The sequence below is a fragment of the Microbacterium sp. bgisy189 genome, from assembly GCF_057707225.1.
The window spans coordinates 1-55,568 of record NZ_JBYIPT010000012.1 but is presented as its reverse complement, the minus strand read 5'-3'; the positions used below and the strand labels follow the sequence as shown (position 1 = coordinate 55,568).

At 67.5% G+C, this 55,568-nt stretch carries 62 protein-coding genes (1 of these 62 running past the window's edge); 47 read left to right on the top strand and 15 right to left on the bottom strand.

What is annotated here, in order from left to right; translation table 11 throughout:
* Positions 1-1,473: the 3' portion of a SulP family inorganic anion transporter gene (locus AC3ENX_RS13315; protein ID WP_061682431.1), read on the top strand. 51 nt of this gene lie to the left of the window's left edge; only the last 1,473 of its 1,524 coding nucleotides appear in the window; the start codon falls outside the window, past its left edge; it ends in the stop codon at positions 1,471-1,473.
* Here AC3ENX_RS13315 and AC3ENX_RS13310 read toward each other — a convergent pair.
* On the bottom strand, positions 1,470-1,937 hold the full coding sequence (locus AC3ENX_RS13310) for a hypothetical protein (protein WP_061682440.1): 468 nt from the start codon (positions 1,935-1,937) through the stop codon (positions 1,470-1,472). The two genes, AC3ENX_RS13315 and AC3ENX_RS13310, sit on opposite strands and share 4 nt — an antisense overlap.
* A gap of 99 nt (positions 1,938-2,036) precedes the next feature.
* Here AC3ENX_RS13310 and AC3ENX_RS13305 point away from each other — a divergent pair, with 99 nt between their 5' ends.
* From AC3ENX_RS13305 to AC3ENX_RS13270, 8 genes are all read left to right on the top strand, one after another.
* Positions 2,037-2,282, top strand: coding sequence for a hypothetical protein (locus AC3ENX_RS13305; protein ID WP_217585032.1), 246 nt, complete (start codon positions 2,037-2,039; stop codon positions 2,280-2,282).
* Between the two features lie 455 nt (positions 2,283-2,737).
* Entirely contained in the window at positions 2,738-3,613 is an 876-nt protein-coding gene (locus AC3ENX_RS13300; protein WP_193599309.1) for an ArdC-like ssDNA-binding domain-containing protein, read from the top strand.
* A 105-nt stretch (positions 3,614-3,718) separates the two neighbouring features.
* A complete protein-coding gene (locus tag AC3ENX_RS13295) occupies positions 3,719-3,922 on the top strand; it encodes a hypothetical protein (RefSeq protein WP_193599308.1) in 204 nt (67 codons plus the stop codon).
* A gap of 10 nt (positions 3,923-3,932) precedes the next feature.
* Complete coding sequence (locus AC3ENX_RS13290; protein ID WP_193599307.1) at positions 3,933-4,673, top strand: HNH endonuclease family protein; 741 nt, start codon at positions 3,933-3,935, stop codon at positions 4,671-4,673.
* A gap of 27 nt (positions 4,674-4,700) precedes the next feature.
* Positions 4,701-5,111, top strand: coding sequence for a hypothetical protein (locus AC3ENX_RS13285; RefSeq protein WP_251448554.1), 411 nt, complete (start codon positions 4,701-4,703; stop codon positions 5,109-5,111).
* Between the two features lie 10 nt (positions 5,112-5,121).
* Complete coding sequence (locus AC3ENX_RS13280) at positions 5,122-5,364, top strand: hypothetical protein (RefSeq protein WP_370428834.1); 243 nt, start codon at positions 5,122-5,124, stop codon at positions 5,362-5,364.
* Positions 5,361-5,645, top strand: a complete 285-nt coding sequence (locus AC3ENX_RS13275; protein ID WP_251448551.1) for a hypothetical protein — start codon at positions 5,361-5,363, stop codon at positions 5,643-5,645. Before AC3ENX_RS13280 ends, AC3ENX_RS13275 begins: the two co-directional genes overlap by 4 nt.
* Positions 5,642-5,917: a hypothetical protein gene (locus tag AC3ENX_RS13270; RefSeq protein ID WP_251448548.1), complete on the top strand. Its 276-nt coding sequence runs from the start codon at positions 5,642-5,644 to the stop codon at positions 5,915-5,917. Before AC3ENX_RS13275 ends, AC3ENX_RS13270 begins: the two co-directional genes overlap by 4 nt.
* 479 nt (positions 5,918-6,396) lie before the next feature.
* Here AC3ENX_RS13270 and AC3ENX_RS13265 read toward each other — a convergent pair whose 3' ends face one another.
* Positions 6,397-6,732: a hypothetical protein gene (locus tag AC3ENX_RS13265; RefSeq protein WP_251448546.1), complete on the bottom strand. Its 336-nt coding sequence runs from the start codon at positions 6,730-6,732 to the stop codon at positions 6,397-6,399.
* A complete protein-coding gene (locus tag AC3ENX_RS13260) occupies positions 6,729-9,878 on the bottom strand; it encodes a DNA methyltransferase (RefSeq protein WP_434812301.1) in 3,150 nt (1,049 codons plus the stop codon). The genes AC3ENX_RS13265 and AC3ENX_RS13260 overlap by 4 nt, the downstream gene beginning before the upstream one ends.
* On the opposite strand from AC3ENX_RS13260, the gene AC3ENX_RS13255 reads away from it, so the two are divergent.
* From AC3ENX_RS13255 to AC3ENX_RS13240, 4 genes are read left to right on the top strand one after another with little or no spacing between them, the layout of a single operon-like run.
* Complete coding sequence (locus AC3ENX_RS13255; protein ID WP_434812300.1) at positions 9,819-10,217, top strand: hypothetical protein; 399 nt, start codon at positions 9,819-9,821, stop codon at positions 10,215-10,217. The two genes, AC3ENX_RS13260 and AC3ENX_RS13255, sit on opposite strands and share 60 nt — an antisense overlap.
* Positions 10,214-11,167, top strand: coding sequence for a DUF3560 domain-containing protein (locus AC3ENX_RS13250; RefSeq protein ID WP_251448541.1), 954 nt, complete (start codon positions 10,214-10,216; stop codon positions 11,165-11,167). Before AC3ENX_RS13255 ends, AC3ENX_RS13250 begins: the two co-directional genes overlap by 4 nt.
* Complete coding sequence (locus AC3ENX_RS13245; protein ID WP_251448539.1) at positions 11,164-11,385, top strand: hypothetical protein; 222 nt, start codon at positions 11,164-11,166, stop codon at positions 11,383-11,385. Before AC3ENX_RS13250 ends, AC3ENX_RS13245 begins: the two co-directional genes overlap by 4 nt.
* 7 nt (positions 11,386-11,392) lie before the next feature.
* Positions 11,393-11,626 carry a hypothetical protein gene (locus tag AC3ENX_RS13240; RefSeq protein ID WP_251448537.1) on the top strand — a complete coding sequence of 78 codons (234 nt, stop codon included), beginning with the start codon at positions 11,393-11,395 and terminating at the stop codon, positions 11,624-11,626.
* A 69-nt stretch (positions 11,627-11,695) separates the two neighbouring features.
* Here AC3ENX_RS13240 and nrdH read toward each other — a convergent pair whose 3' ends face one another.
* From nrdH to AC3ENX_RS13185, 11 genes are all read right to left on the bottom strand, one after another.
* On the bottom strand, positions 11,696-11,956 hold the full coding sequence (nrdH, locus tag AC3ENX_RS13235; RefSeq protein ID WP_193599295.1) for a glutaredoxin-like protein NrdH: 261 nt from the start codon (positions 11,954-11,956) through the stop codon (positions 11,696-11,698).
* A gap of 51 nt (positions 11,957-12,007) precedes the next feature.
* Positions 12,008-12,286: a hypothetical protein gene (locus AC3ENX_RS13230; RefSeq protein WP_193599294.1), complete on the bottom strand. Its 279-nt coding sequence runs from the start codon at positions 12,284-12,286 to the stop codon at positions 12,008-12,010.
* A gap of 55 nt (positions 12,287-12,341) precedes the next feature.
* Positions 12,342-14,435 carry an FtsK/SpoIIIE domain-containing protein gene (locus tag AC3ENX_RS13225; protein ID WP_434812299.1) on the bottom strand — a complete coding sequence of 698 codons (2,094 nt, stop codon included), beginning with the start codon at positions 14,433-14,435 and terminating at the stop codon, positions 12,342-12,344.
* Positions 14,436-14,863: 428 nt separating this feature from the next.
* Positions 14,864-15,457, bottom strand: coding sequence for a hypothetical protein (locus AC3ENX_RS13220; RefSeq protein WP_193599394.1), 594 nt, complete (start codon positions 15,455-15,457; stop codon positions 14,864-14,866).
* Positions 15,458-15,582: 125 nt separating this feature from the next.
* Positions 15,583-16,830: a M23 family metallopeptidase gene (locus AC3ENX_RS13215; protein WP_251448531.1), complete on the bottom strand. Its 1,248-nt coding sequence runs from the start codon at positions 16,828-16,830 to the stop codon at positions 15,583-15,585.
* A 5-nt stretch (positions 16,831-16,835) separates the two neighbouring features.
* Positions 16,836-18,872 carry a hypothetical protein gene (locus tag AC3ENX_RS13210; RefSeq protein ID WP_251448528.1) on the bottom strand — a complete coding sequence of 679 codons (2,037 nt, stop codon included), beginning with the start codon at positions 18,870-18,872 and terminating at the stop codon, positions 16,836-16,838.
* On the bottom strand, positions 18,869-21,397 hold the full coding sequence (locus AC3ENX_RS13205; protein ID WP_251448523.1) for an ATP-binding protein: 2,529 nt from the start codon (positions 21,395-21,397) through the stop codon (positions 18,869-18,871). The genes AC3ENX_RS13210 and AC3ENX_RS13205 overlap by 4 nt, the downstream gene beginning before the upstream one ends.
* Positions 21,398-21,512: 115 nt before the next feature.
* Positions 21,513-22,088, bottom strand: a complete 576-nt coding sequence (locus tag AC3ENX_RS13200; RefSeq protein ID WP_062635269.1) for a hypothetical protein — start codon at positions 22,086-22,088, stop codon at positions 21,513-21,515.
* A gap of 9 nt (positions 22,089-22,097) precedes the next feature.
* Positions 22,098-22,421 carry a hypothetical protein gene (locus tag AC3ENX_RS13195; RefSeq protein ID WP_062635271.1) on the bottom strand — a complete coding sequence of 108 codons (324 nt, stop codon included), beginning with the start codon at positions 22,419-22,421 and terminating at the stop codon, positions 22,098-22,100.
* A 16-nt stretch (positions 22,422-22,437) separates the two neighbouring features.
* The gene (locus AC3ENX_RS13190; protein WP_062635273.1) at positions 22,438-23,427 is read right to left on the bottom strand and encodes a conjugal transfer protein; all 990 of its coding nucleotides are present in this window, start codon (positions 23,425-23,427) and stop codon (positions 22,438-22,440) included.
* Positions 23,427-23,663, bottom strand: coding sequence for a hypothetical protein (locus AC3ENX_RS13185; protein ID WP_005052720.1), 237 nt, complete (start codon positions 23,661-23,663; stop codon positions 23,427-23,429). The genes AC3ENX_RS13190 and AC3ENX_RS13185 overlap by 1 nt, the downstream gene beginning before the upstream one ends.
* A 312-nt stretch (positions 23,664-23,975) precedes the next feature.
* Between AC3ENX_RS13185 and AC3ENX_RS13180 the strand changes: the two genes are divergently transcribed.
* The 19 genes from AC3ENX_RS13180 to AC3ENX_RS13090 all read left to right on the top strand — a co-directional run bounded on the left by AC3ENX_RS13180 (position 23,976) and on the right by AC3ENX_RS13090 (position 41,292).
* Complete coding sequence (locus AC3ENX_RS13180; protein ID WP_251448520.1) at positions 23,976-24,740, top strand: hypothetical protein; 765 nt, start codon at positions 23,976-23,978, stop codon at positions 24,738-24,740.
* A gap of 856 nt (positions 24,741-25,596) precedes the next feature.
* A complete protein-coding gene (locus tag AC3ENX_RS13175; protein ID WP_062635277.1) occupies positions 25,597-26,271 on the top strand; it encodes a ParA family protein in 675 nt (224 codons plus the stop codon).
* A gap of 1 nt (position 26,272) precedes the next feature.
* Positions 26,273-26,872 carry a hypothetical protein gene (locus AC3ENX_RS13170; protein ID WP_062635279.1) on the top strand — a complete coding sequence of 200 codons (600 nt, stop codon included), beginning with the start codon at positions 26,273-26,275 and terminating at the stop codon, positions 26,870-26,872.
* A 119-nt stretch (positions 26,873-26,991) separates the two neighbouring features.
* On the top strand, positions 26,992-27,684 hold the full coding sequence (locus AC3ENX_RS13165; protein ID WP_062635282.1) for an SAF domain-containing protein: 693 nt from the start codon (positions 26,992-26,994) through the stop codon (positions 27,682-27,684).
* 6 nt (positions 27,685-27,690) lie between these two features.
* Positions 27,691-28,518, top strand: a complete 828-nt coding sequence (locus AC3ENX_RS13160; RefSeq protein WP_062635289.1) for a CpaE/TadZ family protein — start codon at positions 27,691-27,693, stop codon at positions 28,516-28,518.
* Positions 28,515-30,122 carry a TadA family conjugal transfer-associated ATPase gene (locus AC3ENX_RS13155; protein WP_062635291.1) on the top strand — a complete coding sequence of 536 codons (1,608 nt, stop codon included), beginning with the start codon at positions 28,515-28,517 and terminating at the stop codon, positions 30,120-30,122. Before AC3ENX_RS13160 ends, AC3ENX_RS13155 begins: the two co-directional genes overlap by 4 nt.
* Before the next feature lies 1 nt (position 30,123).
* Positions 30,124-30,990 carry a type II secretion system F family protein gene (locus AC3ENX_RS13150; protein WP_062635294.1) on the top strand — a complete coding sequence of 289 codons (867 nt, stop codon included), beginning with the start codon at positions 30,124-30,126 and terminating at the stop codon, positions 30,988-30,990.
* Entirely contained in the window at positions 30,987-31,868 is an 882-nt protein-coding gene (locus AC3ENX_RS13145; protein WP_062635296.1) for a type II secretion system F family protein, read from the top strand. The genes AC3ENX_RS13150 and AC3ENX_RS13145 overlap by 4 nt, the downstream gene beginning before the upstream one ends.
* Positions 31,869-31,966: 98 nt before the next feature.
* Positions 31,967-32,161, top strand: a complete 195-nt coding sequence (locus tag AC3ENX_RS13140) for a hypothetical protein (protein ID WP_005052697.1) — start codon at positions 31,967-31,969, stop codon at positions 32,159-32,161.
* 15 nt (positions 32,162-32,176) lie between these two features.
* On the top strand, positions 32,177-32,590 hold the full coding sequence (locus AC3ENX_RS13135; RefSeq protein WP_062635298.1) for a TadE/TadG family type IV pilus assembly protein: 414 nt from the start codon (positions 32,177-32,179) through the stop codon (positions 32,588-32,590).
* A 2-nt stretch (positions 32,591-32,592) separates the two neighbouring features.
* Positions 32,593-33,042, top strand: coding sequence for a hypothetical protein (locus tag AC3ENX_RS13130; protein WP_062635300.1), 450 nt, complete (start codon positions 32,593-32,595; stop codon positions 33,040-33,042).
* Positions 33,039-33,449, top strand: a complete 411-nt coding sequence (locus AC3ENX_RS13125; protein ID WP_062635302.1) for a pilus assembly protein TadG-related protein — start codon at positions 33,039-33,041, stop codon at positions 33,447-33,449. Before AC3ENX_RS13130 ends, AC3ENX_RS13125 begins: the two co-directional genes overlap by 4 nt.
* An 11-nt stretch (positions 33,450-33,460) precedes the next feature.
* Positions 33,461-34,075 carry a hypothetical protein gene (locus AC3ENX_RS13120; RefSeq protein ID WP_062635304.1) on the top strand — a complete coding sequence of 205 codons (615 nt, stop codon included), beginning with the start codon at positions 33,461-33,463 and terminating at the stop codon, positions 34,073-34,075.
* On the top strand, positions 34,069-35,082 hold the full coding sequence (locus AC3ENX_RS13115; RefSeq protein WP_062635306.1) for a hypothetical protein: 1,014 nt from the start codon (positions 34,069-34,071) through the stop codon (positions 35,080-35,082). Before AC3ENX_RS13120 ends, AC3ENX_RS13115 begins: the two co-directional genes overlap by 7 nt.
* 16 nt (positions 35,083-35,098) lie before the next feature.
* Entirely contained in the window at positions 35,099-38,422 is a 3,324-nt protein-coding gene (locus tag AC3ENX_RS13110; RefSeq protein WP_251448570.1) for a LysM peptidoglycan-binding domain-containing protein, read from the top strand.
* A 2-nt stretch (positions 38,423-38,424) separates the two neighbouring features.
* Positions 38,425-39,027, top strand: a complete 603-nt coding sequence (locus AC3ENX_RS13105; protein WP_062635310.1) for a prepilin peptidase — start codon at positions 38,425-38,427, stop codon at positions 39,025-39,027.
* Positions 39,028-39,142: 115 nt separating this feature from the next.
* A complete protein-coding gene (locus AC3ENX_RS13100; RefSeq protein ID WP_251448573.1) occupies positions 39,143-39,898 on the top strand; it encodes a hypothetical protein in 756 nt (251 codons plus the stop codon).
* A complete protein-coding gene (locus tag AC3ENX_RS13095; protein ID WP_062635313.1) occupies positions 39,892-40,392 on the top strand; it encodes a hypothetical protein in 501 nt (166 codons plus the stop codon). The genes AC3ENX_RS13100 and AC3ENX_RS13095 overlap by 7 nt, the downstream gene beginning before the upstream one ends.
* Before the next feature lie 18 nt (positions 40,393-40,410).
* Positions 40,411-41,292: a hypothetical protein gene (locus AC3ENX_RS13090; protein WP_062635315.1), complete on the top strand. Its 882-nt coding sequence runs from the start codon at positions 40,411-40,413 to the stop codon at positions 41,290-41,292.
* Between the two features lie 3 nt (positions 41,293-41,295).
* Here AC3ENX_RS13090 and AC3ENX_RS13085 read toward each other — a convergent pair whose 3' ends face one another.
* Entirely contained in the window at positions 41,296-41,460 is a 165-nt protein-coding gene (locus AC3ENX_RS13085; RefSeq protein ID WP_157523972.1) for a hypothetical protein, read from the bottom strand.
* A gap of 90 nt (positions 41,461-41,550) precedes the next feature.
* Here AC3ENX_RS13085 and AC3ENX_RS13080 point away from each other — a divergent pair, with 90 nt between their 5' ends.
* The 15 genes from AC3ENX_RS13080 (at position 41,551) to AC3ENX_RS13010 (ending at position 55,451) form a co-directional block, all read left to right on the top strand.
* Positions 41,551-41,829, top strand: coding sequence for a hypothetical protein (locus AC3ENX_RS13080; protein WP_062635317.1), 279 nt, complete (start codon positions 41,551-41,553; stop codon positions 41,827-41,829).
* A complete protein-coding gene (locus tag AC3ENX_RS13075) occupies positions 41,826-42,191 on the top strand; it encodes a hypothetical protein (RefSeq protein WP_062635320.1) in 366 nt (121 codons plus the stop codon). Before AC3ENX_RS13080 ends, AC3ENX_RS13075 begins: the two co-directional genes overlap by 4 nt.
* Complete coding sequence (locus AC3ENX_RS13070) at positions 42,188-42,346, top strand: hypothetical protein (RefSeq protein ID WP_157523974.1); 159 nt, start codon at positions 42,188-42,190, stop codon at positions 42,344-42,346. The genes AC3ENX_RS13075 and AC3ENX_RS13070 overlap by 4 nt, the downstream gene beginning before the upstream one ends.
* A gap of 10 nt (positions 42,347-42,356) precedes the next feature.
* Complete coding sequence (locus AC3ENX_RS13065; RefSeq protein WP_197462131.1) at positions 42,357-42,509, top strand: hypothetical protein; 153 nt, start codon at positions 42,357-42,359, stop codon at positions 42,507-42,509.
* A 2-nt stretch (positions 42,510-42,511) separates the two neighbouring features.
* Complete coding sequence (locus AC3ENX_RS13060) at positions 42,512-43,558, top strand: hypothetical protein (RefSeq protein ID WP_062635321.1); 1,047 nt, start codon at positions 42,512-42,514, stop codon at positions 43,556-43,558.
* Between the two features lie 479 nt (positions 43,559-44,037).
* Positions 44,038-44,304: a hypothetical protein gene (locus tag AC3ENX_RS13055; protein WP_157523976.1), complete on the top strand. Its 267-nt coding sequence runs from the start codon at positions 44,038-44,040 to the stop codon at positions 44,302-44,304.
* A 265-nt stretch (positions 44,305-44,569) separates the two neighbouring features.
* Positions 44,570-49,555, top strand: a complete 4,986-nt coding sequence (locus tag AC3ENX_RS13050; protein ID WP_488184915.1) for a CHC2 zinc finger domain-containing protein — start codon at positions 44,570-44,572, stop codon at positions 49,553-49,555.
* Positions 49,555-50,130, top strand: a complete 576-nt coding sequence (locus AC3ENX_RS13045; protein ID WP_251448581.1) for a DUF1804 family protein — start codon at positions 49,555-49,557, stop codon at positions 50,128-50,130. Before AC3ENX_RS13050 ends, AC3ENX_RS13045 begins: the two co-directional genes overlap by 1 nt.
* Before the next feature lie 157 nt (positions 50,131-50,287).
* Positions 50,288-50,716, top strand: a complete 429-nt coding sequence (locus AC3ENX_RS13040; RefSeq protein ID WP_062635328.1) for a hypothetical protein — start codon at positions 50,288-50,290, stop codon at positions 50,714-50,716.
* A 96-nt stretch (positions 50,717-50,812) separates the two neighbouring features.
* Positions 50,813-51,535, top strand: a complete 723-nt coding sequence (locus AC3ENX_RS13035) for a hypothetical protein (protein WP_062635330.1) — start codon at positions 50,813-50,815, stop codon at positions 51,533-51,535.
* A gap of 7 nt (positions 51,536-51,542) precedes the next feature.
* On the top strand, positions 51,543-51,755 hold the full coding sequence (locus AC3ENX_RS13030; RefSeq protein ID WP_062635331.1) for a hypothetical protein: 213 nt from the start codon (positions 51,543-51,545) through the stop codon (positions 51,753-51,755).
* Entirely contained in the window at positions 51,752-52,423 is a 672-nt protein-coding gene (locus AC3ENX_RS13025; RefSeq protein WP_062635333.1) for a hypothetical protein, read from the top strand. Before AC3ENX_RS13030 ends, AC3ENX_RS13025 begins: the two co-directional genes overlap by 4 nt.
* A complete protein-coding gene (locus tag AC3ENX_RS13020) occupies positions 52,420-54,120 on the top strand; it encodes an ATP-binding protein (protein ID WP_251448585.1) in 1,701 nt (566 codons plus the stop codon). Before AC3ENX_RS13025 ends, AC3ENX_RS13020 begins: the two co-directional genes overlap by 4 nt.
* Positions 54,121-54,141: 21 nt before the next feature.
* On the top strand, positions 54,142-54,858 hold the full coding sequence (locus AC3ENX_RS13015; protein ID WP_285814521.1) for an SOS response-associated peptidase: 717 nt from the start codon (positions 54,142-54,144) through the stop codon (positions 54,856-54,858).
* Between the two features lie 5 nt (positions 54,859-54,863).
* The gene (locus AC3ENX_RS13010; RefSeq protein WP_251448588.1) at positions 54,864-55,451 is read left to right on the top strand and encodes a hypothetical protein; all 588 of its coding nucleotides are present in this window, start codon (positions 54,864-54,866) and stop codon (positions 55,449-55,451) included.
* The last annotated feature ends 117 nt before the right edge of the window (positions 55,452-55,568 follow it).

Here is a 55,568-nt window from a genome sequence, read left to right as displayed (position 1 = left end):
CCGACCGTTCTGCAAGCGCTGCGCAGCCCCCGCATTCTCACCCGCGAAGTCCTCGCCGGACTGGTCGTCGCGATCGCGCTGATCCCCGAAGCGATCGCGTTCTCGATCATCGCCGGGGTCGACCCCCGGGTGGGGCTGTTCTCGTCGTTCGTGATGGCGGTCGCCATCGCATTCCTCGGCGGCCGGCCCGCGATGATCACCGCCGCAACCGGCGCCATCGCGCTGGTCATCGCCCCTGTTGCCCGCGAGTACGGGATGGACTACTTCATCGCCACCGTGATCCTCGGTGGGCTCATCCAGATCGTGCTGGCACTTCTCGGGGTGGCGAAGCTAATGCGGTTCATACCCCGCAGCGTCATGGTCGGGTTCGTCAACGCCCTCGCCATCCTCATCTTCATCTCGCAGATCCCGCAGCTGCTCGGGGTGCCCTGGATGGTCTACCCGCTCGTGGTCGCGGGCCTGCTCATCATGTATCTGATGCCGCTGCTGACCCGTGTCGTCCCGGCACCGCTGGTCGCGATCGTTCTGCTCACTGCCGCCGCTGTCGTGTTCGGTATCAGCGTCCCCACCGTCGGCGATCAGGGCCAACTCCCGCAGAGCCTGCCCGAACTGTTCATCCCGAACGTTCCGCTCACCCTGGACACCCTCGGCATCATCTTCCCGTTCGCCGCCGCGATGGCCATCGTCGGGCTCCTCGAATCCCTCATGACCGCGAAACTGGTCGATGACATCACCGACACCCACTCCCGAAAGACCCGCGAAGCGTGGGCTCAGGGGGCGGCGAACATCCTCTCCGGCGCGTTCGGTGGCATGGGCGGCTGCGCGATGATCGGGCAGACGATGATCAACGTGAAGGCATCCGGAGCCCGCACCCGCATCTCCACCTTCCTCGCCGGCGTGTTCCTCCTCGTCTTGGTGCTTGTGCTCGGCGACATCGTCGCCGTCATCCCCATGGCCGCCCTCGTCGCCGTGATGATCGTCGTCTCCGTCGCCACGTTCGACTGGCACAGCATCCGCCCCACCACCCTCAAGCGCATGCCGCTCAGCGAAACCCTCGTCATGGTCGTCACCGTCGGCATCACCGTGTGGACCCACAACCTCGCCATCGGCGTCGGCGTCGGCGTCATCGCCGCGATGATCCTCTTCGCCCGCCGCGTCGCGCACTTCACCACCGTCACCCGCGAGATCACCGACCAAGACGGCCAGCCCACCGCCCGTTACACCGTCGACGGAGAACTGTTCTTCGCCTCCAGCAACGACCTCACCACGCAGTTCGAATACACCCACGACCCCGACCGCGTTGTCGTCGACCTGACCCGCTCCCACGTCTGGGACGCATCCACCGTCGCCGCGCTCGACGCCATCCACACCAAATACGAACACCTCGGCAAGACCGTCACCTTCACCGGCATGAACGACGCCACCGCCCGATTCCACGGCCGCCTCACTGGCGGACTCGGCAACGCGCACTAACTGGACTCCAGCGACCCCGGCACTAAATCAACACGCCCTAGGGAGTTCACGGCGGATTGAGGATCGTGTGCGTCGGTAACGGCTGGATGCCCGCTGAACCGCCAGCTTCCGGCATCCTTCATTGAGTGCCTGTCGAACCGGCCGTACACCAGCACGTTCCGGACCGCCTCGCTCAACTGCTCCTTCTCGAGGGCTTCGTGCTCGCCATCTATGTATGCGATCGAGTCCGCATCGTGTCGTGAAGGCTCGCGCTCGTCGGGGAGCCAAGTGTCGGTGATCGCAAACGCAATCCCAGGACCAACAGCCAGCTGAATCGAGATCTCATCCCGATCATCGCGGTAGCCCGAGACTGGCCAGACTGCAGAGCGCCCCGCGGCCATGAAGTCGTGCGCTGCTGTCTGAAAGGTCGAGGCCAACTGATCAGAGATGGCTATAACGATCGAGCCGTAGTGCAGGTGCTTCATGTGTGCACCATATCGGCGCACGGCGACCCGCTTGGCTCGTGGGTCGGCTCGGTAGCCTGGCTCAACAAGCAAGTGCAACCAGAATCGAGCTTCATCTTGATGAGCGACGAACTCATTCGAATCGCGCTGACCTGGCCAGTGAGCACAATCGACGGAGAGCCTTCACTGACAAGCGGCATGCTCGTCGTGCTCCGAGAACCCGGAGGCGACTTCCTCCTGAGCGTCAGTGCTGGGGATGAGAACTTTCCAGACTGCGATGAGATCCAGTTCCCGTTGTCCGCAGAACATGCGCGGCTCGTCCAACGAGCTCTCGCCGGGGAACAACTAGGCGACATCGAGGACTGACTCTGTCAGTCGTAGCTCTTGTTGCTACAGCGAGTGCCGTCGGCGTTGAAATTCTCTCTCGCAGCGGTGATGACGCGGAACCCTGGACACGTCTCGAGTTAACGGCCAGCCCTGACGCGGCATCGGTCTACCCGTCGTACCGTTCCTGCACGGTTCTCACGATTGCGCGTCGAAGCCTTGCTGAATCCGGCTACACCGCAAGTGAGAACTGATGAATAGTGCTCCCTGCAAGAAGGTACTTGCACCAGACGCCTTCCCGCTCGGCAGCAGCACCCAGCGCCGGCGCATACCGATCACGCTGCCTCGCACCGCGTACCCCAAGTCGGCCACCGACATTCTGCAGGGCTGACCGCCTCCCGCTGGCCCGCTCAGAACCGGTGTTGACGCATTGTCCGCCCACCCCTTAGAGTAGTGAATGTCACATTCACTACTTGTCCACTTTGAGGGAGGACTCCATGCCCACCAAGACCCGCCGTTCCAGCACCACCCGGCGCACCCCGGAAGAGCGCCGCGCGCAAGCCGAAGCGCTACACGCCCAGCTCACCGCCCAGGTCACCACACTCGCCGAGAGCGAGAACTGGAAGGCCTGGCTGCGGTTCGCCCGCATTGTCCGGCGCCGCTCATTCTCCAACCAGATGCTCATCCTCGCGCAGGGCGGCACCTACTGCCTCGGCTACCGCCAGTGGGAGAGCCTCGGCCGACACGTCGTCAAGGGCGCGAAGTCGATCAAGATCTTCGGCTACTCCACCAAGCGCATCGTCGAGGTCGACGAGACCACCGGCGAGGAGTCCACCAGCAGCCGGGTGATCTACCCCGTACTCTCCGTCTTCGACGTCACCGACACCGAGGGAGAGCCGCTTCCCGAGCAGCCCGCCGTCTACCTCGAGGGAGACGACGTCGCCGGGCTGTTCGACCAGCTCGCCGTCTACATCACCGGCCAGGGGTGGAACGTCGCGCTCGAGGACATCGAGCAGGACGGACTCAACGGGTACACCGATGGCCTCACCCGACAGATCCGCGTCGACGCGAAGATGGCGCCGGCCATGCGAGTCAAGACCCTCCTGCACGAGATCGGCCACGCACTCCTGCACTTCGACGAGGGCAGCACGCGCGAGCACCGCGGCGTGATCGAGACCGAGGCCGAGTCGGTCGCCTACTGCGCCGGTGGACTCCTCGGACTCGACACCAGCGCGTGGTCGATCGGTTACGTCGCGGGATGGGCCGGCGGCGACGTCGACCTCATCCGCAGCGTCGCCGGCAACGTCCTCCGCGCCGTCAACGCGATCGCCGACGCCATGCTCGGCGAGGAGAGCCAGGAAACGGCCGCGTAGCCGGATCCGGGGACGGGCCCGCCCATGCCCGTCCCCGGATCACCCCTGTCCGCGAACACCCCCAACCGCGGCCTATACCCCTAGACGCACTCACCCGGAGGAACCATGGATCTCGCCCTCAGCACCGCGCGCGACTTCGCTCCCCTGCTGCTGGGCAGTGGTGGTCTCGTCGGCATCCTCGTCACCCTCGACACCATCCGGCGCGCCGAGCGCACCGTGCGGCGCACCCTCAAACTCCTCGCCAGCCTCGCCATCAGTGCAGCCGCGCTCGTCGCGGCCGTCGTCCTCGGCGCCATCCTCTTCCTCTGAACGGACCACCATGACCCGCCGCACCACCCGCACCGCATCCGCCGCCGGCGCCCTGGTCGTCGCACTGCTCGCCGGCGCGATCGCCCTCACCACGCAGGCCGCCAGCAGCAGTCCCGCTGCGACGATCGAGACCCCACCCCCCGCATCCGCCGCACCGCCGGCAACGCCATCGGCTGACCTCACGGCAGAAGCCACCGCGAGCCTCGAGCAGCTCGAGCAGCTGGACATCGCCGAGGCTGACAATCAGGACACCTATCAGCGCGACGCCTTCGGGCAACGCTGGGCCGACATCGACCGCAACGGCTGCGACCAGCGCAACGATGCGCTCGCGGCCGCGCTCGAGGACATCACCACCAAGCCCGGCACCCACGACTGCGTCGTCCTCACCGGAACGCTGCACGACCCGTACACCGGGCTCACGATCACCTTCCAGCGCGGACAGGGCACCAGCGAGCTCGTGCAGATCGACCACATCGTGCCCCTCGCCTGGGTATGGCGCCAGGGCGCCGACGAATGGGACGAGACGCAGCGCGAACACTTCGCCAACGACCCGCTCAACCTGCAGGCCACGGACGGCAGCGCCAATCAGTCCAAGAGCGACCGCGGGCCCGCCGAGTGGATGCCCCCGGCCGCGGACTACGGATGCGTCTACGCATCCCGCTTCGTCGACGTCCTCGCCGCGTACCAGCTGACGGTCAATCCGGCCGACTACACCGCCCTCCGCGCGCAGCTCACCAGCTGCGCCGCTTGACCCACACACCGAGAGGACCAGACACCGATGAGCACGCTCAACAACATCGTCATCACCGACGACACCGGCACCCGATACAACGACCTCTTCACCGACATCCCGCTCGACAGCTACGAGATCACCCGCTCCTCAGTCGGATTCCATTCCGTCGACGCGATCGTGCCGGCAGACCCCTACTCGCCCCGCGCCTCCGAAGAGGGCCCGCTCGGCGCGCTGCTCCTTCGCTGGGCGCAGGCGCACGTCGCCGGCCGCAACTACATCATCAGCTGGCAATACATCGACGCGCACGACGTCCATACCGTCGCTGTCGCCGACACCGCCACCCGCGAGCTGCACTTCGTCAATCTGTTCGGCCACGTCATCGCCGGCCGACGTAGCTATCGTCTCCGCGAGCTCGCCGACGCGCTCGACCTCCTGATCGACGCCACCTTCGACTGAGGAGCCGGCGATGCTATCCGACGAGGTCGCCAAGAGGATCGTCCACGGCAGCCCCGAGGGCTACGACCTCGGATGCCAGACCCGCGCCGGATGCGCCAACCACCACCACCCCACACTCATGACGTGCTTCGCCGCCGCCATAGCCGTCCGGGACGACTGGCTCCTCGCCAAGCTGCCCCGCAACGAACCCATCCCCAAGTCCGCTCGACGACTGCGTCGCCCATCCCCCGCCGCACGGAAGGAAGTCCCATGACCGACCCCGAGCTCGCCCCGTGGCCCGCGCTGCACATCGGAGACCGCACCCTCATCAGGGAACGCGGCACTGCACGAGAGCTCACGGTCGACGTCGTCACCCTCCTCGAACCGATCGAGGGTGAGGGAGCAGGTTTCGTCGACGACCGCGGCCGCGTCATCCGTCACCACTTCTACGACGCCCGCCCCATCGCTCCTGACGCCGACCTTGCCGACCCGCGCGACGTCGACGCGCGCTTTGCCCAACTGACCGCCGAGCTCCTGAACATGAGGACACGATGACCACGCCGTTGACCACCGCCGAGATCCGCCTGCTGCACCAGGCGCTCGAGCTTGCCGCCGGCTACGCGAACAACGAGCGAGACGAAGCCGCGATCCTCGAGCTCAGCGCCCGCATCCGCCGGGCACAGAAGACCATCCCGGCCGCACCGGACGCGCACACCACGATCCTCGCGACGATCGACGCCATCAAGCGCGCCGGCCGGCACGAACAGCTCACCCCGCAGCTGCTCGACAGAGTCGCGGACGAGCTCCTGCAATCCCCCCCGCTCTGACCGCCCCGCGCGGTACACTAAGGCGCGGCACCCGGCTGTTGAGCAGGTTCCCTCCCGCCCCTCGGGGCGATGGCTCCTCCTCAGTTGGATCGTTGGTGAATGTGACAATTTCCACGCTCCGGCCGGGTGCCGTTTCTCTTGCCCCGGCGGCACGCGATCATCGACGATTACTAACCGGAGGGCCGGTCGCCCTCACATACTCAGACCAGGTGCACTCAACCGCGAGACGCATCGCATCGTCCGGGAAGTAGCCGATCAACACTCGCCGATCGGGATCTCGATCAAACGTCACCGACCGCAACAGCCTGCGGCCGCGGATCTCGACATGGCGGATAATCGCGATCCGCTTACTGTGATCGAACACGTACCAGATCCCCGGCTCCGGTGACGCCTGCAGCTGAGACATCGGAGACCAGTGCTGCACCACAACAGCGAACCTTATGCTGACGCACTGACAACCGCGCGCTGAGCCGCTGCCGTCAGCTCGTCAACGGCGCGCCGGATCCGTAGGCATCGTGGTCATACCGTTGTAGCGCAGCAACGACCTTGGCGCTCGTGATCTCATAGCGGGCGACAGCCGCCGCGGCACCCCGGAACAGCGCAGCGTTGGGATACACGCGGCCGCACACCGGGCACACCGCGAACTCGTTCGGATCGGACGAACCCGCCGCATCGAAGGTAAGGCACCCGTGACGATCGGCACTTCGCCAATCCTGGGTAGCCGAATCATTGCCGCAAGCGCAGACCTGATTTTCGCCGTCCTCATCAACCGTCGCGATCCCGTCGACGGGGACGGTCGGGTACGGCCAGTTCACGACGCCGCGCTCACGGCTCTCGCCTTACGGGGACGCTTCTTCGGCATCGCGAGCTCATTCGCTGTAGTGAGCTTCGCGAAGCTGGCGAACAGCGCTCGCAACCGGTCAGCTTCCGTTGCTGCTCCACGCAGCCCCAGAGTCTTGTCGACAGCAGCGTCGAGTTCGCGGTGGGCACGGAGCAGCTCGGGCGACATCGCCAGGGGGTTGTAGTGGTCTGCGAGCGAGCGTTCTGGGCGTAGCGCTCTCGCATCCAGAACGGCTCGGCCGCCGGCGATGATCGCGGCACGCTGTGAATCGGTGATGGCAGGCAGCGGGAAGGTGTTCCACGTCAGGGTGCTCGAGAAGCGCAGACGAGACTCGAGGCGGCCTCCGATGGTGCGCTGCCAGGTGATGAATGCCGAAGACGAGATCACTGCGAACGCGAGGCCGTCCGGGTCATCTGCTTTGAAGTTGGCGTCACCGCAGATCACATCCGGGGTGAACAGGGCTGTCGGGAAGAACTTGCGGGTCTCGCTCGCATGCCGCGGCACGCAGACATAGGGCGTGTCGGGCTGCGACCTTTGACCGAATAGGTGCGGCGTTTCCGCCATCTGCCGAGTGGACTCGGCCCTCGATGCTGCGCGGAACTGGCGCACGGCATCCAGCCGCCGGCGGAGTATCGGTGAGCGGGCAATGTCGCTGGGGTCCAGATCGACGAGCCACAGACACCACCGGGGCTCGTTGTGGATGAGCTGCCGGGCGCCGACGAACGGTCGGACGTACTTCGCGGCGATCGGATCCGCCATGACCTCCGCGTAGTCGCCTGGCTCGATCAGGAGGTTGCCGTCGTCACGAGCCATGTTCCCGAACACCATTGGAGGAAGCGCCGAGGCCAGTGGGCTTCGGCGCTGATCGACCAGGACAATCGGGCCGTCCACCAGGTAGCCGTTGAGCTGATCCACCACGGGGATCTCGACGGGCTCGCCTTTGAGGTTTCCGGAGTAGTCAAACAGCCGCGCCCTCTTCCTCGACGGCCGGTCGAATCCGATCACCGAACAATGCACTGCCGCGGCACCGGGCGCCTCACTGGACCAGGCGAATGTCCGATGTGCGAACTTGACTCGCCACCCTGCGGCGAACACAGGGCCGAAGAGCGCCGGCACAGGCTCCCCCTGCGCGATCGAGTTCGTCGAGACGAAGGCGAACTCGCCCCGGTAGCCGGGACGGCCGAGCAACTCGAGCGCCTTCGCATACCAGCCGGTGACGTAGTCCAGCCGCCCAATGTCGTCCCGCCGCCACACGTCGCGCAGTTCCTGCGCTTGCTCTGACGAGCGGGTGGCGTGGCCGAGGAAGGGTGGGTTTCCCATGATGTACAGGTGCTCGGTCGGTCCTAGGACGGTTGCCCAATCGACGCGCAGCGCGTTGCCGACGACGATGCTCTTGATCTTGTCCAGTGGCAGCGGATCGGGCGCAGATCCTAGCGCCAGCTCCATCGCCTGGTTCGCCTGGTGCTCCACCAGGTGCAGTGCCGTCGCTGCGATCTGGGCAGGCCATTCCTCGAGCTCAATCCCGTGGAAGCTCGATAGCCGCACGGCCAGGTGCTCCTCGGTGAAGAACATCGTGCGGGCCGTCTCGCCGGACAACTCCTGGATCCGCAGCAGAACCTCAAGATCGAGTGCTCGCATCTGCCGGTAACCGACCACCAGAAAGTTGCCGCAGCCGCACGCTGGATCCAGGAACCGCATCAGCCCCATGTCGGCACGCAACTTCTTGAGCTTGGCGGTGTCGTGATATCCGTCCGTGAACCGCTGCCGCAGTTCATCGAGGAACATCGGGCCGATGACCTTCATGATGTTGGTCTCGGTTGTGTAGTGTTCACCGAGCTCACGCCGAGCTGCCTTGTCTTTGACAGCCTGGAAGAGGCTGCCGAAGATGGCCGGCGAGATCGCAGACCAGTTGAACATCGCCGCCGAGATCAGCCGGTCACGCATGCCGGCATCGAACGACGGGATCGACACCGATTCCTCAAAGACCCCGCCGTTGACGTAGGGGAACCGCGAGATTAGCTCGTCGAGGTTCGACTGCCGACGAGACGGCTCGCGCCCCATGACCTGGTACAACAACGACAGCTGAGGCCCGAGGTCGGAACCATCCGTCGCGGTGCGGGTCTCGAGGAACTCGAGGAACAGATCGCGATCCCACACTCCGGCGTCATCAGCGTAGAGGGCGAACAAGGTGCGCACCAGGAACACCGACGCCTCGTGATCGTCGTACCCAGACCCCTCGAGAGCCTCGTAGAGGGACGCCATCAGCTTCGCCGCTTTGATTGACGCCGACTCCTGCGCCTTCGATCCGAAGGTGCGCTCACCGTACCCGGCGAGGAACGCCAGCGCGTCGGCACGATCCCGCATCTGGGTCAGGGTGAACTCCTGCACGCCCTCGCTCTCAGCGTGAAGGTCGAGCAGGCGGAACCGGCGGAAGTCGCTCGTGATGACCCACCGAGGAACCTCCGGGTCGGGAAGGTCGTCGATGTAGTCGAGCGCCTGCTGCTCGGCCGCAACGAGATCTTTGCCGGCCGACTTCATCTCGATAAGTGCGAGACCAGGGATCAGCGCGTCGATGTATCCGCGCGAGCCGGTCGATGAGCGCTTGACGCGCTTCTCGTAGAACGCCGCGCGGGTCTGGGTGATCCCGTACACGCCGAGCAGATCCCGAACGAAAGATTGCGCTTGCTGTCGCTCGTCGCCGGGCTCATCCTGCCAATCGCGGGTGAATTGCGCAGCGCGGGCTCGGATCTCATTCATCGACAGTGACTTCGGCACGATCCCAACGGTATCCGCCCAGGCCCCTCTCGCCTCATACCACCCACCCTGCCCACGGCGTGGCTGGGGATGCTGCGGCGGCATCATCATCATCATGCATTGACATGGGTGACTACCGGCCCTAGGGTAGTGAATGTCACATTCACCACCTACCGAGGGGGTCTCATCATGCGCGCGTTTCCCGTGAACCGCGACACCATCGACCTGCTGGTCACCGCCGCCTACATTTCCACGCCCGCCTACCGCAGCAACACTCCGCGCGAGCTCGCGGAGAACGCCGACCGGATGGGTCAGAGCCTCTGGGACGAGAACTACGCGAGCGTCAGCTACGCGATCAAGCAGCACATCGCCGCACCGCGCTACGAATGGCAGCCGGTCGCCGAGATCGTCCCCATGGCCGATGACGAGCAGGCGTTGCAGATCGAGCGCAGCCGTCTCTTACTCGCCGAAGTCTCCTGCCACCACCCCGGATGGGATCAGTCCCCTGCGCGTGACCTCGTCGAACGCCTCGGCGACGCGATCGCACGTCGGTTCGCCCACCGGACGCTCGTCGACTCCCCCGACCACCTGGGCGTGAAGGAGTACGAGGGCCTGCACCGCGCCGCGGAGGTCTGGGAACGGGAGATCGGGTTCCGTCACCCGCTCGCCCACGACGCGGCCGCGCGGGAAGGGAGCCGGCCATGACGCTCACGATCATCCACGCTGCCGCGGAAGGCACCCTCATCGAAGGGACCAGCCGGGGCGACGGCACGGCCGATGCTCTCAAGGCCAACGGCTGGCGGTGGAGCCGGGCGCTCGGATCCTGGTACATCCCCCACTCCCGCGACCGCGAACCGAAGACCGCGATCATCAACCGCACCGCCGAGCAGCTCACCTCTGCCGGGTTCGTTGTCGAGATTTCGATCGACTATGAACGCCGGGCTGCGGCCGTCGTCGAGGCTGACCTGGTCGACCGCAGGGACGACCGCGCTGCCGCACTGTCGGAGCGCGCCGCTCGGCGCCAACAGGACGCCACAGAGGAGGCGGAGCGCGCAGCACGCGCGCTGCGACGTCTCCCTGAAGGTGGCGAGCCCATCAAGGTCGGACACCACTCGGAGGCCGGCCACCGCCGAGCGATCGCGAAGGCGGACGCGGCGATCCGCCGCTCGATCGACGCCGACGCGGAGGCACGGCGCGCCCAGGTGCGTGCCGACATCGCGGCCGCGTCGAACGATGCGCGGTACGCGCCGATCACTGTGGCGAACCGGATCGAGAAGCTCCGTGCAGACCTTGCCGGGATCCGTCGACGTCTCGACGGTTCCCGACGCACCCTCCCCGGCGGGTATGTCGAGGTCACGGTCGCAGCGACCGGCGCCTACGCCGAGCGGCTCGAGCGGGAGCTGGCCGCGACCGATGATCAGCTCATCTACTGGCAGGAGGTCCGGGCCGAGCAGATCGCGACCGGTGTCGCCACCGACCACAGCAGGGACACCATCGACGTCGGGGACCAGATCAAGTACTTCGGTAGCTGGTGCACCGTCACGCGCACAAACCCGAAGAGCGTCACGATCGTCGACGCCTACGGCCACCGTGGCACCGTCCCGTACACGCATATCCGCGAGCACCGTGCCGGCCAGAGCGGGGCGAGCTCATGACCATCGCCGCCCGTCCCCGCACGATCCCGGAGCCCACGACTCGTTGGCTCCGCCGGCTCGCGATCGCGCTGCTGTACATCGCGGCCGCGGTCCTCGCTGGGTGGCTCGGGATCCTCGCCGCGCCGATCCTTGATCGCATCATCATCACCGCTGTAGCGGTGATCCTCGTCCCCCTCACCATCGCGCTCGTGATCGACTTCTTCCGCAATCCTGATTGAGCGTCCGATGCCCGCCTACAAGGTTCAGTGGCAGCAGCGCGTTGACGTCACCGCCACCGTCACTGTGGAGCTCGACGAGCTCGCAGCATGGGCCTGCGAGCATCTCGGGCTGCGCACGCTCGACGTCGGCACGCCGACGGATGCAGCGCCGGTCGGGGTTCGGCGGATGCTCGAGCTGAACAGGCCTCTCCGGGAGGAGCTGCTGCAGCGGTGGGCAGCGGCGCACATGCCGCACAGATGATGTCCCACTCGGACGAGCAGAGCAGAGGCCCCGCCGGCGAAGAGCTGCCGGCGGGGCCTCTGCTGTCAGTCACGCGAGCCGCTGCGCGAGCTCGTCGATCTTGTCGGGACGGAAGCCCGACCAGTGATCCTCATCCGTGATGACGACCGGCGCCTGCAGATAGCCGAGCGACTTGACCTGCTCGAGCGCCGCGGCGTCCTCGCTGAGGTCGACGACGTCGTAGTCGATGCCCTTCGCATCCAGTGCGCGATACGTCGCGGTGCACTGCACGCACGATGGCTTCGTGAACAGCGTGATCGACTTGTCGCCGTTCGTCAGTGTGGTTGTCATGGGTGATCTCTCCTCCTTTCTGGGTCTCGTTTGCTGAGCATGGCGGACAGCTCAGACACGGGCAGCCGCGCGGCGCTTGAGCCACACGATGAGCGCGATCGCACCGATCAGGATCGCGAGAATGACGAGGATCTGCCCCCAGCCGAGCCCAACGCCGTCGACGACAGCGATCGCCACGGCATCGCCCTGCTCGAGCAAGTGGTACTGCAGCATCCACGCGCGCAGCGGATCGAGGAACATCCCCAGCGACACGGCGCCGCTAGCCAGGACGAGCACGGCGATCAGCAGCAGCGAGATCCAGTCGTCTTCCGACACGCTCTGGTTCGACATCCGGCTCATCCCTTCTCTCGGGGCCAGGTGGCCCGCAGCGTCATGGCGGCCACGATCACGCAGCCTCGGGTCGGCGGTAGCTGACCACCGAGTTGTCGAAGACCGTCAGCAACCCGTCCTCGCCGTTGTCGAGGTCGCGGTACTCGATCGCGAGGTACTCGTCGTCGACGACATCGGGCTCCACACCCTCGATCACGGCCCACAGGCCCAAGGCCGAGTCGACGAGCAGGAGATCTCCGACCTCGAGCTCCACCGCGGGCCCCTCGAGCGATTCGCCGTACCCGTCGCCGTCCGCGGCCGCGTCGACGTCAGGTGTCTCGTCGTCGACATCGGGGACGAACCTGACTCGCTCGCGCGGGTCCAGCGGAGTGACGTTCGCGGGGCGGAGGGGTTCGTGCTTGCTCGTCGACGAGGCCGCGGGATCCCACGGGACGATCTCGGCCGAAGCCCACTGGAAGTAGTCGGGCTCGATCTCCTCGCCCTCGCCATCGTCGGTGAGCTCCGCTTCCGGGTCGCGCACCATCATCCGCTCGTAGTCCGCGACCTCGGGGCGCAGCGCCGCCAGGTGATCCCAGTCGCCCTTGTCGGTGGAGTCGAGCTTCGCTGGATCCGGCGTGTAGAACGCCTGGATCTCAACGGGGAGGGACTCGGCGTTCAGGGTGACGCCACGGCCGCGCTTGTTGCGCGGGATCGCGACACCGACCGCGAAGCTGTCCCACATCATGTTGGCGCCCTGCGGAGAGAGACGGCCGAAGCTGACGCGGGCGCCGAAGTTGTCTCGCATCTCACCGCCGAGGAACTCGACGTCGGGACGCTGCAGGCCCAGCAGGATGTGGATCTTCGCGGATCGCGCCAGGCGGGCGAGGTCGGAGAGCAGATCGAGGACGGGAGCCTGCGCTGGCGCCCCCTTGGGCTTGACCGTCTTGTACCACCGCTGCACGCGCGCCTTGAACGTCGCGTACTCGTCGATGATCAGGGCGAGCGGGTCGAAGTCCTCGAGACGGGCCGTGCCGTTCTCGAGCTGCGAGTACCGCTCCTCCATGAGCTCGTGCGCGGCATGCAGCATCCGCACCTGGTGCTCCACGCGCGCGCCGACGAGCTCGACGTTGGGCCAGTCCCGGAACCCGGCGAACTCGATCCTCTTCCCATCGAGTACCCACACCCGCCAGTGCGCGTGCGCCAGGTGGGTGAGCACCGTGTGCTGAAAGCTGGTCTTGCCCGATCCGGTGCCACCGATGACGAGGCAGTGCGGAGAGACCGCCGGATGCCACGACTGGATCTGGCCGTCCTCGTCGGGGCCGATCGGGATCCTGAACGCCTTGTAGGCGGCATGGGTGAGCGCGGCTGCGGGCTCCACTTCGTGCAGGACCATGTCTGGCATCGTCGGCCGGACCTCGAACGTGATCTTGTCGCCTTCGAGATCCCAGTGCGCCCGCCACCGGCCGGGAAGCATCGAAGAGACCACCTTCTCGACCTGAGAGCGTCGGGCGGCGATGGCCATCTTCGGCCCCACGTTGTGCTTGACCTCGATCTTCGAGACCGATCCGTCCTCGGCGCTCTTCACAGAGACGTTCGCGCTCGGGTCGATGACCAGCTTGACGACCTCGATCGCGCGCTGCTGCTCGCGGGAGATCGGATCGCTGGCTGGGGCGAGCTCGACGACGAGCACGCAGCGCCTCGAGTTGTGCTTGCGCACCCGGTACTCCGCTCCGAGCCGGCGGGCCAGGCCGGCGAGGATCTGATCGACGAAGCGAGGATCGGTGTCGTCGACGTGTGAGGCGTATCGGATCTTGATGCGCTCCGGGAGTCCCACCCATCCGCGGGTCCACTTCACCGGCTCGACGAGCGCGCGCGTCGGCTGCGCCGCGCCGAGCAGTGGAAGCACCGCCTCGATCGCCGGGTCCATCCGACCCTCACGCTGGAAGGTGCGCACACCGGACACGACGGCGGCGGCGGCGAGCAGCACCGCGACGACCCACAGCAGCGGAACCAGATCGGTGAACGGCCGCACCGCGTTCAGCCCCGTCACTGCCGTCGCCAGAGCGATGCACAGCAGCGCCGGGATGATCCCGGTCAGCTGACGTCGGGGAAGAACACCCAACGCCACCGCTGCCGGTGCGGGCGGTCGTGCCGGCGGACGTGATGCCACACGAGTTGCCATTCGAGCCTCCTGAGCGGGCCGAGTACTTCACGACCCTCTTGCGAGGTATAGGCCGGCGATCGGCTCCTTCGCGGACATCGCGGATTCTCCGCGTGCCCTGACGCACTCGTGATGTCCCCTACGCCAGAGTGAGCCCGAGGAGATCGAGACGGTGGACTGGAAACGGGTATTGCGCCACATCGCGGCGCGCATGAGCGCAATACCTCCGCTACACCCGCGCTTGACACGGGTGATAGGATCAAGCCCGATTGGCGTTCTGCCGCAGGCACGGTTGTCGAATCGAGCTTGACCCCCTCCCCCTGGGAAATATTTCCAGCAGCAACCCTCGCGCAGGTATGGCGCAATATCGCGGCGCATATCGGCGGCATACTGCGGCGCATACTCCCTGCAACACCCCGGAGCTCGCCGGGGTGAGGTCAGTCGTCGGTGGCGTCGGGCGGGGTCTGCGCCTGCCGCCGGCGCTCCCATTCGCCGCGGAGCCACTCGCCTTGACGTTGCGCTGCGGCACGACTGATGCCCCGTGCCTTGGCCGGCGCCGGCGGGAACGGGACGCCTTCGTTGTAGAGCTGCTCGAGATGGCTCGCTTCGCGCTCGAAGGCGACCTCGACGAGACCGGCCAACGCTGGGGCGCCCTCCGGCTTATCCTTCGTCGCCCACCACGCAGCCTTGAGCCGCGCATGCAGGGCAACCGGCAGGTAGTAGGTCTGGTGGCGGTACCCGGAAGCCCCCTTGGGGTTGACCCCCTGGGCGCGGGTGGGCGCGGCTTGGAACGGGACGCCCTCGTTGTAGAGCTGCTCGAGACGGTCGGCCTCGTGGCCGATCGCGACCTCGACGAGACCGGCCAACGCCGGCGCGCCCTCCGGTTCGTCTCTCGTCGCCCACCACGCAGCCTTGAGCCGCGAGTGCAGGGCAACCGGGAGGAAGTACGCGATTGAGCGGTAGCCGGTGGCCGAGACTGACCCTGCGGGTCGGTCGGCGTCGCCAGTGGCGCTGACATCTGTTGAGGGCACGAGTCACCGTCTGAATGGGGGAGGCTTCGGCCCCGTTTCGGGCCGGGGCTGATCCCCACACTACAGGCCGGTTTCCAGGTCGTCAGTAGGGCGCAAACCGTGATATCGCGCGGGTTTCCAGGGGGCTAGAGGCGCCGGCAGGTGCCGTCTGTGGGGCAGATCTCGATGCCGTAGAGGCGGAGGAACTCTTCGGGGTCCACGAAGCCGGCGTACTGGGCGGGAGCACCCAGAGCAGGTGCTTCCCGCAGCGCGGCGACGGCCGCGTTGGTCGTCCCGTTCTTGTTGATGCGCAAGTCCAGGTGGCATCCTCCGCTGGGCGGCACGTTCCCGACCGCACCGATCTGCTGGCCGGCAGTGACGGTGTCCCCGACGTCGACGAGGCGCTCGCTCTTGTACATGTGCAGGTAGGAGACCACGAACCCATCGGGGTGTTTGATTGACAGCCACAGCGAGCTGCTGAGGGTCACCGTGCCAGGCAGGATCGCGTAGACGGGGTCGCCGCACGGGTTCGGCCAGTGCTGCAGGTCGATCGCAACATGCCACGAGGAGGCGCCAGGGACCGAGATGTCGCGGGGACCGTAGCCGGACGTCATCTGGTAGCCCGGAGAGAGCGGGAATGCGGCCTGCCCGACGACGGTGCTGCTGTCGCAGCTGACCGACCCGCCGACCGCGGTGATGATCTGCTGAGCGGCGGGCTCCCACTTGTCGTAGGCGGTCGGGTACGCGGAGACCTGCACGGTCTGCGCAGCCTCTCCCAGCCCCATCTCCTCCCAGCCGGGGATGTCGAGCAGTCCTCGAGGAGATCCGCCGTTGGGGCCCTCCTCGCCGCCGAAGAACGCCTTGGCGGCGTAGACGGGGTCCATGAGATCCTCGACGGTGCCCCAGCCCGACACGCGCTGCTGGAAGTAGTTGACCGAGTCGTGGTCGCTGCCAACCGCGTCGTGGGGGTAGTCGAGAGATTCGGGCACCGAGGAGTTGGCATACATTTTCAGGCCGGACTCCTGCAGCGCGGTCATGATCGCGATCTGCTGTCCTCGCGCGGACACACCCAGGGATCGAGCGACCGCGAGGATGGTGGCCGCGTGGCTGAGCTCGGTCGCACCGAGGGTGCGGGTCGATCCTCCGGTGGTCTGGACCTCGAGCTTGTCGGTTGTCAGCGAACCCGCTGTGCACTGCGACGACCCGCCGCCGGAGGCGCCGGCGATCGCCATCATCAGGAACATCGTGTAGCCGGCGAAGATCACCACCGGCACCAGCACGAGCGCGATCACCCAGAGGATGACCTTGCGCGAGCCGCCTCCGTCCCCGTCGTCTCCACCGCTGGCGGCGCCTGCGACGTCAGCGGTGCGCTCGAGCACTCCCGATGCGGACATGCGGACTACTTCTGCGCGATCGCGAGCCGGGCACGCATCTCACCGCTGCGCGGGGATCGAGGGGCGCGCGGTGGCAGCGACGTGATGTCGACGACCCCGGAGGAGGAGGGGCGCCGTTCGATGTGCCCCATGCCCGAAGAGTCCACGACGATGCGGCGCGGGCCGTCCGGGGTGCGCGTCGACGTCGGCGCCGGGTCGACGACCATCGGAACCACCTTCGGGTCACCGGCAGCTCGTGGCGTGCTGCTACCGGCGGACGCGGCCGCGGAGACCGCCTTGGATGCCCCCTTGGTCGCCACCCGGCCACCGACCTCGAGCGCCGCGGCGCCGGCGGCGCCGGCAAGACCGCCAGCTGCGGCGCCCTTACCGATTCGCGCGGCCGTGAACACCAGATCCGCCGTCTTCGATGCCTTGGCGGCGGCACCCGCCGCTGATCCGCCCCCAGGGCCCTTCTGCGGCGACGGGAGCGCCGGACGGCCCGACGAGCCGCCGGATGGCGAAGAGGGCGGCATAGGCGTCGCGGGCGGGCGTGTGGCGGTCATTGTGCCGATGTCCTGCGCGGCCGCAGCGCCGAAGTTGATGGAGCGCGCGTCGACCGTGTTGTCAGGGCGGCGCAGAGCCGCGGCCGCGATCGTCGACACGGCGCCCATCGCCGCGACGGTCTTGACCCCGTCGCGCTGCGTCGGGCCACCCTTGCCGATGCCGTACCGCGAGAGCTGCTCGGCGATCGACTGGCCTGTCTTCTTCGCGATCCGGCGCGCCCGGATGATCAGGAACAGCAGCACGATCATCACCAGCGTTGCGAAGGTCATCTGCGCGACGAGCGGGATCCCCAGGCTGCTGAGCCCGGTGATTGCTGCGACGGTCAGCTTGAGAACGGCAGCCATGACGACCGCCATGAAGACGATCGCGACCAGGCCCATGAAGGTGTCGGCGAGGGACTTCCAAAGCGGGTATCGGTTGACCGGGAGGATCCCGATGTAGACGTTCCACATGGTCTTGATCGCGGAGATCAGGAAGCCGAGCACCGTGACCAGGAACAGCACGGCGAATGCCATCGGGAGGATGAACAGGGTCAACGCGCCGGGGGTCATCGTGACAGCCGTGAGCACCTGGCCGAAGTTGGGGTTCTGGTTGAACGTCTTCGCTTCCTCGTCGCAGCCGCCGACCGCGTCGCGGACCTCGTTGCCGCCGGTCTGGATAGGCGCCGAGCTGGTCATCGTGTCGGTGAAGGTCGTGGCGCACTGCCCCTCGAGGGCGTGGCCGAACGCGATCGTCTGCGCAGGGATCTTCACGAAGATGTCGACCAGCTGCGATGTGACCGCAGCGGACAGCAGGTTCTCGGAGTCGAGCTCCGTGCTGTTGATGTCGTCGGTGACGACGACGGCGGCGATCTGACCGCCGTACTCCTGGGCGGTGTCGAAGGCGCCGCCGGCGGCGGTGAGCGAGGCGATCGGGTTGGCGAGCAGCCCGGTTGCCAGCACTGCGCAGCACGCCGAGATGAACAGCTCCGCCCACCCGGTGGAGTGCCGGCCGAGCATGATCGCCAGGCCTGCGACTCCGCCGGCGATCGTCAGCGCGAACGGGATCCACGCGATCTCGCCGAGGAAGTCCTGCAGGAGGTCGGCCAGCGCACCGAACGGTGCCGCGACGATGTCGACCCACTCGAAGGAGAGCAGCCAGTCGCAGAACCAGATCATCCACGACACCAGACCCAGATGCCCGGTCCAGATCGGGTCGATCCACATGGAGATGAAGAACTTCCCCATCGTGAACACGTCGCCGCGGTCAAGCGGGAGCACCGTGTAGTTGGTCAGGGGGACGCCGTCGCTGTCGGTGATGTCGCCGCCGAGCATGAACGGGGACGAGCCGCCACCGTCAGCGGCGAAGGCCCAGTACGTGTTGCCGAACAGGACCAGGAACAGGTCGATCAGGATCACGGCGAAGACCTTGCTACACCGGGGGTGATCATGCACCCAGAACCGGATCCGCCAGAACGCGCCGCCCAGGGTCTCGAAGGTGTGCCGGTAGAACCCGATCATGGCGTCACCAGAGACGGAGTCGACAGCACCGCTTCGCGTCGGTCGGGGCGCTCGGGGAGCGTCTTGCGGAACTTTCCGATCCGGCCGCGCTGGTCACGGACCAGGCCCTCACCGCGCCGCTCAGGGGCGACCTTGCCGTCCGGGCCGAGCGGCGACAGATCCTCGGTGACCACCTGGACCATCGCCGGGTCTGCAGGCTCGCCGGTCAACCACTCGATCGCGCGGCGCGCCAGATCCTTGTCGGTCTGACGCATCACGTAGCGGGTCTTGAGCAGGCCGCGCGTCTGGGTCTCACCGAAGTCGGCGGGATCGTGGGAGCCAAGGGCGAAGAACGCGCGGTGCTTGCGGCCATCGCGGATGCCGATGCGCAGGTCGCGCTCACCCTCGGGTGACTGGGTGATGTGGTGGCATTCGTCGAAGTAGGCGCCGGCGAGCTCGCCGGGGTTCATGAAGCAGACCTCGCGGGAGATCCCCATGAGCATCGCGTACATCGCGCGGCCGTAGATCTTTTCCAGGGGCATCTCCTCGAACAGGTGCGCGTGCTCGAGCTCGGTCTTGTCCGGCAGCGACAGCCCATGGGTGAGGAAGACCAGGGCACGCGATTTCAGGTCGACAGCGGTCAGCCCGTCGTTGAAGAGGACCTCGCCGATGTCCTTCGACGCGACCAGGTTGATCAGGCCCGACAGCTCATCGCTCTCCGCGGAGGAGATCGTCTTGAGATGTGCCCGCAGGCGACCGAGGCTGGTGATGTCGTGCGCGGCGACGTACTCCGGCTCGAGGAGGCGGGACAGGGCAACGCCTCGGGAGTCGCGAGCCCGGATGCCGAGCATCACCGCGAAGAGCGACTGCACCATGCGTGCGCCGACGAGAGGGCCGAACACCCGCAGCGGGTCCAGCGAGTACTCCGGGGTCATCAGGTCGACGATCGTCGTGGTGTCCGGCCGGAGGCTCTGCGCGAAGACCGCGTACTCCTTGGCCTCTGTGCGGTCGATCGCGACGACGCGGCCGTTGCGGTCGACCGTGTCGCCCATGTCTCCCTTGAGCAGCACACTCTTGCCGGCGCCGAGCTCGGCGACCACGCCGAAGCTGGCGCTGGTGTCGGCCTGGATACTGCCGTCCGCGTCGCGGAGGATCGGGGTGTGGCGTGCGGTGCTGATGTTCTCGCCGAAGCGGGCGCCCTTCTCGTCTCCGAGCTCGTTGCTGGAAAGCGGCACTCCGGTCGCGAACTCCCGGCCGGTCGTGATCTGGGTGAGCTCACGGACGATGCGCCCGGTGGGCGTGCCGGGGATCATCGCCCACCAAAGCTCCTCCTGACCGCCCAGGGGCGCCTCGAGGAGGAAGTCGGCGCGCTTGTACTCGTCTGCCACGAATCGGCCCTTGGCCTTCGCGAGATCGGCGGTATCTGCCCCCACAGCGAACAGCACCGTCGCCTGAACCTCGACCTCCTTGTCGGAGCGGTTGAGGGAGGCGTGGTACGCGGCCAGCGTCTCTGCGATCTCGCCGAGGTCGGATCCGCCGCCGGTGATCGTCGCGGTGCCCTCCTGATGCTTGTACTGCTCCTCGATGGCGGTTTCGGCCTTCTTGTTGCGACGCTTGACCTCGTCGGCGCCGGTGACGGTGAAACGGATCCCCCAGTCGACGTCGAGGGGGAACTGGTCGACGTGTGAGATCCACTCGACGCCGGGCGAGACCCAGCCGGCCTTGGGCGCGGCGACCATGGCCTGCACCACCTGGTAGGACGACGTCTCGTCCGCGTAGGGGCTGTGCACCTTGAGGTAGCGGCGCTTGAACGGGAGGAACTGCTGCCCGGACTTGGGGGCGATGTCACTCTGCCCGCCCTCGTCGAGCCAAGGGTTTGGCATCGCGGAGGGCATCTGGAAGTGCGCGAGCTCGTCGGCGCCGAATCCGTCCTCCGTACCCTCGGCAGGCGGGACAGGGGCGGCGAGGTCTGCGGAGAGGCCGCGCTGCTGCGAGTGAAGGGCGATCCAGATCTGCTCGGCGGGCGTTGCGCGGGTCGGCTGGAACGCGGCGGGGATGCGGACCTCGATCTCCTTGGCCATCCGCGCAGCAGCGGCGATCTCGGAGTCGGTAGGCAGCTGACGGGGAAGAGCCAGCGTGTCACGCAGCTTGGTGTCGGCGGCGCGCAGTGCCGACATCGCGCGCGCCTTCATCGAACCGGCCGCGAGCGGGACCGAGAACCAGAACGCGCGCGTTCCGAGCGGGATCTGCTCGAGCGCGTCCAGGGTCAGCTCGACCTCGCGCGCCCAGTCGGGGCACTCGTCGATGCGAACCCCATCCAGCATCCGCTCCACGATCGACACCGGGTCCAGGTCAGCGCACAGCCCCAGCAGCAGCCCCTCGCCCCGGTGGGCCTGGAAAAGCGCCTGGTGGTGCGCCTTGACGAGCTGCTTTGCGGCCGCGGTGGCGTAGGCATACGGGAGCGGCTGCAGCCGCCACGTCGCCCAGACCACGCCCGAGCGGGTCCACATCAGGTTGCTCGTCATCGCTGTTGCCGGAATCTGCATCGTCGTCTCGTTTCTCAGTCGGTCGGCGTGGCCAGCAGCAGATCGCGACCGCCGCTGAGGGGGACCGTGATCGGCGTGCCGCCGAGGATGGGGAGGAGGGATGAGTAGCTCATGGTCAGTTGCCTCCTCGGGCTTGCTGCAGCAGGCGCTCGACGCCGCTGACCGCGTGTGCGGGTGCGTGCGCCGGCAGCGGCGTCGAGCGCGGCTGCAGGACCGGCTGCGCCACGACGGGCGCTTCCGGTGCGGGTGCGGTGTTCTCGCTATCCGGGCGGGCGAGCGTGGCTCCGACCGGCTCGGCGATCGTTGTTCCGCCGCCTGCGAAGTGGGGCGGGCGAACCCGCATGGTCACTCCGCGGTAGCGGCCGGCTGCGGGGCGGGTCATCGCGGACATGCCGCTAGTGATGATGCTCAGCAGGTTCCGGCGTGTGGCCGGGATCCTTCCGGCTCCCCACGCTGCTCCCCAGGACACGAAGGCAGCGACGGGAATGTCGACGATCGGAGAGCCAGTCCCCCACACGCTCTGCGTCATCAGCGCGACGACCAGGACGATCGCCAGGACGACGCCCTGCGTCAGCGTGTAGGGGCCCCCAGGGATCTTCGTGCCGTCGTGGAGACGGCCGATGAACTTTGGGAACCGGCGGCTGCGCGTGTAGAAGCGCGCAACCTCTCTCTCTTCGTCGCGATCGGCCACGTTCGCCCCTTACGCGACCAGCCGGTAGACCGTGTCGCCGGCCGCGGTGGTGGTCTCGTTGAGCACCAGGACGTCCGCCGGAGCTGCGATCTGGTGGATCGTCACTCCGATGGCGTCGACGGTCTCGGTCTGGATGAGGCCCATGACCCACTCGCCACCGCCGGCGGCGAGGAACATGGCCAGGCCGCACGCGATGCCGGTGATGATGGTCGTCGCCATGGCGAACCGCACCTTGGCGGCGACGACGAAGAAGATCACTGCTGCTGCGAGAAACACGACCGCCCGGAAAGCAGTCGTCGCATCAGCGGTGATCCCGTTGATCCAATCGAACATGGTTGGTGTTCCTTCCTTAGTTGCCGTTACCGGACGGTGTCGGCGTGGGGGTTGTCGATCCCTTGTCGGAGACCGCTTGCGGTGCAAGATCAATGGCGCTGACCTCCCAGCGGGAGGCACGCGCGGTGAGGGTGAGCGTGTACGTCGAGGTCACTTGCTGGTCCAGCGGGCTCAGCAGTGAGACGGTCGCGAGCACCTTGAGGGTGTCGCCATCGCTCGGGGACTCCGTGGGCGTCAGGTCCGACCGCAGCTCCTCGACGTTGACCATCACGTAGGGGGCGGGCGAGATCGCCACGAAGGATGTGTCCGGGGCGCTGTATCGGGACAGGTCGCCCGAGCCGGCAAGGTACGCGCCGAGGAACGCCGACACCGTCTCCGCAGACGGGTCAGAGGATCCGATGGTCTGCTTGTAGACCAGCGACGTTGTCTCGCCCTGGACGGGAGCGGAGATCTGGGCCGGGAGACCGACTGCCCGCACCGTGTCTCCGTTGACCGCGATCGCCACCTGGAAGTAGCGGCGCGGCCAGCTCGTCGTGCTGGTGTCGTCGGAGTCCGTCACCGACAGCTCCTTGATGTTCGCCGCGACGACGACGTTGACGAAGTCCGAGCCGTCGACGGGTGTGATGGAGACCACGGACAGGTCGCGGTACTCCCAGGCCGTGACCGACAGCTGCCGCAGCGCCGCCAGGTCGACGTAGGTAGCCAGGTCACCCGGCGCGTCCTTCGTCGCGCTCAGCCACGAGGAGACGAATCCCTCCGCGTAACCGCCGGCAGCCTGCTGCTGCGTGCTCAGCCCCGCTGCCTGCGCCTCGGGCGCTGCGGCGACGACGGGCGCCGGACGTGCGGCCGCGGCGAAGAGCGCGATGGGCCCACACGCGATCGCGGCGAACAGGAGTGCGGACAGCACCTTGCCGCCCAGCTGCCGACCATGGGTCCAGCTGCTCCCCTGTGCCGGGACGGTCTTCGTCTCCTTGGCTGGCTTCGACGTCTTCTCGCGGCGCGCCATTATGCAGCTCCTCCCACTCGCAGCTGCGCCACCCGCAGAGCTGCCGGCACCGCTGCCGAGAGCTCCTCAACCGCCTTCACCACGCGGCCATGCGTGGAGGGGTCGAAGGGTGCGTCGAGGGTGCTCGCCACCGCTTCCTCGAACCCCTGGCGCGCACGGATCGCGCGTGCAGCGTCGGGCTTGAATCCTTCCCACATGGCGTCGTCGGCGCTGTCTGCGGTGCTGCTCTCGCTCACGTTTCTGTCCCTTCCGCGGAGTCCTGATGCCTCCCGACCAACGGGGGCATATCTGTATAGGCCGGGTTTTCGGCCCTTCGCGGACATCGCGGATCGAAGAAATCTTGCGTGGATATTGCGCCCATGCAGCGAGACATGGAAACCACCCCTGAACGGGCATTTACAGCATCGGATCGCGACTCAGACCCACCGAAGCCAGCATCCGCCGGTCGGGCACTCTCCTGCCCGCCCGGAACTTTCCAGGATCTGAACCAGGGGTGCTGAGGAACGTGGCCCTTCGTCAACCGACGTCACGACGAAGGGCCATTTCTCATGACTGCTTGGGCGAAGACATCACCTCTTGCCGACCAGCTGTTCGACGAGTGGAACAGCTTCCACTCCCACACCACTCACCACTTCGGAACGCTCGGCGAGCTGACCGGCGATGAGGCCGTGAACCTCATCCGGCAGCCGCAAGCTCCCGAACAGCGCGACGCGCTCTTGCTCGAGCTGCTCACCCTCGAGCACGCCGGCGATACCTTCGCCGGCCGCGTCCTGCTCAAGTCGTTCATGCCGCTCGCGCTGCGGCTGCCGAGCAGCTGCAGCAGCATGCGCAGCCTGTGGCAGCACTCCCCCGCCGACGCCCGCACTGCGACGATCGGCGTGCTCTGGGAGGTCATTCACACCTACCCGCTCGAGCGCGTCCACTCCGTCTCCGGAAACATCCGTCTCGAGACGATCAAGAACCTCGGAGTCTGGTTCGGCAGCGAGCACAGCGTCGACGCGATGCCGATCGAGGACGAGCTGCTCGAGAAGATCGCAGGCCCCGACGAGAGCGACGACGTCTTCCGGGATCTGGTGACGATCCTCACCTGGGCGATCGACTCCGGCACCCTCCGCCGCGACGAGGTCCAGCTGCTTGCACGCATCGAGCTCGCAGAGGGTGACCCCGGTGTGGCGCGTGAGGAAGCAGCGGCCGAGCTCGGCGTCAGCCGGGAGACGCTCAACCGCCGAGTGTGCCGAATCCGCACCAAGCTCATGCAGGCCGTCAGTGGCGACATGGAGGCCAAGGTCTCCTACGCCCCGCGCCGCAGCTGAGCCAACCCGCCATCCAGGGGCAAGCGCAGTCGACGAGTCGAGCGCGCCCCACAGGCCGGAGCACACTAACCGCTCCGCCCCCCCCAGACAGACAGGGCCTCTGGATGGCCCCCAGGGGCCCTGTCTTCCCCTCCGCCTCACTCGGAGCCCTCCTCATGGCCGAAATCGCCTCAGCAGGCCGCACAGGCCCGCTTACGCCCGCATCCATCGTTTGGATGCCCCGCCACGACTCCCCTACCAGCCCTCGCGACACGCGCACTCCACCATCGCCAGCGCGGCGCCACACACGCGCTACCCCGCCGCGATGCTCTGCGCTGTACCCACGCAGCAACGTCGCGATAGCCTCCCGCCACTCCCCCGCCAGATCACCGCATCACTCGCGCGATACGCTGAGCAACCCCCGCGCCACACCCGCGCTAGTCATCCGCAATAACACTCGCAATACTCGCGCTAGCTCATCGCCCTACCCGCGCATGATGTTGCGCTCTAACATGCGCACTACTAGCGCGAGTCGGTCGCCTGTACTGCTCTTTGATTGCGCATTGCTTGTGCCTGTACGTCGCGACTTTGGCGCGTTACATGTCGCAGATAGAGCGCAAGTACACGCGCACTGCATGCGCCGTCATTGCTCCAATACAGCGCGTCTAGTGCACGGCGCTAGCGCGGTTGCATCGCAACCTCTAGCGCATGCGCCGCGCACGACACGCGCGATTGTTGTTGCATATAGGCGTGAATGTGACGCTATACTGACGCCCATGAACCCGCCACAGTTGCCCCATACCCGCGCCACACATCCGCACATCGCGCGCTCGACTGGCGCGACCGCTGTCAACACCCTCGTCCGTGGAGGCCGATCGTGAGAATCATCGGCGTCTGCAACCAGAAGGGCGGGGTGGGCAAGACCACCACCGTCATGAACCTCGCGGCCGCGCTGTCCCGCGCCAACAATGTGCTCGTGGTCGACGTCGACCCGCAGCAGTCCGCAGCACGCTGGGCCGAGCGAGCGGGGGATGACCTTCCGTTCGACTTCGCAGCCGACGTCGATCCCAACAACATCATGGGATTGCGTGACCTCGACGGCTACGACATCGTCCTCGTCGACACGCCTGGCAGCCATGAGAACACCGGCGTCCTCACCGCAGTCCTGCAGGTCGCCGACTTCATCGTCCTGCCGCTGGAAGCCGCCACCATGGCGATCGAATCGGTCGCGGACACCTTGGTCGAGCACATCATCCCGACCGGGGTGCCCTACCGACTCCTGCTGAACAAGATCGACACCCGCCGCGGCGGTCGGCGACTCGAGGACTGGGAAGAGCAGCTCGACACCGTCGAGTTCATCGAGGGGCAGATCGGACTCCCGCGTTTCCAGCGTCACATTCGTCTGTCCGCGAGCGTCGAGGACGCTCCCTTCGACGGCAAGGTCGTCACGCAGTACACCGATTCCCGCAAGAACCAAGCAGCGATCTCCGACTACACCAGTGTCGCGTTGGAGCTCACGTCGCTGTGGGCCAACCAGATGAAGGAGGCCTGACATGGCTCGTCAGGATCTCGGAAAACTCACCCGCCGCACCGCGCCGACGCCGGCTCCCGCAGAACCCGTGGAGCCCCCCGTCGACCAGGCTCCGCCCCCGGAGCCCGCCCCTGCAGCGGCGGTCGAACCCGCGGCCGCTCCTGCGAAGAAGCAGGCGCCGCGCAAGCAGCCGACTCGCACGACCCGCACGGAGGACGAAGACGGGGGAGAGAGGGAGGAGCGGGAGACCGCGACCAAGGGCGTCCCCGTCCACCTTCCGGTCCCACTGAACGACCGCCTGCAGGCGTACATGGCCAAGACGCGCAAGAGCCACCAGACGGTCCTCCTGGACGCCGTCTCGGCTACCTATAAGCGTCTTCCTGAACTGATCCGCCAAGCCACCGCCGGCGGAGAAGAGACTGACGAGGACTGGACGGATCTGTTCAACAGGCAGAAGCGTCCCGCCCCCGTCTCCGACGCGGGGCCCCGCGTCAAGCACACCGTGCGCGTTGCCCCGTCGTACCGCGCGATCCTCGATCGCGTCACCGCTGAACTCGATGCTCCCTCCCGGAACTTCGTCATCATCACCGCCTACGAGGCATTCCTTCCGCCTCTCGACTAGACGGTGCGGTGTCCAGCTACAGCAGAAGACCAGCTGTCGCTACAGCGGTATATGAGACACTCACCGAACTGCTTAGACACCTACCCCACATCCGCCCCACGATGAAGGATTGACCTCCAATGACCACCACCACTGACCGCAAGAGCAAGCGCACGAAAGAGACCACCGAGCCGGGCGAGCAGAAGCAAGGACTCACTCCTGCAGTCCTGCAGCCGACGAAGTCTCGCCGGCGCCCCGCGATCATCGCCCTCGGCATCGCGCTTGTCCTCCTCGGCGGAATCGGCGTGTGGTGGGTCACCACGAACCTCACCCGCACCGTCAGCGTCATGGCGACCAGCGTCGACGTCTCGCGCGGGGAGACGATCACCACGGACGACCTCACGACCATCCAGCTCGCCGGCGGGCAGCAGGTCGACGCGGTCTCCGCCGCGGATGCCGCCGACCTCGTCGGAACCACCGCGCTGGTCGACCTGCCCGCCGGCACCCTCATCACGTCGGCCAACACCGGCGACACCCTCGCGGTGCCGGCCGGCTCCTCGATCGTGGGCGTCACGCTCACCCAGGCACAGATGCCCGGCTACCAGCTCGCAGCAGGCGACAAGGTCCGTGTCGTCGAGACCCCCGTCACTCAGGGCGACCCGCCCGTCGAGACCCCCAAGAGCTTCAACGCCACGGTGTTCACCGCCACCTACGACACTGAGACCCAGGTGTGGGTTGTCGACCTGGTCGTGCCGAACCGTGAAGCACCCGACATCGCCGCTCGTGCCGCCACCGGCCGCGTCGCGCTGGTCATCGACTCGACGGGGGAGTGACCCCGCATGGCGATCATCTTCCTTGCCAGCGCGTCCGGCGCTCCCGGCGTGACCACCGCCGCCGGCGCCCTGGCCCTCAACTGGTCCAAGCCCGTGATCCTCGTCGAGGCCGACACCACCAAGACCAGCAGCATCATCCCCGGACTCATCCGCGGGCAGGTCTACCACAGCACCGGACTGACCGAAGCGGCCGTCGCCGACCAGTACGGCGCTCTGACCCCTGACAAGCTCTGGGAACAGACCGTCGAGCTCAGCCCCCGCTCAGTGCTCATCCCCGGCTTCAAGAGTCTGCAGGGCGCCGCCGGCGCGGGCCCCCACTTCTGGCGGGCACTGCTCGACGCGCTGCGCCCCTACGAGTCCGCCGGGTACGACATCCTCGTCGACGGCGGGCGCCTCCACGTCAACGACCCTCGACTCCCGCTGCTGCGCGAGGCGGACAGCATCACCCTGTTCACCGATCGCACGCTGCCCTCCGTGGCAGCCGTGCTCGCACACTGGCGCTCCCTCGACGAGAACCGCAACACCGTCCCCGAGTGGCTGCTGAACACGCTCAACGAGATCGGGCACGCCAGCTACGTCGATCTCCTCGTCACCGAACGCCCCACCACGCAGGAGACCTGGCCTCTCAAGACCGTCACCAAGCAGATCGGCATGAACCTGCTGGGCACCATCCCCTGGGATCCGAAGGGCGCCGCCATCTACTCGGTCGGCGCACCCACCCTCGGCGCCCAGCGCACCCCCTACGCGCGGGCCATCGGCGCGCTGCTGCTCAGCTACAGCGATGTCCTCAACACCCGCACTTACACGACCACCGACTGGGAGGGACAGCAGTGAGCGACCCCACGCCCGACCCCGCAGACCTGGGAAACATCCCGTTCTTCACCGCGCCGGCACCGGCCACCCCGCAGGCGCCGACGACCGCACCGGCCGACACGGGCCTGCGCAACCTGGGCCACGCCGCCGCGCACCTGACCCGCGCGGCACAGCGGAACGCCCCGGCCGAGGCAGTCCCCACGGCACCCGCAGCTCCGATCGTGCCGGCACCGCCCACCATCCCCGAGCGGCCGGCACCCGAGGTCACCCCGCCAACCACCCTCGACGCCCGCAGCGATCTGCCCTGGGCCGACATCGCCGCCATTCGCGACGAGGTCTCCCGTGAGCTCGCCGCAGTGTTCAGCGAGTCCATGGACATCACCGCCGAGCAGCGCGAACAGACAGCGCAGGACCACATCGTTGACCGGGTCCGAGCTCGCGTCGACGACCAGACCCGCCGCCCCGGCGAGGGGCGCTGGCCGGCCCCGATGCAGACCGCCATCCGGCAGGCCGTCTTCGACCAGCTGTTCCGCCTGGGTCGGCTGCAGCCGCTCGTCGACGAGCCCGACGTTGAGAACATCCACATCAACGGGTTCGACGACGTCTGGATCTCCTACGCGGACGGCCGCGTGGTCAAGTACCAGTACCCGATCGCCGAGAACGACCGTGAGCTCGAGCGAGAGATCAACCTGCTCGCCGCCCGCTCGGGGGAGGGCGGCCGATCGTTCACGAGCGCCCGGCCGCGACTGCACATGGACCTGCCCGGCGGGGCGCGTCTGGCAGCGATCGCCGAACCCGTCGCCACCCGACCGACGATCGTCATCCGTATCCACCGCCTCGTCGACGTCACCCTCGACCAGCTCGTGGAGCGCGGCACCATCACCCGCCAGGCGGCAGCCTTCCTCCGCGCGGCCGTCATCGCCGGGGTCTCCGTCGTCACCAGCGGCTTCCCCGGCGCAGGCAAGACCACACTGCTGCGCGCACTCGCCGACTGCATCCCGGCCGAAGAGAAGATCGTCACGATCGAGATGGAGCGTGAGCTCTACCTTCACAAGATCAACGACCGCCACCCGCGAGTGGTCTCACTCGAGGCGAAGCCGGGGGAGGGGGAGCGTGGCGCCGATGGTCGGCTGCCCGGTGAGATCACCCCCGAAGACCTGGTCTACGACACCCTCCGACTGGACACCCAGCGCTTCATCGTCGGCGAGGTCCGTGGCCCTGAGATCTACGCCATGATGCAGGCCATGCAGTCCGGTGTCGGGTCGCTGTCCACCCTGCACGCCGCCAGCGCAGACGACTCGATCGACCGCATGTCGGCGCTGATGCTGTCCCGCGGCAACAACACGACCCCCGTGTACGCCTACCGGATGATCGAGCAGAACATCAAGATCGTGGTGCAGATCTCGAAGATCATCGACCCCGCGACCGGCAAGCCCCGCCGCGTCGTCACCGAGATCGCCGAGATCCTGCCCGGCGAGGAGCAGAACAACTCCCGCCCCGTGGCCTCTCAGGTGTTCCGCTTCGACCGATCCAGCGGCAGCCTCATCACCGCTGACATGCCATCGCCGCGGCTCCTCGAGGAGCTCAAGTTCTACGGCTTCGACCCCGCGAACCTGGGAGTGTGAGATGACTACCGCAACCCTCGCCCTGTGCATCATCGTCGCGGTCGCCGGCGCGATCCTGGTCATCCTCGGCGCCGCCCACAAGCCCAGCACCAGCGGACTTCCCACGCGCAGCGCGCTTCGCGGGAAGGCGACACGCGACTTCACCCGCACGCAGCAGATCCAGCTCGTCGGCGGCGCCGCGGTCGGTCTGGTGTTCGCGCTGATCACCGGATGGTGGCTGCTCGTGATCGCCGTGCCCGTCGCCGCTGTCGGCCTGCCATGGCTGCTGCAGAAGGGCCCCGAGGAGAACACGATCGCCAAGCTCGACGCCCTCGAGTCCTGGACCCGCAGCCTCGCCGGCCTCACCGTCTCCGGCGCCGGCCTCGAACGCACCATCGCCGCATCGCTGAGCAGCTGCCCCGAAGCGATCCGCCCGCAGGTCACGCAGCTCGTCGCGCGCATCAACGCCCGGTGGACCACCACCGCGGCGCTGCAGGCGTTTGCCGACGACCTCAACGATGAGACCGCGGACGTGCTCGTGATGCACCTTCTCCGCAAGGCCGAGCTCCGCGGATCCGGCCTCGCCGCCTCGCTCGAGGATCTCGCCAAGAGCATCTTCGAGCGGGTCAAGATGCGCCGCCAGATCGAAGCCGACCGCGCCACCCCGCGCAACGAGGCACGGTTCGTCGTCTACTTCACCGTCGCGCTGCTCGTACTCCTGGTCCTCGCCCAGCAGTACTCCGCCCCCTACGGCACCCCGATCGGTCAACTCCTGTTCGCCGCATATCTCGTCAGCTACGCCCTCGTATTGCTGTGGATGCGACGCATCAGCCGCGGCGTGCCGGCACCCCGTCTGCTCGTTGCCACCGAGAAAGCTGGTGAGAAGTGAACCTCGCACTGATCGTCCTCCCTGGCCTCGTCCTGGGGCTCGGCTTCGCGCTGGTCATCGCCGCACTGGTGCCCACCCAGCCCAGCCTCTCCGCAGCGCTCGATCGGATCGGCACCACCACCGTCGCCGCCGACCCCGCCTACGCCGCCACCCTCGAGAACCGGGTGGGCTCAGCCGTCCTCCGTCGCGTCGGCGACAGCCCCTCTCTCAAGATCCCCACCCGCGATCTGCGCCTGATCGGCATGAGCGTTAACCGGTTCCTGTACCAGAAGGTGCTCTCCGCCGGCCTCGGCCTCATCGCCCCCATCGCGATCGGACTGATCTTCCAAGTCCTCGGCCTGACCGCGTTCTACATCCCCGCGCTGTTCGGCATCCCCCTCGCCATCGGCGGCTGGTACCTGCCCAACCTGCTCGTCCGCGACCAGGCCGAAGCCGCCCGCAAGGAGTTCTCCCGCTCGGTCGCCGTCTACATGGAGCTCGTCGGATCCGAACGCATCAGCGGCGCCCCTCCCGGCAAAGCCCTCGAGTCCGCCGCCCAGGTCGGACGCAACTGGGCATTCGTCCGAATCCGCCAAACCCTCACCGAAGCCCGCTACGCCGGCACCGCACCCTGGGACGCGCTCGAGCAGCTCTCCCTCGAGATCAACGTCCCCGACCTGGGTGAAATCGCCAAGGTGATCAGGCTCTCGGGGGAGCAAGGAGCGTCGGTATATGAGACACTCAGGGCACGGGGGCAGAACCTCCGGGACCGACTTCTGAATGATGAAGTGACGGAGGCGAACAAAGCGACCAACAAGATGACCATCCCGATGACCCTCACCGGCGTCCTCTTCATGCTTCTGCTCGGAACTCCCTTCGTGCTCAACGCATTCTTCTGAGACGTTGGAAGTCGATTGTCCGCGAAGGCCCCAAACCGAGGCCTATACCTAATAGACCAAGCACCACCCACCCAGAGAGAGAAAGGAACCAGGATCCTATGTCGACCCTGAGCCGAGAGTTCCTGTCCCGCATGCGCGGGCGGGCAGCTCGCTTCACCGAAGAGCCCGAACGTGGCTCCATCACCCTCGAGCAGGTCATCTGGACCGCCGGCATCGCGCTCGCCGCCGTGGCCGTCGTGGCGATCATCGTCACCGCGATCAACGCCTACGCCGGCCAGATCCCCACCGGCTGAAAGAGCCACCCGCAGATGGTCCGCACCTCCAACACCGGTCACCGGCAGCGCCTCAGAGAAGCGCTCGCCGGTGATCGGGGTGCGGCCACGCTGCAGAACACGATCATCGCCCCGGTGCTGCTGCTCGTCCTCGCGGTCTTCCTGCACCTGGGCATCATCCTCCACGCCAACAACCTCGCCCACGCCGCCGCCACCAGCGCCTACAACGCCGCCCGCGCCTACAACGCCAGCGGCACAGACGGCTCCACCGCCGGCCTCGCAGTCCTCAACCAGTCCGGCTCACCGATCAGCGGCGCATCCGTCGCGGTCGACCGCGGCGCCAACACCGTGACCGTAACCGTCACCGGCACCGCCCCCTCCTTCGTCCCCGGACTGACCACCAACATCGACGTCACCGTGACCGGCCCCACCGAAAGGTGGGTGAACTGACCATGCGCGCCATCCGAACCCTCATCGCCAAGCTCCGCGACGAACGCGGCTCCGCCGGCCTCGAGATCGCCATCCTCGCCCCGGCGCTCGCCGCGGTGCTCGTGCTGCTCGCAGCTTCCGGACGTCTCGCGCTGGCCGGCAACGCCGTCGAGTCCGCAGCGTCGGCCGCGGCCCGCGAAGCATCGCTCGCGCGCACCACGGCCCAGGCGCAGGAAGCAGCCGAAGACATGGCGCGGATCTCGATGGAACAGTCCGGCGTCAACTGCACCACACTCTCCGTCAACATCGACGCCTCCGGCCTGAGCGCCCCGATCGGCACCACCGGCCGAGTCAGCGCGACCGTCTCCTGCACCGTCGCACTCAGCGACGCCGCCATGATCGGCCTGCCCGGCACCCGCGTCCTCACAGGCACCGCCGCCTCTCCCGTCGACGCCTACAGGGAGCGGCGATGAACACCATGGTCCAGAGGCTCCGAGCCAAGTTCCGCGACGACAAGGGCGTCGCGACGATCTACTTCGTCATCATGACCGTCGCGTTCCTCGCGATCGTCGGACTCGTCGTCGACGGCGCCGGCAAGGTGCAAGCCAACCAGCAGGCCTACACCACCGCCGCCAGCGCCGCCCGCGCCGCAGCGAACGCCGTCAGCGGCCAAGCGATCAGCGACGGCACCACCGCGATCGACAGCAGCCGAGCCGTCAGCGCCGCCAACGGCTACCTCGCCGCCGCCGGCGTCGGCGGAAGCGTCGCCGTCAGCGGCGACCGCATCACCGTCACCGTAGACACCGACTACTCGGCCACCTTCCTCCCCGTGCCGTTCCCCGTCCAAGCCACAGCCACCGCAGAGCTGATCACCCAATAGGAGCCCCCACCATGAGCATCAAGCGCCTCGCCGTCGCCGGCATCATCGCCGCCGCACTGACGCTGACCGCATGCACGGGCACCGGCAACCCGACCCCCACCGGCAGCCCCACCAACACCCCGACCCCCACGCCGACTGTCGCGCCTATCACCGGCGAAGCACCCGCCGACGAGGATGAGGCGATCACCAAGGCACAGCAGACGATCACGCTCCTCCTCGATGTGTGGGAGCAGGTCGACGCCACAGGTGGAAACAGCCCCGAGCTCTTCGACATCGTCGCCACCGGCCGCATGCTGAGCCGGGTTCAGGAAGACGCTTCACGGACCGCCAACGGGCCGATCCTGAACGAGGACGGAGAGAGCATCGAAGGCCAGGCCACCGTTGAAGGTCGCATCGAGTTCGAGCCGACCACGGCCTACGGCCAGGAATACGAGGGCATCGCCAATGGCCTCGTCATCGTCCCCGGTTGCCAGGATGCCTCCGGGCGCATCACCACGACAGCTGATGGCAAGCCTGCAATGCAGAACCCGACCCCGCGCAACGAAGTTGAGTTCCACGTCATCTACGACGCCGAGACCAAGACCTGGCTCGTCAACGATCGAATCGACTTGGGGACCACATGCTGAGACGAGGAATCGCAGCGCTCGCCGCCGTTATCGCCCTCATCGCGGCCTCTCTCGTCGCCGCCCTGCCCGCGCAGGGCGCCAACGGCGTCTACTGCGATGCGGACAACAGGTGCTACCTCACGATCTCGATGCCTTCGGATCCGGCGCCGAACCCGGACAGCAACGGGTGGACCCCTGGCGCACCGACCTGCTACTACGAGAACTCGCAGTCTGGCCTTCTGCAGCTGGGCTGGACGGATGATCAGATCCGCGTTTTCGATGGCGGCACCTACCAGCGCTTCTACGCGATCATCGACTGCGGTGGCTCGACCTCGTACTGGTCGAACACCCGGCAGTGCTACGTCTTCATGAAGGACGGCGTATGGCCGGCCCGCCCGCCGGGCTACTCGCAGGAGGCCGGCTACTACGGCTGCATCATGTTCAACCCGTCGCCGGGTGGATCGCCTGGTCTGGGCACGGAGAGCAACTTCTGGAGCGAGACGGTCCCGCCTGGGCTGCGTGTGCTCACTCCGGGTGCCGCGGCTCAGCAGCTCATCTCCACGTTCGCCCTGCGCGGCATCGACATCGGCATGGCTCCCGAGGTCAACCCCGAATGGGGTCACCGTCGCGGCTACGTCGGGGTTCCGATCTGGCTCTGGGTCAACAACCCCGAACCGCTGACCTGGGGCCCCTACACGGAGACCGCGACGCTGGGTGGGCAGACGATCACGGCGACAGCTCAGGCCACGTCCGTTCGCTGGCAAATGGGCGACGGTGCGTCGACGACCTGCGGCAACACTGGCACTCCGTACAACGTCGGCTACGGCATGACGACGTCGCCGACCTGCGGTTACCAGTACACGTCGACATCGAGCCGGAACCCCGGCGATCGCTTCACGGTCACGGCCACGACGAACTGGACCGTGACGTGGACCTCTCTCGCCGGCCCTGGCGGCACCGTCAACCTGACCACCAACAGCGCAGTCGACCTCGAGGTCAACGAGCTGCAGACCGTCATCGTCCCCTGACCCCCAAGGAGGCATCATGAACCGCATCGGAAAGGGCCTCGGGTCGCTGATACTGCTCGCCGTGCTCCTGGTCGGTATCCCCGCCGGGCTCGTGTTCTTCGCCGGCAACCCGCTGCCGTCGTGGGACGAGCTCGTGGCCGGGTTCACGATGCGCGACTACACCGGATCCTTCCTGATCGGGACGATCATGCCGATCGTCGCGTGGATCGCGTGGGCGACCTTCGCTGTCGGCTTCCTCGCCGAGCTGCCCGCGCAGCTGCGCGGTGTGCCGCGGCCTCGGATCCCCGGCCTCGGCGTCCAGCAGAAGGTCATGGGCGGTCTGCTCGCCGCAGTCATCGCGCTGTTCTCGCCTGCGGCCGCGTTCGCGTCAGAGGTACCCACGCAGCCTTCGGTGTCCATGAGCGCCTCCGTCGTCTCGGTCGCGACCACCGAGGCTGCGGCTGAGGAGGCCCCTGTCGTCGAGGCAGGCCCGCAGTACGTGGTGACGGGTACGGACACACTCGCCCGGATCGCGGAGAACACGCTGGGCGACCGCAGCCGCGCTGCGGAGATCTCCGCGCTCAACCTCGGCGTGCAGCAGGCCGATGGGGGAGCGCTGACCGCGTCGGGATGGCTGCAGGAGGGATGGGTGCTCACCCTGCCGGCAGACGCCGTCGTGCCGGCCGCAGCGGATGCCGCGGCCGCGCCTGCCAGTGCCGAAGCGGAGACGGTCACCGAGATCACCTACGAGCAGCGTGACATCGTCTCCGGCGACACCCTGTGGGACATCGCGGCCGAGGAACTCGGCGACGGTGCCCGCTACCCCGAGATCTTCGAGGCCTCGAAGGACATCGCTCAGCCTGGCGGCGGCACCATCACCGACCCGAACTGGATCTACCCCGGCCAGCAGGTCAACATCCCCGTGGCCACCGTCGTCCCCATCGCTCCGACCGACGACGCGGCGGGCACCACCGGCAGCACTGGCTCGATCGACACGGACGAGGGCGCTGCCGGCGCCGTCGACGTCGACGTCGACGAGGGTGCGGGTGCCGCGGGTGCTGGCGGCGGCGCTGACGAAGGCGCTGGCGCGTCGGGTGCGGATGCCGCGGCCGAGGACGAGGCCACGAGCGGTCTGGGGTTCACCACGGATGCCACCCAGGCGCCCGCCGACGAGGCGCCCGCCGACGAGGCTGCAGCTCCGGCCGCGGCCGTCGACGTCGACGAGGACGACACGAGCGGCATCGAGGACTACTTCCAGGTCGCCACCATCGGAGGCATCGGCGCCACACTCGCCGCCGGCCTCCTCACCCTCCTCGGGTGGCGGCGTCTCAAGCAGCGCCGCGACCGCAAGCCCCGCCAGCGGATCGCGATGCCCGACGAGACCGTGTCCTCCGTGGAGCTCGAGCTGCGCGCCGTGGAGAACCCGCTGGGTGCCGAGGCGGTCGACACAGCCCTGCGCCACCTGGCCGTGTGGGCGCAGGAAACCGGCAGCCGGCTCCCCGCGCTGTACGCCCTCCGCCTCGATGAGAGCTCGGTCGCCGTCTACCTCGACGAGCCGACCGACCTTCCGGCACCGTTCACCCAATACGACCCCGAAGACAAGCTCGCCTGGATGGTCGCGCTGACCGACCTCGAGCCTCTCGACACGGTCCCGTCCGCGCCGTACCCGGCGCTGGTCATGCTCGGCCACGACGACAACAACGGGCACATCTTCGTCGACCTCGAGCGGATCGGTGCGCTCAACGTCACCGGCGCCACCGGAGAGCTGCGCCAGGGCGTGCTCACCGCCATCGCGATCGAGCTCGCCGCGAACACCTGGTCTGAGGACGTCCAGGTCACCCTCGTCGGCGTCGGCGATCGCCTCCCGCTCGCGCTCGGCAGCGGCCGCGTGCGTCACGTCGAGGACACCGACACTCTGCTGCGCAACCTGCACGGACAGGCCGCGGCGGTCGAGGCTGCTCTCGATGAGCTCGGCGTCGACGGGCTCGAGCAGGCACGCACTACCGGAGCGGATGCGGAGGCCTGGGCGCCGGAGATCATCATCCTCGGCGACAACCCGGACGAAGCCACCCGTGAAGCCATCAGCGAGCTGGTCACCCGGATCCCGCGTGTGGGCATCGCAGCTGTCAGCGCCGGCCACCTGACAGGCAGCTGGAACCTGGCACTCACCGAGGACCGCCGAGCCCAGCTCGAGATCCCCGGCACCGGCGTCGCCATCCCGATCACCCCGCAGCTGGTCGGCGCGCGCGAGTACAACGAGATCCTCGCGCTGTTTGACGTCGCCACAGAGGGCGCCGCTACCGGCGTCGCGCTCGACGACGAACTCGAGCTCGACGAGATCCCCGCCGCCGCAGTCGAAGCCGACGAGGTCGAAGCCGAGCAGCTCCCGCTCGTCGACGAGCCCGACGTCGAAATCTCCGAGCCCATCGCCGACGAGACGGAGGCGGAGATCTCCGAGGCGGACGAGGCAGCACCCTCCGCCGTCGACGAGGAGCCGGCGGAGACCGTCACGGTCAACCTGGTCGACGAGGAGGCCGCGGCCGAGCACGACGAGCCGCTCGCGGCGATCACACCGCTGCACCGTGGGCCGTACCTGCAGCTGCTCGGACCCGTCGAGGTTCGCGGCGCGCGCGGAGAGGCGCCGGTGAACCCGAACACCGCCGCGCAGTGGCGATCAGCAATCCGCAAGGGGACCGAGCTGGTCGCGTTCTTGTCGGTGAACCCGAACGCCACCGCCGAGCAGGTACACGCCGTGTTCTGGCCCGGCCAGATCGCCTCGGGCAAGAAGGCAAACGACGACCGCAACGGGCTGACCTCCAAGACCCGCCGCTGGCTCGGACAGAACGATGACGGCGAGCTCTATGTGCCGCTCGTGACGACGGGGGAGTACCGGCTGCACGAGGACGTCCGCTCCGACTGGCAGGACTTCCTCGGTCTCATCGGTGACGAGATCTCCGACACCCCCACCGACCGGCTGCTCGCTGCGCTCGAGCTCGTCAAGGGACAGCCCATCAGCGGCGTCCCCGACAAGCGCTACGTGTTCGCCGACCGGCTGCGCAACGAGATGATCGCGACCATCGGCGACGTCGCCCATGAGGTAGCCACCCGCAGCCTGTCCACCGGCAAGGTCCGCCACGCACGCCTCGCCTCCGCGATCGGCCGGATGGTCGACCCCGTCAACGAGGTCTTCTGGCGCGACGGGCTGCGCGCCGAGCACCAGGCCGGCGACCACGCCGGCGTCGAGCGGCTGATCACCCAGCTCGAGCAGAGCCTTGCCGCCGTCGACGAGGACTACGAGCCCGAACCCGAGACGCAGAAGCTCATCACGCAGCTGCGCCAGCGGCACGCGATGGCCAGCTGATCATGACCACGACCCGCGAGGCTCCCCAGAGCGTGCGTGCGCGACGATACCCGGCGTTGCGGTACCCGCTCGCAGCTCTGGGGGGCTTCGCGCTCTCAGCGGCCCTCACAGCGCCTCTGAGCCCCGATCTGCGTCTCACGGTGGGCGGTTGGGCCATGATCGCCGTCTACGCCGCCTACGGAGCGTTCCTGACGCGCACAGACCTGCAGGAGCGTCGCCTGCCTGACACGCTCACCCTCACCCTCGCCGCGATCCTCACCGGCGCCGTCCTAGCCCTCGCTCTCACCGCCGGCGCCGGCACCGAAGCGATCGCCGCGATCAGCGGCGCGATCGGGCTCGCCATTCTGCTGGCCGCGATCGGACTGGCCGGGCAGGTCGGATTCGGGGACGTCAAGCTCGCCCTCAGCGTCGGACTGCTCACCGGCTGGCACACCTGGTACCTCCCGTTCGTGGCGATCGCGCTCGCGTACGTCCTCGCGTTCCCGCACGCGATCACCGCGGCGATCCTCAAGAGCCGCGGACGCGACACCCACGACCTCCCCTTCGGGCCATATCTGCTCGCTGCCGGCGCGGTCGTCGCGATCGCCGCGATCGTTCCCTCGTGATCTGTCTGGACAGATGCACCGCGACCGCAGAGGCCGCCTCAAGCCCACACTCATGAACCCGAAAGGGCAGCTTGTGAAAACACGGACCCGCACCTGGCGCCTCACACTGTCTGCGGTGGCCGCGGCACTCATAACCGTCAGCTCTCTCCTCGTTGCAACACCGGCGCAAGCTGCAGGCTCGTTCTCTCTGAACAATGGCCATTTCTTCGTCGCTCCGCCGGTCGTCTACCCAGGGCTGATCGCACCCGTCAGCGCGGGCCTGGGTAACAACTCGAACGCCAGCGCAGCCACCGTCACCATCACCTTCGGCATAGTGTGCAACTCCCCGGGTCGGCCAGTGGCGGAAAGCTCAGCGCAGACCATCGTCATCCCGCCGGATCCATCGCGCCCTGCGGGAGGAAGCCAGCTAACTCGGGTAGCAGCTACGGTCGCCGTCCCCACCGCCTGCACCAAACCGACCGGGCCAATTCCGCTCTCGCAGGACGGCTACTTCTGGGTCAAGATGACCCAGGCCGGGATGCCGGACCAAATGAAGATGGTTCCGATCTGGGTCGGCAAGCCGTTCACCGCAGCCAACTTCCGCGAGAACCTAGTCACCCTCACCAAGCAGAACGATCCCGACTATCAGGCCCACCATCAGCTGCCGCAGATGTATCGCGCCACGTTCGAGCAAGCAGGCCTCGCGATCGACGATCCGCGATACGGGCTCTGGTGGTGCTCGAAGGCAGGGGTTCCCACCAACCACTCGAGCCAAGCAGCGAACTACAACGCGAAATGGGAGCAGTTCTTCGCGACCACAGCGAGCCCGTCCCAAGACGAGATATTGGCCTACATGAAGTCACTCGTCGGCTTGTACGTCTACACATGCTGAACTCGGTCCTCATTCAGGCCCCTTCACGCCGGGGCTACGCCTGGGTCAACGTCAAGTCCTCGCCCCGCCTGAGCTCCGTCGATAGATCGGAGATGTTTCGCGCGCTCCAATGGGGACGGCTTGACGAGCTTCCGGTGGAACCCCGGTTCGCTCGCCAGAACAAGGGTCGGAAGTTCGGCGACCTCCTCTGGACGACTGGCCCCACGAAGATCGCCAGTGACCGATTCGTGGCCGTCCTCGAAGAATCGCGCGCCACGGGGTACTCGACGTTCCCGGTGGAGATCGAGAACCCGCCTGGCATCGTCCTGCCGCGGTATCACGGACTGGTGGTGTTCGGGCGCCCCGGTGATGATTGCTTCTCCATCATGCCGGCGGAACAGCATTGGAAGTTCGGCATAACCGGAGCCCTCCTGCGCGACCTGCGAACTGCGGGAGCCGACGACTTCGAGATCTTGGATGAATCCTCAGTCGCCGCGGCTCCCTTGCCCCGTTGACCTCCCCAGGACGAGTGAATGTCAGGCGAGTACTACAGCCCCGAAGGGGAGTACCTACGGCGCGTGCTGGATCGCCGGCGCGCGCGGCGCGAGGTCGCGGCCGCGGGCTGGTGGTCGCGTCGACGAGCGATCGGCCAGCTCCGCGAGCTCGAGCAGAGCGATGGCCTCGAGGAGGTTGCACAGCTGTGGGCGCGCGAGCTGCTGCGCACCGAGATCGCGAACGCCTGGGCCCGAACCTCCCGACACTCCAACGAGTGGCATCCGCGACTGCTCGAGCATCTTCCCGACCTCGCTGAGGAGGCCGCGGCCGAGGCGGTTCTGCAGGCCGGCGATGACGAGTTGCTCCACCCGTTACTCACCGCCGCGGCCGCGGAGCAGATCGCGCGCGAGAACGTCGACCGGGTCAGGCTCGTGGCCGACGACCCCACGATCTACCTGCTGCACACCACGACACCCGAAGGGGGCCCGATGGTCGTGCTGCAGCACGCCGCGAGCGGGCTGCGCGGCCGCTTCGCCGTCGATCCTGTCGACGGCTTCGGCGACGTGTTCTCCAAGCCCTACGACATCCCGTCGATCAACCCCAACAACCCGCACGACGACGGCAACCGATGGGAGCTGTACGCGGGTCTCGGCATCGGCCGACGCCTGTACCTCGCCGCGGGCGAGCTCCACCCGCACATCCGATGGCGCGCCGGCATCCAGAGCCCCTACGCGGCGCCGCTGCGCACCAGGCTGCACAACGCCGATCCGTACCACTGGGCAGGGCACTGCGCCTGGTGCAACGAGCGACGGATCATCTGGCGTGAAGCCGAGCCGGCAGAGTTCAGCGAGCACCCGATCACTCCGGCGCCGGCAGCGATCGAACCCCGTCTCATCGAGGTCACGACGAGCTCGAGGTAGGGGTCACCCTCCATGGATGCTCGCGCCGACGAAGACCGGGGGAGCGGGCACCATTCGCAACACGTCCTCGCGGCCGCACACCACGCACACCAGCACGCCGGGGCGATCGCGCATCACTACGCCGCAGCAGTGCGGCTGAACGCCGATCGCCAATCCGTCGTCGACCATTCCGCGACGCTACGCCTCCGGCCCGATCGCGCGGGCCATCTCTCCACAGATGACCTTTCCTGGGTCTAAGTTTTGTGGCACAATACCTGTATGGGGATCGAGTGGCCGAAGTCAGCTGACAAGCACGACATTCCCCACGCCGATGCGCTCTACGCCATGCAGAACGCGATCTACACGAGCACCAAGGTCAAGATCAACGAGGGCGACTCCCGCAACCAGCGTCGCGTCTTCGTCGGCCCGCAACACGCGCAGACCGATCGGCTGATCGAAGTGCTCATTGAACTCAAGCCCGGCGGCAACTTCGTCGTCTACCACGTCATGCCGCTGGGCGCCTACTACCGCCGACAGATGGAGGAGGAGAACGGATGACCCTCAGCAAGAAGGACCAGGAGCGCTACGCCACCCTCGCCGCGCTCGAGGAACAGCCCACCGGCACGTCGACGCCGGGGGAGAGCGCCCACGGCGCCGACGCCGCAGCCATCGGGCAGCAGATGCTCCTCGACGCCCTCGGAAGCACGCAGGCCGTCGCGCGAGCGGTCGGTGGACGGCCCCGCGTGGGAGGGACGGCAGCAGGCGCCGGCTCCTCCCCGACGATCCGCACCCGCGTCACCCCGACCCGCAAGCGCGAGGTCGACCAGCTGCGCGCCCAACTGGGGATGAAGAGCGACTCCGACGTCGTCCGGGCAGCACTCGACGAGTACGTGCAACGGCATCTGCAGGCCAGCGCATGAGCCGCCGGGGACCGCTCGAGGCCGAGCTGTACGAGCAGTTCATCGACCAAGGCCTGGACGGGATGAGCGCTGAGATCATGTCATCCGAGATCGCGGCCGACTCTGGCGAGCGGGTCTCGGAGTACGAGCGCGTCGATGTCGGAGACACCGACTAAGGTCCGCGCCATGCGTGTCATTGGGACCATCCGCAGCACCGCCACCGAGCGGATCACCGTCGAGGCGAGCAGCTACCAGGAGGCGCGCGAGCTGCTTGAGACACAGATCCCCGAAGGCCACGAGCTCATCGCCATCCGCACAGACACAGACGCCGACACCTGACCATGGACACACTCGCCACCGACCCGATCCCTGCAGCTCACGCGCGAAGCGCCTGGGCCGCAGGGATCGAGCCCCTGCGCGAAGCATTCCCCCTCCACGCCGACAGGCTCATCCGCGCGATCGCCTACTCACACATCGAGCCCCTCCCCACCCCGATCTTCATCGTCGGCGGAACACCATCGACAAGAGACACCCTTGCCGATGCGCTCGCCGAGCTCGCCGGTGAAGTCGAACGACCACGCATCGACCCACTCACGTTCGCCGGGATCCGCCGTGCCGTAGTCCCCAACAAGCCACTCGTCCTCAACAGCGCCCCCCACGTCAGCCCCCGCTCTCCCCTTAGCGGGCTCGACGAGATCGAGGTAGAGAGCTTCATCTCGTTCTCAACCCCACTCAGCAAAGCATCCGCCCTGATCGTCGCCAGCTCTCAGACAATCCAGCCACTCAGCGCGAATCGCTCCATCACGATCGAGCTGCCCCAGAGACCGCGCAGCGTTCAACCGCTACGCGCCATGGCGAGCGAACCTGCAGCCGCCGGCCGACGCATCATCGCGAGCTACCTGCAACAGAGCACACGCCACCTGGACCTCAACGAGCACGCGATCAACATCGCCCGCCATCCCGACTACGACAAGCCCCGCCGCCTCGGCGCAGCGTTCTACCTCGGCGACACGATCCTGCGCTCCCTCGGGCTCGACACCCCAGCTGCCCCGGCGACCTCATGGCTCAGCCCAGACGACCAGATCGTCTGGGCTCTGCGCGATGCCGTCAGGTATCTCCTCGCAAACGGCGGAGAACTCGCCGACAACGCCAGCGACAGCAAGGAATGGGTGATCGGCCGTGCCGATCGCGACTACCTGTACATCCGGCCAACCGAGGCGCTGCCATTCATCCGAGCCGCCCACGGCGACCCGAATCTCAGTATCAAAGCAATCACCGCGGCGCTGCGGCGCCTGTACCTGATCACATCCAAGACCGGGACTGTGAGCGTGCGGATCGGTGGGGAACCGACCCGCGTCTGGAAGATCCCCACCGACCGCGAGCTCTAACGCGACACGCCGAACAGCAGGGCGGGATCTCTCCCCGACGGGGCCAAAGAGCCCCTCTCGAAGCGACGCCGTCGATATCCCCACGGATCCCGTGCGAACGTAGACGTAACGGGAACCTGCCCCGCCACGCGCATCGGTACACTTTTGAGGTGTACCAACGAATAAGCCATTGATCTGGGGTTTTGCTTCTCGCGGTACACCTGTGATCTGGCAAGGTGTACCAGCAATTTTTGACTCTTGACCAGGCTATTTTCCGTCTCCGGTACACCTGGTACACCTTTTCAGCGCAAGCCCTCACACATGCGCGCCCGCGCGAGGCGAGAAAGGTGTACCAACGGCGATGTCGAACTTTTTCCGGGAACCGATGTCCGCGAAGGGTCCGAGGTTGGGCCTATACCTGACATGGGCGAGAAGACACGGCGGCGGGACACTTCGCGGCAATCCGTGATTCTGATTCAGGATCGTGCTAGAACGGGGACATGCCAGCGACAGCTAACAAGCCGGGACGCCGCAACTACGGCCCTCGTGCGACGAGCACCGTGCGGTACCCGCAGGCGTATCAACCGATTCTTGAGCGCCTCGCCGAGGAAGCAGGAATCCCTCTCAGCAGCTGGCTCGCGCTGGCTGTTTCCAAGCAGGCCGGCCTCGAGATCCCTGACTACGTCCAGGACGAGCTCAAGAAGGCCGAGCATGAGCGTGCTATCCGTGCGACAGAACAGGAGCTTGAGTTGCCACGATCGGCATAAACGACTCGACCCCCTCTGGTCTGCAAACCATCGGGGGTCTTGAGTGCTTTTGGGTCACAGCCTCCTGCAAGAGGCTGATCAGATTTCTGATGCTGCATCAGAGTTCGTCAGTTAGGACGTTCATGATTATAGCCGCGATATTGCGGATGTCTAGCGTTGGTGTGGCCGTCGTGTCGCACCCGCTGGGCGATGCAGCGTGCACCCGAGGGGGTGTGCTGCAGCGATGACGCTTGAGTACACCGGCACGGCGACGGCTACGAACTCCATGGACCGCGTTCTCGAGGCGCTCGAGCGCGGTGGGTGGAAGCCTCGCCGCAACGGGAGCCAGCACATGGCGCTGTGCCCCGTGCACGGTGACGCGATGCCGTCGCTGAGCATCCGTTACGACCGGGCCGGCGGCAAGGTGATGATGCACTGCTTCGGCTGCGGTGATGCCTTCGACCTCCGTGACGTGTGCGGCGCGATCGGCCTGACCGTCAGTGACCTGTTCGACGCGCCACTGCCCGCCGACCGCCGCACCAGTCAGCGCACCCCGAGGGCGAAGCGGCCTTCGCTGCCCCCGCGGCTGACGCAGGATGAGCTCGCCCCCAAGACCCCGGACCTGACGGGCGCGACGTGGCGCCAGGTGAAGGTCTACGAGTACGTCGACGACAACGGCGTCGTCCTGCAGCGGGTCCACCGCGAAGAGACCACCCTGGACGGGCAGCGGCACAAGCGGTTCACCCAGAGCTACCGTGGCGCCAATGGCCGATGGGTCAAGCGCAAGCCGGAAGGCTTCGCCCCCCTGCTCTACAACCTCGCCGCGATCCGCGCAGCGGTCGCCGCCGGCGGGGATGTGTGGCTGCTCGAGGGGGAGAAGGACGCCGACAGCGCGATCGCCGAGGGCCTGGCCGCGACCACCAATGCCGGCGGCGCTACGGCTTTCCCCGCCGAGCTGCTCGAGCACTTCCGGGGCGCCTCGGTCAACCTGGTCGTCGACAACGATCCCGCCGGCGCACAGCGTGCTGCGGGTGTCGGTGCGCAGCTGGCCGAGCTCGGCATCCCGGCGCGGATCTTCCTGCCCAACCTCGACGATCGCAAGTCGGACTTCACAGACCACATGGACGCTGGTGGGACGGTCGCGACGCTCGTCGAGATCACCGTCGACGACGCCCGTGCGATCGTCGCCGCGGCCGAGGCCGACAAGCTCGTGCACGGGCGCACCGGCGTTGCGGTGTGCCTCAAGGAAGCGACCGCGCAGCTCGAGCAGAGCCAGCAGGACCGGGCGACTTCCGAGCAGCACGCCGAGGCGTGGGCGCGGGAGTCCCTCAACCGCCTCGAGCGGATCAAAGCGATCGACCCTGTCCTGACCCCGGAGCAGCTCGGCGATCGCGGCCGCACCGCCCTGCAGGAGTACGCGGCCGCGGTCGCCGAGGGTGCGCGGATCTCCCGTGACACCTACATCGTCGCGGGCCTCGACGTGCCCCAGGCGGTCGCTTCGTCGATCGTCGCGATCCGTCCCGACGTCGAGGAGCAGCCGCCGGCTGAGACCGTCGAGATCACCCCTGCCGCACCCCGCACGCAGACCGGCAGCGGAGGCGGCAACGGGGGAGTGTTCTTCGGGAACGACAACCCCGAGGACCAGCCCGAGAAGCGCCCGTTCATCCAGGGCAACCACTACGACGTCGTCGAGGGGCAGACCGTGCTCATCAAGCACACCCCTGGCGACGAGGACGACAAGTACTTCCGAGTCATGCGCGGGTGGGCGGAGGTTCAGACCGTCGCCATCGAGGACGACGGCACCGACAATGAGATCGCCCGACCCCCGCACCTGTACGTGATCAAGTTCTCCCGGTGGGTTCCGAACGACCGCGGCTACCCGACCCGCGACCCGGACACGGGCCAGTTCAAGACCGAGTCGGTCACCCTGAAGTACACCGAAGACCAGATCCGCGACGGGTCATGGTCAAAGGCGATGCCCTGGCCGGGGTTCCTCGAGTCGAACAGCCGCCGCGGCGCGGATCAGGCGTGGGATGCGATGAACGCGATCAAACCGCCGCGGAACAACAGCATCGTCCACACCACGGTCGGATGGCGCACCGCCGAAACCGGCGACTACTTCGTACACGCCGCAGGCGCGATCGCCAAGGGCGGCGCGGTCGACGTCGACGTGGACGTGGCAAAGACCTCCGACATCTATGCAATGCCCGCCCCCACCACAGACCGCGACGCGCTGCGTCAGGCATGGATCGACGGCACCGTGGCGCTGCGCGAATCTGAGCTCCCGGCCCGCGTGATCGCCCCCCTGCTCGGCCACTCCTGGACCGCCCCGGTCCTGCCCGGCCCGATCCTGCTGCACCTGGTGGGCGGGTTCGCGTCCTACAAGACCTCCCACAGCCGTCTGGCCGTGCAGTACTTCGCACCGAACCTCACCCACAACACCAAGGGCCTGATCTCCGGCGCTGCCGGCGGATCCACCGCGATCGGCCTGCAGCGCACCCTCTCCGCGATCAGCAACGTCCCGGTGATTGTCGATGACTTCGCCCCGGACGGCAACGCCAGCGACGCGATCCGCCGCATCAGCACCCTCGGCCGCACCGTGTTCAACGGCATCGGACGCATCCGCGGCAAGCAGCGCGGCGGCGCCGAGGCCGACCGTCCGATCCTTGCCAGCATCATCACGTCCGGCGAGTTGTCCGCCCAGGGCTCCGCCGACTCCCGCATCGTCAACCTGCCGTTGGACCCCGCCACTCTCAAGAACGGCGGTGAGATCTTCGGGCGCCTCGAGTCCCGCCGTGCCCGCCACGCCCGCGCCCTCATCGGCTCCTCACTCGTGCAGTGGACCGCGGCGCGGCGGCAGCAGCTCGTCGACGACTTCACCGAGGCCGAGGAGGACAGCGAGCACCGCCTGTGCACGCAGGCCTACTGGCGTAAGACCATCCCCAGCCAGAACGGGCACGCTGGCCTCCACGACCGCCTCGTGCAATCCGCTGTGGTCCTGGATCGCGGCATCGTGATCATGCTGATGATGCTCCGCGACCTCGACGTCATCACCGCCGAAGAGGCCAAGGACTTCTACGCCTGGGCGCGTGCCGGCATCGCCGAGGCGATCAGCCTGCAGGACTCGTCCGCATCCGACCCCGCCGAGCAGCTGATGGAGTATCTGCGCGAGGCGATCGCCAACGGCAACGCCCACCTGGCCGGCATGGATGGTGCAGTCCCCGAAGACGCGAGCTCGCTGGGATGGACCGACCATTCCACCGGCATGCACCCGCAGTGGCGCCCCAACGGCCAGCGGGTCGGCATCATCCGCGACCAGCGCCTCTACCTGTTCCCGACCACCGCAGTCGCCGTCGCCCGCCAGATGTCGCAGCGCGCCGACGAAGCATTCAGCGACACCAAGACCTCGCTGTCCTCGTCGATGCTCTCCCACGGGTGGCTCCTCGTCGACGGCGCCGGCAAGCGCAGCGTCGTCCGTCGCACCGGACGCTCGATGCAGCACCGCGTGTGGGACATTCCGCTGTCAGCCCTCACCGGCAGCAACCCCGATGAGCCCTCCGGTGGACCCACCAGCGGAGACGGGGGAGCAGGCCCGGACGACTCGCCCGTGGACTTCCCGGCGCTGTTCGACGCCTCGACCGTCGACGAAGCGCCCACGCCCACTCAGCCGGCGGAGCAGACCCCGCAGTCGGCGCCGCCGGCCCCGGCCGAGCCCGAGCCCGAGCCCGAGCCCGAGCCCGAGCAGCCTGCAGCTGCAGATTCCCCCGTCCCGACCGCGCCCGCACGTCCGAGCACCACGACGTCGGCCGAGGACTTCCGTGCACCGCTGGGCGTGCTCCACACGGACGGGCTCTGGCTGTCCACGGGTGAGCTGATCACCATCCGCGGTCAGCTCGAGCACGCCGGCCAGCTCGCGCAGCTGGCCACGGACCTGAACCTGGGCACCCGCATCAACCAGGGCACGAACGGTGCACGCAAGACCGAGCGCGGCCAGATCTACCTCACGATGGAAGCCGCCCTCGCGCTTGGCCTCCCGCTGGACACCCTGCCCGAATCCACCGACTCCGACTACGGCAAGCTGCTGCGCGAGGCCACCAAGGGGCACCCGTTCATCACCCTGGCGACCGAGGCCGGATTCTCGCTCAGCGGTGACGGCTCCATGACCGGCAGCATCGACGTGTGGCGCGAGGACAACCGCGGCATCGGTGCGCACATCGCGCTCCTGCCCGCCCAGGACTTCCGCTTCATCAGCACGATCCTCGACGGCGACCCGGACCCGGCCACGATCGCCCGCCGCCTGGGCAAGTTCACCGCGGCGCTCAAGTTCCCTTACCGCAGCAGCGCTGGCACTACCGGCACCAAGCTCATGCGCGCACTGCTGCCCCGCGACAAGCACGACGAGATCTACTACCCGCAGGACCGGCCTGCGCCCGTCAAGGACCAGATGATGGCCGAGGGCGACTTCAACTGGCAGCGCAAGCTCTTCGGCGACGAGATCGAGCAGAAGTGGGCGCATGGGTTCGACCGGGGCGGTTCCTACCTCGCCGCTGCAAGCACCGAGGTCGGCGTCGGCGCGCCCACCCACTACGACGGGCCGCTGCAGTTCACCAAGGCCACGAACAAGCCCGGCTACTGGCTGATCACCGCCCCCGAACCGGGCAGCTGGCTCATGCCCGACATCTTCGCCGCGCAGGGCATCGTCCGCGAAGGGTTCGCCGGCTCTCAGATCTGGGTCAGCACACCCACCCTCGAGCTCGCGAGCGAAATGGGCCTCGAGCTCGAGATCCACGAAGCCTGGCTGTGGGATCGCAAGGCCAAGGTCTTCGAGGCCTGGTACAAGCGCATCCGCGACGCCCGCACCACCCTCGACACCACCGACGTCGACGACCAGGCCGCCCGCGACCTGCTCAAGATCGTCTACGCCGCCGCGATCGGCATGCTCGACTACCGCGGCGACCACGACACCCTCGCCGTGTGGGCCCCGCACCGCCACGACATGATCGTCGCCAAGTCCCGCGCCAACATCATCCGCCGCGTCCTCGCCAACGCCGAGCGCACCGGCCGGTGGCCCGTCGCGATCGAGAAGGACACCGTCGTCTACACCAGCGACCACATCGACCCGCTCGAGGCCTGGCCGGGAGACCCCTCCTGGTTCGGCCGCGGCCTGGGGCAGTACAAGTACGAAGGATCCGACCCGCTCGCGCATCACGCCGAGTTCCTCAACGGTGACGGCTCCTACAAGGGCAAGAAGTACCTCGAGGAGCTGATCTGATGGCACTGAGCAAGGTCGCCCAAGCCCGCCAGATGAAAGCGATGTTCGAGGGCCTCACCGGGCAGAAGATCCCCGACTACACCGCCGAGCACCCCGACACCCGCGCCATGCTCCGGTTCCTCTTCCCTGGCAAGAGCGACCGCTTCCCGATCGCGACCGGCCTCGCCGCCAAGAAGCTCGGTGTCTCCCAGGGCACCGTCCAGCGCTGGATCCGCGGCGCGCAGAACCCGCGTGCCGTGATCACCAAGGAGATCACCAAGCGCGTCCGCCAGTCCGTGACCACCCAGCGCGGCCGCGGGCAGCTCGCCAAGCGCGTACAGGCGCAGCTCCCCACCCGGCAGCGCACCATCCGCATCAACGCCCTGCAGGGCCCCTCCTCCGACCCCAACGACAAGAAGTACGTCGCCGAGCGGTTCAGCAACCTCGACATGTCCCCGTTCGAGCAGCAGCAGCTCTACGACGCATGGGTGCAGGGCGGCGACGCCGGCGCAACCGACTACCTCACCGGCATCTACGACACCCGCTACGTCGACGGCTGGCAGTTCCACGGCATCAAGGGCGTCGAGTGGCGCTGATACCGCCGGCCTCCGCGAGACGAACCACCCCTCCCACTGCGTAGCTCCCACCCGCGCCGTTGCTCGAATCCGTCGACCGGCGCGATACGCTCTATGTAGTGAATGTCACGCTTTTATCAGGCGTGACCGGACTGACGATCAGAGAGAGGACCAGCCGATGGCAGCCACCATGCCCGAGCTCGTCGACTACGCCTACATCGCCGAGAAGCTCAACGTCTCTCAGCAGACCGTGCGCGTCTACGCCACCGGCACCAAGCAGCGCAAAGAAGGGTTCCCCAAGTCCGCGCTCCCCGAGGGCGCACGCTCGCCGCTGTTCCACAAGAAGGACGCCGACGCCTTCATCAAGCGGCGCCTCGAGGAGACCGCCGGCAACACCGAGCAGGAGGAAGCCGCGAAGCAGGCCTACGCCGAGCTCGGCCGCGAGATCAACCTGCGCAGCCGCGAGCAGCTGCAGAGCGCCCTCTTCGACGAGCTCGGCCTGCCGAAGACAGAAAACCTCTCCGTCTCCACCCCGGCGCTCAAGAAGCTGTACGACGAGACCGGCTCAGCCTTCGTCGGGCACGTTCTCCGGTTCCGCGGAAAATAGGCCGCAGCGACAGCACGGGCACCCGCGCGTCGTTGACCACGACTGCCGCCGTCGCCTATGCTGTGAATGTCACATTCACTAGGTAGGAGGTTGGTCATGGACGTCTCGTCGACCTACACCGACCCTGCCCCGCTCTGGTTCACCCCCGAAAGCGCCAACGTCGAAGCACTCGAGAAGGCCTGGGGAGCCCGCAAGCTCGGCCAAGTCATGGGCGCCGCCCTCGGCAGCTTCAACCGACTCGGCCACGTCGACGCTGGCACCGCCTCCGAGACATTCGGCGTCTCCGAGGGCACCATCCGCCGATGGATCCGTGACGGCGTCCCACCGCGCCGGATCGGACACGTCATCAGCCTCGTCCGCCCCCCACAGGGCGCCTTCGAGCAGGAGCGGAAAGATCTCGTCTACGCCCGCAGCGCAGTGACCAAGATCTCATCCGACCCCAAGAACGCCGTCGCGCTGTGGGGATACAAGGGGTACCTCGAGCAGTGGGATCTCGCAGTCATCAAGATCAAGGACATGCCGGTCCTCACCGTCCGCATGGCCCGCACCGACCGCGATCGCGCCGCCGACAAGCGCCTCACCGCCGGCGGCAAGCTCGTGGAGATCTCGACCTTCCCGAGCTACTGGGCCGCGGTCGTCGCCCGCAGCGAGCTCCTCGAAGACGTCTACCCCTACCGGGTCCAGCTGCGTAACACCAAGCTCGCCAGCGGCGCCGGCAAAGCCTTCCTCGACGAAGCCCCCCGAAAGCCGCTGCGCTCCTACCGGAAGCAGGCACGCACAACCGTCCGCAAGACCACCGCGGCTGAGGCCAGGGGGTGACCGCCGGATGCTCGCACAGATCCCCATCGACCTCCCCGACGATCACGAGCTGCTCGCCGTCGCCACGATCGCGCTCGACGCGGCAGGGGAGTACAGCCTGAGCATCCACAACATCGTCGACGCCTCGATCAGGATGACTCCCACACAGCAGGCCAACGCGCTGCGGATCCTCGCTACCGGCGCCGAAGCCGAAGCGGTCGGCAGAGAGGACATCCCATGAGCGAACGGATGCTCGTCGCGCTCGCGGGCCTCGTCGCGCTCGCGGGTCTCGCCGCGGGCGGCGCGATCTTCGCCCCGCTCACCGGGATGCCCTGGGCTGATGCTCTCCTCGCTCCCGGCATCTTCCTCGCCGCGATGGCCATGATCATCGGTGTGTGGTTCCTCGTCCTGCACATCATGTGGCGCGCGGACCCAATCTGGGAAGCTGGCGGCGCGATCGCCATCGACGACAGTCACAACCTCACCCTCTCCGCGAAGAGGTTCCTCCGACCCGCCGAGCCGGTCACCACCGTCAATCTCGACCAGGCCACCGTTGCGACCTGGTACATCAGCCCGTTCAGCAGATCCGGCACGCTCAGGATCCAGCTGTGGGACCACGATCCGCAGATCACCTTCGGGATCTTCGGTCTCACGCCCCAGGCCGGCGCGGAGCCGCTCGTCGAGATCTCCACCCGCATCCTCGACGCCTCACCCACCGCCACGGCGCGCCTGCAGTACTACCTCGAGCACCGCATCGACGCCGGCACCCTGGACTGCAACTTCACCCCTCACAACTTCCAGCCCATCCCCGAGCTCCTGCCTCCCCTTGAGCCAGGCGTCACGTTCAGCGCAGACGGCCGCGAGATCCGCTACCGCAGGCCCGACCCCGACCCCGACGAGACATCATGAACGGCCTGCATGTCGCCGAGGGCGTAGACCTCCCGCTCGAGCTCATCACCAGCTCCAACGGCATCCTGGCCAAGAAGGGTGCAGGCAAGACCAGCGCAGCCGTCGTGCTGCTCGAGGAGATGCACCAGGTGGGCGTGCCCGTCATCGTCGTCGACCCCAAGGGCGACTGGTACGGCATCCGCACGTCGGTAGACGGGGATCGGCCAGGATTGCCGATCCCTGTGCTCGGCGGGCGTCACGGTGACGTCCCGCTCGACTCCACCGCCGGCGAGCTCGTCGCGGACCTGCTCGTCGACCAGAAGCTCTCCGCCATCCTCGACGTCAGCGAGTTCACCAAAGCCGAGCTGCGGCGCTTCCTCAGAGCGTTCGGCGATCGCTTCTACCGCCGTGCCGATCGCACCCCCACACATTTCTTCCTCGAGGAGTGCCACGAGTACCTGCCGCAGCAGGTCCGCGGTGAGAACGCTGCGCTCGTCGAGACCTGGCAGCGCATCGTCAAGCAGGGCCGATTCAAGGGCCTCGGGATCACGATGGCCTCCCAGCGCAGCGCAGCGGTCAACAAGGACGTCCTCACCCAGATCGACAACCTGTTCGTGCTGCGCACCACCGCACCGCAGGACCGCGACGCGATCAAGGCGTGGATCGACGTGCACGCCGACTCCAAGAGCATCCTCGCCGACCTGCCCACGCTGCAGACCGGCGAATGCTGGCTCTGGCAGCCCGAGCGCGGCGAGCCTCTCAAGTTCCGCTTCCGCATGCGCCACACCTTCGACGCCGGCACCACACCGCGTATCGGCGAGATCGCGTCCTCGCCCACCCGAACCACGCTCGCCGACGTCGACCTCGACGCGATCGCCGCGGCGATCACCCCCCAGCGAGAGACCAGCAGCGACGACGCCGCACACCTGCGCGCCGAGAACATCAGACTGCGCCGTGAGCTCGCAGCCGCGACGTCGGCGCCGCCGCGCGAGAGGATCGTCGAGATCCCCGTCCCCGCCCCCGTCGACGCCGCCACGATCGACGCCCTCCGCCGCGCGATCGCCGACCTCTCGGCCGCGGTCGACCAGCTCGCCGCCGATCCTCCCGCCGGCCCCACGCCGCGCGCTGTGCGCGCGGTTCCCCCAACCACGAAGCCAAAGACATCTCCGGCCGAAGAACCGGCCTCGACGAACGGCACCAAGGCAGACGCGCCAGCGCTGCGCAGCGGCGCGCAGCGGATGATCCTCGCCCTCGGCCGCATGGCACCGCTACGCCTCACCAAGAGCCAGTGGGGGACCGTCGCCCGCCTCAAGACCACCGGCGGAACCTGGTCTACCTACCTCTCCGACATCCGCCGCGCCGGCTTCCTCGACGAGAACACAGCCGGCTACACCCTCACCGACGCCGGCTTCGACTACCTCGGCGGTCGCCCCGACCCCCTCACCCCACGCGAGCTCCAAGACCACTACCGCTCCGTCCTCCGCCGCGGCGCAGCCGCGATGCTCGACGCGCTGATCAACGCCTACCCCGACAGCCTCAGCAGGGAAGACCTCGGCGCCGCGGCCGACATCGCCACGACCGGCGGCACCTTCTCCACCTACCTCTCCGACCTCACCCGCAACGGTCTCGCCCGCAAGACCGACACCGGCCTGGTCGCCACCGACATCCTCATGAACGGTGCCGAGCTCGAGCACGCGACATCCTCGCCAGGTGTCTGAGACCGGAGATACGCTGCAACGATGTGCGGGCGCTTCGCGATGGACTCACGGGTGAACGAAGAGATCACCGATTTCGTCACGCGCACCGGCCGCAAGCCCGAGGACTGGCGCGCCGACTGGGAAGCCAACTACAACATCGCACCGACACAGCGGATCCCCATGCTCATCGACTCCGCGAAAACCGGCGAGCTCCGCTTCGAGCAGGCGCACTGGTCCCTCGTGCCGGCATGGAGCGACACCCTCAAGCTCAAGTACCCGACGTTCAACGCCCGCGCCGAGACGCTGACCAGCAAGAGCACCTGGCGTAAGCCGCTGCAGACCCAACGAGCGATCATCCTCGCTCGCGGATTCTACGAGTGGACGGGGGAGAAGGGCTCCAAGCAGCCCTGGTTCATCCACGACCCGCACAGCGAGCTCCTCGGCCTCGCCGGTCTCTACTCCTGGTGGCCCGACCGCACCAAGCCTGACGACGACCCCGACCGCTGGGTGCTCACCGCGACCATCGTCACATCGGATGCCGTGCAGACCCTCGCTGGCATCCACGATCGCAACCCCGTCATCCTCCCCGAGCACATGTGGCTGCACTGGCTCGATCCGTCCCTCGTCGGCGACCAGGGCCTCGTCGACGAGGCCGTGCACGCCGGCGTCGCCGAGGCATCCGGCCTCGAGTTCGACGCCGTCGCCCCGTTCGGCATCCGTGCCAACGGTCCCGAGCTCCTCGAGCCCCTGCCGCAGTAAGCCCCATGACATCCGCACCGACCTACTGGCACGGCGGCTGCCCAGGACTCGAGATCGGCACTCGACTGCTCAGCCCACGCGACGCCGCGGCCGCCGGCCTGCGGATCCCGTACACACCCCGAGAGCGCCCCGAGCTCGGCATCGTCTCACGCACCGACCGCGTCTACTTCTCCACCAACCAGGACTTCGCCCGCGCCTTCGCATTCCAGACCGAGATCACCACACCCTCCGGCACGCTCACATCCCGCGGCACCCTCTACGCCGTCGCCCCCACCGGCCCGGTCGACGAAGATCCCGACTTCGCCGGCCACAACGTCTCCTGGCGCGCGCCCGGCGCCATCATCACCGAGATCGTCGAGACCAACGTCCTCATGCGCACCCGAGACGCCACCCGCGCCATCGGCAGCTACGCCAGCTGGGACGACGGCAGGCCGATGTACCTCGAGGACGGCCGACTCTGCGTCACCTGGCAGATGGAGAGCCACGGCATCACCCAGGCCACCGTCGACGAGATCGTGCGCCCGTGGACTCCCGTCGAAACCGCACTCGAGCGCATCCACGCGGCCACCACCCGCAACCGCCACACCCGCTGACGCGGGGGAGCAGCCGACCGCGATCCGAGGCGTCGGCCGAGCGCAGCGAGCCGGCGCCGGGCCCTGCCACGACAAACAGCACCCACGACCGCGGCCGGCTCGCCGGCTGCCCGAGGC

Coding starts and splice junctions, on each gene's coding strand:
- AC3ENX_RS13195 (WP_062635271.1), bottom strand. CDS start 22,421: ATGTTCGATTGGATCAACGGGATCACCGCTGATGCGACGACTGCTTTC.
- AC3ENX_RS13065 (WP_197462131.1), top strand. CDS start 42,357: ATGCGTGTCATTGGGACCATCCGCAGCACCGCCACCGAGCGGATCACC.
- AC3ENX_RS13055 (WP_157523976.1), top strand. CDS start 44,038: ATGCCAGCGACAGCTAACAAGCCGGGACGCCGCAACTACGGCCCTCGT.
- nrdH (WP_193599295.1), bottom strand. CDS start 11,956: ATGACAACCACACTGACGAACGGCGACAAGTCGATCACGCTGTTCACG.
- AC3ENX_RS13295 (WP_193599308.1), top strand. CDS start 3,719: ATGGATCTCGCCCTCAGCACCGCGCGCGACTTCGCTCCCCTGCTGCTG.
- AC3ENX_RS13110 (WP_251448570.1), top strand. CDS start 35,099: ATGAACCGCATCGGAAAGGGCCTCGGGTCGCTGATACTGCTCGCCGTG.
- AC3ENX_RS13290 (WP_193599307.1), top strand. CDS start 3,933: ATGACCCGCCGCACCACCCGCACCGCATCCGCCGCCGGCGCCCTGGTC.
- AC3ENX_RS13135 (WP_062635298.1), top strand. CDS start 32,177: ATGGTCCGCACCTCCAACACCGGTCACCGGCAGCGCCTCAGAGAAGCG.
- AC3ENX_RS13130 (WP_062635300.1), top strand. CDS start 32,593: ATGCGCGCCATCCGAACCCTCATCGCCAAGCTCCGCGACGAACGCGGC.
- AC3ENX_RS13205 (WP_251448523.1), bottom strand. CDS start 21,397: ATGCAGATTCCGGCAACAGCGATGACGAGCAACCTGATGTGGACCCGC.
- AC3ENX_RS13090 (WP_062635315.1), top strand. CDS start 40,411: ATGTCAGGCGAGTACTACAGCCCCGAAGGGGAGTACCTACGGCGCGTG.
- AC3ENX_RS13060 (WP_062635321.1), top strand. CDS start 42,512: ATGGACACACTCGCCACCGACCCGATCCCTGCAGCTCACGCGCGAAGC.
- AC3ENX_RS13170 (WP_062635279.1), top strand. CDS start 26,273: ATGGCTCGTCAGGATCTCGGAAAACTCACCCGCCGCACCGCGCCGACG.
- AC3ENX_RS13025 (WP_062635333.1), top strand. CDS start 51,752: ATGAGCGAACGGATGCTCGTCGCGCTCGCGGGCCTCGTCGCGCTCGCG.
- AC3ENX_RS13160 (WP_062635289.1), top strand. CDS start 27,691: ATGGCGATCATCTTCCTTGCCAGCGCGTCCGGCGCTCCCGGCGTGACC.
- AC3ENX_RS13095 (WP_062635313.1), top strand. CDS start 39,892: ATGCTGAACTCGGTCCTCATTCAGGCCCCTTCACGCCGGGGCTACGCC.
- AC3ENX_RS13030 (WP_062635331.1), top strand. CDS start 51,543: ATGCTCGCACAGATCCCCATCGACCTCCCCGACGATCACGAGCTGCTC.
- AC3ENX_RS13230 (WP_193599294.1), bottom strand. CDS start 12,286: ATGTCGAACCAGAGCGTGTCGGAAGACGACTGGATCTCGCTGCTGCTG.
- AC3ENX_RS13215 (WP_251448531.1), bottom strand. CDS start 16,830: ATGTCCGCATCGGGAGTGCTCGAGCGCACCGCTGACGTCGCAGGCGCC.
- AC3ENX_RS13045 (WP_251448581.1), top strand. CDS start 49,555: ATGGCACTGAGCAAGGTCGCCCAAGCCCGCCAGATGAAAGCGATGTTC.
- AC3ENX_RS13270 (WP_251448548.1), top strand. CDS start 5,642: ATGACCACGCCGTTGACCACCGCCGAGATCCGCCTGCTGCACCAGGCG.
- AC3ENX_RS13085 (WP_157523972.1), bottom strand. CDS start 41,460: ATGGTCGACGACGGATTGGCGATCGGCGTTCAGCCGCACTGCTGCGGC.
- AC3ENX_RS13120 (WP_062635304.1), top strand. CDS start 33,461: ATGAGCATCAAGCGCCTCGCCGTCGCCGGCATCATCGCCGCCGCACTG.
- AC3ENX_RS13250 (WP_251448541.1), top strand. CDS start 10,214: ATGACGCTCACGATCATCCACGCTGCCGCGGAAGGCACCCTCATCGAA.
- AC3ENX_RS13115 (WP_062635306.1), top strand. CDS start 34,069: ATGCTGAGACGAGGAATCGCAGCGCTCGCCGCCGTTATCGCCCTCATC.
- AC3ENX_RS13080 (WP_062635317.1), top strand. CDS start 41,551: ATGGGGATCGAGTGGCCGAAGTCAGCTGACAAGCACGACATTCCCCAC.
- AC3ENX_RS13310 (WP_061682440.1), bottom strand. CDS start 1,937: ATGAAGCACCTGCACTACGGCTCGATCGTTATAGCCATCTCTGATCAG.
- AC3ENX_RS13210 (WP_251448528.1), bottom strand. CDS start 18,872: ATGATCGGGTTCTACCGGCACACCTTCGAGACCCTGGGCGGCGCGTTC.
- AC3ENX_RS13105 (WP_062635310.1), top strand. CDS start 38,425: ATGACCACGACCCGCGAGGCTCCCCAGAGCGTGCGTGCGCGACGATAC.
- AC3ENX_RS13075 (WP_062635320.1), top strand. CDS start 41,826: ATGACCCTCAGCAAGAAGGACCAGGAGCGCTACGCCACCCTCGCCGCG.
- AC3ENX_RS13035 (WP_062635330.1), top strand. CDS start 50,813: ATGGACGTCTCGTCGACCTACACCGACCCTGCCCCGCTCTGGTTCACC.
- AC3ENX_RS13140 (WP_005052697.1), top strand. CDS start 31,967: ATGTCGACCCTGAGCCGAGAGTTCCTGTCCCGCATGCGCGGGCGGGCA.
- AC3ENX_RS13125 (WP_062635302.1), top strand. CDS start 33,039: ATGAACACCATGGTCCAGAGGCTCCGAGCCAAGTTCCGCGACGACAAG.
- AC3ENX_RS13020 (WP_251448585.1), top strand. CDS start 52,420: ATGAACGGCCTGCATGTCGCCGAGGGCGTAGACCTCCCGCTCGAGCTC.
- AC3ENX_RS13010 (WP_251448588.1), top strand. CDS start 54,864: ATGACATCCGCACCGACCTACTGGCACGGCGGCTGCCCAGGACTCGAG.
- AC3ENX_RS13305 (WP_217585032.1), top strand. CDS start 2,037: ATGAGCGACGAACTCATTCGAATCGCGCTGACCTGGCCAGTGAGCACA.
- AC3ENX_RS13285 (WP_251448554.1), top strand. CDS start 4,701: ATGAGCACGCTCAACAACATCGTCATCACCGACGACACCGGCACCCGA.
- AC3ENX_RS13300 (WP_193599309.1), top strand. CDS start 2,738: ATGCCCACCAAGACCCGCCGTTCCAGCACCACCCGGCGCACCCCGGAA.
- AC3ENX_RS13280 (WP_370428834.1), top strand. CDS start 5,122: ATGCTATCCGACGAGGTCGCCAAGAGGATCGTCCACGGCAGCCCCGAG.
- AC3ENX_RS13245 (WP_251448539.1), top strand. CDS start 11,164: ATGACCATCGCCGCCCGTCCCCGCACGATCCCGGAGCCCACGACTCGT.
- AC3ENX_RS13190 (WP_062635273.1), bottom strand. CDS start 23,427: ATGGCGCGCCGCGAGAAGACGTCGAAGCCAGCCAAGGAGACGAAGACC.
- AC3ENX_RS13255 (WP_434812300.1), top strand. CDS start 9,819: ATGGGTCAGAGCCTCTGGGACGAGAACTACGCGAGCGTCAGCTACGCG.
- AC3ENX_RS13180 (WP_251448520.1), top strand. CDS start 23,976: ATGACTGCTTGGGCGAAGACATCACCTCTTGCCGACCAGCTGTTCGAC.
- AC3ENX_RS13165 (WP_062635282.1), top strand. CDS start 26,992: ATGACCACCACCACTGACCGCAAGAGCAAGCGCACGAAAGAGACCACC.
- AC3ENX_RS13150 (WP_062635294.1), top strand. CDS start 30,124: ATGACTACCGCAACCCTCGCCCTGTGCATCATCGTCGCGGTCGCCGGC.
- AC3ENX_RS13040 (WP_062635328.1), top strand. CDS start 50,288: ATGGCAGCCACCATGCCCGAGCTCGTCGACTACGCCTACATCGCCGAG.
- AC3ENX_RS13275 (WP_251448551.1), top strand. CDS start 5,361: ATGACCGACCCCGAGCTCGCCCCGTGGCCCGCGCTGCACATCGGAGAC.
- AC3ENX_RS13015 (WP_285814521.1), top strand. CDS start 54,142: ATGTGCGGGCGCTTCGCGATGGACTCACGGGTGAACGAAGAGATCACC.
- AC3ENX_RS13240 (WP_251448537.1), top strand. CDS start 11,393: ATGCCCGCCTACAAGGTTCAGTGGCAGCAGCGCGTTGACGTCACCGCC.
- AC3ENX_RS13050 (WP_488184915.1), top strand. CDS start 44,570: ATGGACCGCGTTCTCGAGGCGCTCGAGCGCGGTGGGTGGAAGCCTCGC.
- AC3ENX_RS13070 (WP_157523974.1), top strand. CDS start 42,188: ATGAGCCGCCGGGGACCGCTCGAGGCCGAGCTGTACGAGCAGTTCATC.